Here is a 57,251-nt window from a genome sequence, read left to right as displayed (position 1 = left end):
CGGCACGGTGTCCTGCACTCCCTCGTTGAAGCGATTGAGAAACGCCAGGTGGGCCTGCGAGCTCTGCGGGTCATGGGCAGCGGCGAGTATCTCGACCAGTGCCTCTTGGGCGAGGCTGTTCAACCCGCTGAGTACCACCACATGGCCGAGCTGGCCAAAGCGGTGCTGATGGGTGAGGAACAGCAGCAACTCCTGTGTGGCGTTGAGCCCGCATCCGGCCAGGCTTAGCCAGGTCTCGCCGGTCAGCAGCGACAGATTGGACGCCACCGTATGTTCATCGGAGCTGGCACCGACCCCCAGCGCGGTGGAGCCCCCCACCAGCAGGTTGATGCGCCCTGCGCCTGCGCACTCGGCCACCGAAAAGCGCTTGCCGGCGCGATGGCTGTAGCGCATCCCCTGTGCGTCGGTGTTGATGGTGCTGGAGCGATAGCCCTGTTCGTGCACGTACAGCGTCTGCGGTGCGCGGCGGCTGCCCAGCTGCAGGAAGCGCTGATAGCTGTCCTGCAACGGCTGCGCAGCACCTGCCGTGGGCCTGGCGATCAGGGTCATGGACGCTCCTTGGCGGCGTGCCGCACGTCAGGGCTCAGGCCGCCAGGGCCTTGAGGTTGTAGGCCAGGCCCACGCCGGCGATCAGCAGCAGGGCAACCCCCGAAGCCAGGCTGATCAGGCGGTTGCTGCGCTGCGAGGCGATCTTGCCGATGGCGAAGATGTACAGGCTGAGCACGGCGAAGTCGATGGCGATCCACAGCAGTGACAGCACCACCATGCTCTTGCCGAACGACTCGGTGATCTGGATGAACTGCGGGAAGAACGAGATGAAGAAGATGATGTCCTTGGGATTGGAGATGCCGACCATGAACCCCTGTAGCAGGCCGCCGCGGGTGGCCGCTGGCGCTTCGGCTGCGGCCTGCTGTGCTGGGGCCTGCAGGGCTTCGCGCAGGGTGCTCACGGCGATGTAGCCGATGAACAGGCAGCCCAGCAGGCTCATGCCGTTGAGCCAGGTTTTGTCGATGGCTGCGCTGGTCATGATGATCCAGGCCGCGACGCCGATCAGCACCAGTGAGGCCCAGTTGGTGCCGATGGCGGTGAACAGGGCCTTGCGCGAGCCGGCGGCGGCGGCGGTGTTGACGATCAACGCCACTACCGGGCCGGGTGTGGCGATCAGCAGCAGGACGGTGAGGGCGTAGGTGGCGGTCAGTGCGGTATTCACGTTCAGTTCTCGATCAAAGGGTCAGGTGTTGCGGGGGCATGGAATGGGCAGCGGGCCGGGTTCAGCGAGCCGGGCTCCTGCAGTTGGTACTGCTGCCATTCGAAGTTGTCGTGCTGGCCGAAGAAGCCCAGCGAGGCCGGCATCACGCCATCGTTGTAGTGCTGCACCCGCTCGCGGATGCGTGCGCGGATTCGCTGGCCGCTGGCGGTGCTGGCACTGGCCACCTCGTCGAAACTTTCCCGCGGGTTGATCACCCAGGCAATGTGTCGGCCCAGGTTGCGGCTTTTCATCAGGCGGTGGGCAGGGAAGTTCATGTTGATGAACAGCGGCATGCCGGCGAAGCAGAACGACCACTGATTGTCATGCGGGTCTTCTGGCACCTCGCGTGGCCAGGGGCTGGGGTCACGGCTGTGCACCTGACGCAGTACCTCCCAGGCCAGGGCCTGCTGCTGTTGCAGCGAGGTGTCGGCGGCGGTTTGCAGGAACACCAGCAACGGGTTGCCGATGCGCTGCTTGAGCGGTATGGGCTCGATGGTGGCGATGTAGTCGGCAAGGCCCCGGGCGATGTCGTCGGCCAGTTGCTCTGCACGGGCGAAGAGGATGTGGCAGGTGCGCGCATTGACCGCCTTGCGCCCGAACAGGCAAGGGAAGTCAGGGTTGGCGAGGGTTTCCTTGAAGTGTTCTATGGCCTTGTGTGTCCAGTGGTGTGGGTTCTGAACATGTTCATCGGCCAGCTCCAGCGCATCCAGGCGGTAGCAATTTCCATAACCCGTAAACATGATTTCCCCAGGTAGTCGCAAATCGGCAGTTAAGGTGGTTTTACCGGCATATCCATACGGTTAACCGCTCTATATTTGTTGTTTCCGGCATTTTCCGAGAAGGGTCATAGGTTGTAAAACGCCTGGAACTATGACCAACTATTAGTCTCGCTCATGCTCTGGAAAGCCCCATGTCGGAACGGATTCAGGCCCTGCACGCCCTGCGTGCCTTCGAAGTCGCCTCGCGCTATGGCTCCTTCACTCGCGCCGCCCAGGAGCTGGCGCTGACCCAGGGCGCGGTCAGCCATCACATCAAGACACTCGAAGCCTTGTTCGGCTGCGACCTGTTCGAGCGGCGCGGCCCCAAGCTGCGCCTCACCGAGCATGGCCGGCTGCTGGCCGAGGAACTCAAGGTCGGCTTCAAGATCATCGAAAACGCCTGTGCCTTGCTGCGCCAGGACCGCTACGGCCTGCGCCTGAAGGCGCCGTCCACGCTGACGGTGCGCTGGCTGCTGCGCGCGCTGGACGGTTTCAAGAAAGTCGACAACAGCTGCGCGGTGCAGCTGTCGAGCGTGTGGATGGACATCGACGCCGTGGACTTCTACTCCGAGCCTTACGACTGCGCCATCCTGCTCGGCAACGGGCGTTTCCCGGCAGACGTCGAGAGCCTGAAGCTGTTCGATGAATGGCTGATCCCGGTCTGCCACCCCGACTACCTGCCCGGGCCCGCGCCGGAACTGGCCGTGCTCGACGGCTGCGAGCTGCTTCACCCCTCACCGGACCGGCGCGACTGGCGGCGCTGGCTGGCGCGGGTGGAGGCGCCGCACATCAGCATCGACCAGGGCCAGGTGTTCGATACCCTCGACCAGGGCATCTCGGCGGCCCAGCAGGGCCTGGGCATTTCGGTGGTCGACCTGGTGCTGGCCAGCGCCGACCTGGCCGCCGGCAACCTGGTCACGCCCTTCCCGCAGGCAGTCGCGACCGGCGACGGTTATTACATGACCTGGCTCAAGTCCAGCCCCAAGGCCCGCCAGATGCACAAGCTGCGCGACTACCTGCTGGCCCGGGTGCCGGCCCTGGCGCACAAGGACATCAGTTACCTGTACGGCTGACCCCGTTGCCGGGGAACACCCGTTCGAGCATGAAGTCGATGAACACCCGCAACCGCGGCGGCACCTGCCGCCCCGACGGCCACAGCAGGTAGAAGCTGCCGCGCCGTTCGATGAAGTCGTCGAGCACGCTCACCAGGCTGCCGCTGGCCAGCGCGGCGCGCACGCTGAAGTCCGGCAGGCAGGTTATGCCGCGGTGGTTGAGGGCAAAGCAGATGCGCGTCTCGACATGGTTGCAGACCATCGAGATGGGAATCTCGTAGTCCTGCTCGGGGTGTTCGCGGCGCAGCGGCCAGGTTTCCAGCTTGCCACTGCTGGGGAAACGGTAGTGCAGGCAGCGGTGCCCGGCCAGCTCGCGTGGATGCTCGGGCAGGCCATGCTCGCGCAGATAGTCGGGGGAGGCCACCAGGCGGTGCTGGAAATGGCCGAGAAACTTGGCGTTCAGGCGCGAATCCAGCGGTTGGCCACCGCGCATCACGACGTCAAAACCCTCGCCGATGATGTCGACCATGCGGTCGCTGAAGTCCAGGTCCAGCTCGATGTCCGGGTAGCGCGCCATGAACTCGGCCAGTGCCGGCATCACCAGCCCGGTCACCTGCGGCAGGCTTACCCGCAGCCGCCCGCGTGGGGCGCCGTTGGCCTGCGACAGTTCCTGCTCGGTGGCTTCGATCTCGGCGAGGATGCGCCGGCTGCGCTCGAGAAACAGCGCGCCCTCGGCGGTCAGGGTGATGCTGCGGGTGCTGCGGTGGAACAACCGCACGCCCAGGCGGCCCTCCAGGCGCGCCACGCGTTTGCCCACCGCCGAGGCACTGATGCCCAGCGACTGGCCGGCAGCGACGAAGCTGCGGGTTTCGGCAACCCGGTTGAAAACCACGAAACCGCTGAGGCTGTCCATGTCGTGCTCCGATTGCGGACGTTGATGTCCTGGGTGAGCGGAATTCTACCCATCTTTTTCCGTAGTGCCTCGGCGCCGCAAGATGCCTGCCTTGATCATTGCCCAGGACGACACCCCCATGAACCCTGCCTTCACCGTCGTAGCGGCGCCCGCCAACGCCACGCGCCTGCCCTTGAGCGGGCTGCTGGCCCTGGCCCTGACCGGCTTCATCGCCATCCTCAGCGAAACCCTGCCCGCCGGCCTGCTCGACCAGGTCGCCAACGGCATGCACATCAGCCAGGCCATGGCCGGGCAATGGGTCACCGCCTACGCGCTGGGCTCGTTGCTCACCGCCATCCCGCTGGTCACCCTGACCCAAGGCTGGCGGCGGCGCCGGGCGCTGCTGCTGGCCATCGCCGGTTTCATCCTGTTCAACGGCCTGACCGCACTGTCCAGCGACAATCAGCTGACCTTGCTGCTGCGCTTTCTCACCGGCGCCGCCGCCGGCCTGGCCTGGGGCCTGATCGCCGGGCATGCGCGGCGCATGGTGGCACCGGCACAACAAGGCAAGGCGATGGCCCTGGCCATGCTCGGCCAGCCCATCGCCTTGTCGCTGGGCTTGCCCATCGGCACCTGGCTGGGCGCCTGGCTAGGTTGGCGCGCCGCCTTCGTGGTGGTCACCCTGGCGGCCTTGCTGCTGGTGGCCTGGGTGCTGCGCGCAGTGCCGGACTTCCCCGGCCAGGCCGCCGGCAAGCGCCCGGCTGCGCTGGGCGTGCTGCGTACCCCAGGGGTGGCGCGGGTGCTGCTGGTGATCCTGGCGTGGATCCTCGGCCACAACATCCTCTACACCTACATCGTGCCGCTGCTGGCGGCGGCCGGCATGGGCGCCGATGTCGGCCAGGTGCTGATGACCTTCGGCCTGGCTTCGCTGGCCGGCATTGCCCTGGTCGGGCTTGGCGTCGACCGCCATCTGCGCGGCCTGGTGCTGCTGTGCCTGGCCGGTTTCGCCGTGGCCACGTTGGCCCTGGGCCACACCCAAGGTTCGGCCTGGCTGGTGCATGCCAGCGTGGCCTTGTGGGGGCTGACCTACGGCGGCGCCCCGACCCTGCTGCAGACCGCCTGCGCCGACGCGGCGGGCGAGGGCGGCGATGTGGCGCAGTCGATGTTGGTGACGGTGTGGAACACTGCGATCGCCCTGGGTGGGATCATCGGCGGGCTGCTGTTGACCGGGGCCGGGGTCGGCTCGTTCGGTGGCGTGGTGCTGGCGCTCATCGGGCTGGCCTGGCTGTTGGTGTTTGCCGGGCGCCGCGCCGGATTCGTCACTGGCGCACGCTGATCGGCCGCTGCAGGGTGTAGAATCGCCCTCCAGCAATCCAAGCAAGGACCACGCAGTGCAGCGCCAACAGGGCTTTGTCCTCACCCGCCATTGGCACGACACGCCCGAAGGCACCTGCGTCGAGTTCTGGCTGGCCACCGACCAGGGCCCACGCCACTTGCGCCTGGCGCCGCAACCGTCGGTGGCGTTCATCCCCGTCGCCCAGGCCGAGCATGCCCGAGTGCTGCTGGCCGGTGAGCAGGGGGTCGAGCTCAAGCCGCTGCAACTGCGCGACTTCGACCAGCGCCCGGTGCTGGGCCTGTACTGCCGCCAGCACCGTCAGCTGATCGCCCTCGACAAGCGCCTGCGCGCTGCCGGCATCGAGGTGTTCGAAGCCGATATCCGTCCGCCCGAGCGCTACCTGATGGAGCGTTTCATCACCGCCCCGGTGCGTTTCGATGGCCGGCCCGATGCCAACGGCACGCTGATCGACGCCCAGCTCAAGCCCGACCCCGACTACCGCCCGCCGCTGCGCCTGGTCTCCCTCGACATCGAGACCAGCGAGCGTGGCGAGCTGTACAGCATCGGCCTGGAAGGCTGCGGCCAGCGCACGGTGTACATGCTGGGCCCGGCCAATGGCGATGCCAGCCAGGTGGATTTCGACCTGCACTACTGCGACGACCGCGCCGGGCTGATCCACTGTCTCAACCAGTGGCTGGCGCGCCACGACCCCGACGCGATCATCGGCTGGAACCTGGTGCAGTTCGACCTGCGCTTGCTGCACGAACACGCCAAGCGGCTGAACGTGCCGCTGTGCCTGGGCCGCGACGGCGCGCCGCTGCACCTGCGCGAGCATGGCAGCCGCAGCCACTTCTTCGCCGAAGCCCCCGGGCGGCTGCTGATCGATGGCATCGAGGCGCTGCGTTCAGCCACCTGGAGTTTCCCCTCGTTCAGCCTGGAGAGCGTCGCCCAGCAGTTGCTCGGCGAGGGCAAGGCCATCAGCACCCCCTACCAGCGCATGGACGAGATCAACCGCCAGTTCGCCGAGGACAAGCCGGCGCTGGCCCGCTACAACCTAAAGGACTGTGAACTGGTCACGCGGATCTTCGCCCACACCCGGCTGCTCGACTTCCTGCTGGAGCGCGCCAGCGTCACCGGCCTGCCGGTGGACCGCAGTGGCGGCTCGGTGGCCGCGTTCTGTCATCTGTATATTCCGCCCATGCACCGCCTGGGCTTTGTCGCGCCCAACCTGGGCAGCCGCCCCGACGAAGCCAGCCCTGGCGGCTTCGTCATGGACTCGCGCCCGGGGCTGTACGACTCGGTACTGGTGCTCGACTACAAGAGCCTGTACCCGTCGATCATCCGCACCTTCCTGATCGACCCGGTGGGCCTGGTCGAGGGCCTGCGCGAGCCAGATGACGCGCATTCGGTCGAGGGTTTCCGGGGCGGGCGCTTCTCGCGCAGCGAGCACTGCCTGCCGGCCATCGTCGAGCGCGTGTGGCAAGGGCGCGAGGCCGCCAAGCGCGACGGCAATGCGCCGTTGTCCCAGGCGCTGAAGATCATCATGAACGCCTTCTATGGCGTGCTCGGTTCCAGTGGTTGCCGGTTCTTCGACCCGCGGCTGGCCTCGTCGATCACCATGCGCGGCCACCAGATCATGCGCCAGACCCGGGCACTGGTGGAGGCGCGGGGCTACGACGTGATCTACGGCGACACCGACTCCACCTTCGTCTGGCTCAAGGGCGCCCATGGCGAGGAGGCCGCGGCGCGCATCGGCCGTGCGCTGGTGGCCGAGGTCAATCAATGGTGGCGCCAGCACCTGGGCGAAACCATGGGGCTGGACAGTGCCCTGGAACTGCAGTTCGAAACCCATTACCGGCGCTTCCTGATGCCCACCATCCGCGGCACCGAAGAGGGCAGCAAGAAGCGCTACGCCGGCCTGGTACAGCGCCAGGATGGCAGCGAGGACATGGTCTACAAGGGCCTGGAATCAGTGCGCACCGACTGGTCGCCCCTGGCCCGGCAGTTCCAGCAAACGCTTTACGGCCGGGTGTTCCGTGGCCAGCCGTATCGCGACTATGTACGTGAAACCGTGCAGCGCCTGCTGGCGGGCGAGGATGACGAGCTGCTGGTGTACCGCAAGCGCCTGCGCCGGCCCCTGGCGGACTACCAGCGCAACGTGCCGCCCCATGTGCGCGCCGCGCGCCTGGCCGATGAATACAACGCCCGGCTGGGACGGCCCAAGCAGTACCAGAACGGCGGCTGGATCAGTTACCTGATCACCACCTCAGGCCCCGAACCGCTGGAGAACCGCCAGTCCCCGATTGACCACCAGCACTACCTGAGCCGTCAGTTGCAGCCGGTGGCCGACGCCATCCTGCCGTTCGTGGGCGATGACTTCGCGGCGCTGACCGGGCAGCAACTGCCGCTGTTCTAACGCCGCACTTCGTAGGTGGCCAACTGGGCGAACCAGAAGCCCGAGACGATGCACCACGCCAGGCTGACGCCGAAGAAAATACCCAGCCCTTGCAGGAACCCAACGTTGAACAGGGTGATCAGAGCAACCAGCCGGATCAAGCCCAGGGGAACCTACAGGACGATGTTGTTGACGCTGATGACGAAGGCTTTCACGGGCGTATTCCTTACTGAATGTGAACAAGCGATGCCGCTCCCGAGTCGCGCGCCTGCTATCACAATGCCTCCAGCCATTGGCCCGCGGGCGGTTGGACTATGCTCAGGGTGTCGCACCCCGTTACCACTCAGACATCGCAAGTTACTTTTGCCCGCGTTGTCCGCCGGGTTCGGTGGTTTAGGCTCGCATGTCGGATCTTTCGCCAGGATCTGTAGTCATGAGAATTAACAAGGAGATGCCCATGCTCGTCAGGTCACTGACCCTCGCCACCCTGTTCGCCTTCGCGGGCCCCCTGCTTGCCGCCGACAGCGATGCCCCCCTGGCCAAGGAGCAGGGCAAGGCGCGGCCGCTGGTGGTGATTGCGCCCAGCAGCGCCGACCCGACCTTGCGCGGCCTCAACGAGGCCTTGAAAGACCCGGCCGTGCAGGCCGGTTTCAAGGAGCGTGGGCTGGTGTTGTACAGCGTCGCCCAGATGATGGGTAAACGTGAGGACAAGAACCTCGAACAGCAGACCACCATGGCCCTGATTCGCGAGCTGCAGCTCGGCGCCAGCAAGGGCACCAAGGTGATCCTGGTGGGCAAGGATGGCGAACGCCACGTCCTCAAGGATGATGACAGCGGTGAAAAAATCGACCCGCAGGTGATCTTCAAGGCCGTCGACGAACTGCCGGCCAGTGAAAAGGCGGTCACTGCGCCGGAGCCGGTGGCGGTGGCACCGGCCGAACCCAAGGCCAAGGACAGCAAGCCAGCCAAGCCCGCCAAACCGGCCAAGCCTGCCGAACCGCCCAAGCCTCTGGACGACTGACCGCGCTGCCACGGCCTTCTGCGCCAGCAGGAGGCCTTTCCTGTATCACTGTGTATCTGCGCCTCATCACGACCGACTGGCATACAAAACGCCGCTCATCGCGATACACCCACGACACACCGCGCCGTTTCAATGGCTCCACTTTCCAACCACAAGTGGAGCGACACCATGAAAACGACCCCCAAGACCCTCGGCCTGCTCGGCGCCACCCTGCTCGGTGGCCTGGTGCTGGGCAACAGTGCGTTTGCCGTTGAACCCTTGAGCCAGGGCTACCAGTTGGCAGCGGCCAAGGCCGCTGGTGAAGGCAAATGCGGCGAGGGCAAATGTGGCGGCAGCGGCAAGGCCAGCCAGGCCGAAGGCAAGTGTGGTGCCGACGCGAAGGCCGACAAGGCAGAGGGCAAGTGCGGCGAAGGCAAGTGCGGCGCCGAAGGCAAAGGCAAAGCCTGATCCCCTTGCTGTAGCGTGGCGCCTTGGGCGCCGCGCGCTTTTCTGGAGGCTGACCCATGAATGCGCAACCCTTGCACACAGGCCTTGGCCTGCGTCGCGGCCTGCTGCCCGAATTGCTGAAGATGGAGGCGGGCGCCGTGGACTTTCTCGAGTGCGCCCCGGAAAACTGGATCGGGGTCGGCGGCGCCTTCGGCCAGGGCCTGGAACGCCTGGCCGAACGACTCCCCATCGCCTGCCATGGCCTGTCGCTGTCCCTGGGGGGCACCGCGTCGCTGGACCGCGTGTTCCTCGATCGCACCCGGCAGTTCCTCGACCGTTTTCAGGTGCGCCTGTACAGCGAGCACCTGAGCTACTGCAGCGACGACGGCCACCTCTACGACCTGATGCCCATTCCCTTCACCGACGAGGCCGTGCGCCATGTGGCCGCGCGTATCCGCCAGGCCCAGGAAATCCTGGGGCGGCGCATCGCCGTTGAGAACATCAGCTACTACGCCGCGCCTTACCAGGCCATGAGCGAGCTGGCGTTCATTCGCGCGGTGCTCGACGAGGCCGACTGCGACCTGCTGCTGGACGTCAACAACCTGTTCGTCAACGCCTGCAACCACGGTTATGACGCTCAAGCCTTCCTGGCCGCAATTCCCGCCGAGAGGGTAGTGGGCATGCACGTTGCCGGCCACTACGACGAGGCGCCGGACCTCAAGGTCGACACCCACGGCGCCCCGGTCAAAGACGCGGTGTGGGAGCTGTTCGCCGAGGCCTGCCAACGCTTCGGTGCCAAGCCCACGGTGCTCGAACGCGACTTCAACTATCCGCCGCTGGCCGAACTGCTGGCCGAGACCACGCACATCCGCGCCCTGCAGCAAGCTCACGGAGCGCTCCACCATGCCTGAGACCCTGCGCGCGCAACAATTCACCCTGGCCCGGCACCTGCGCGATCCCGCCGCCAACCCACCGCCGCCGGGCATCGAGGAACGGCGCCTGAAGATCTATCGCGAGCTGTTCTATGGCGCCGTCGAAGGCCTGCTGGCCGGCAGTTTCCCGGTCCTGCGGCGCACCCTGGGCGATCGGCGCTGGCATGCCCGGGTGAGGGACTTCTACGCCAGTTACCGCAGTCAGACGCCGCTGTTCACCGAGCTGGCCGAGGCGTTCATCGACTACTTGCAAGGCATCGAGCCCGACACGCCCTGGCAACTGGAACTGGCGCACTACGAGTGGGTCGAGGCGCAGCTGTACCTGAGCGATGCCCGGGACCCGCCCCACGACCCGGGTGGCGACCTGCTCGGCGGCGAGCCGCTGCTGTCCTGCGTGGCGCGGGTGTTGGCCTACCGTTGGCCGGTGGAGCGGATTGGCCCGGACTTCCAGCCTGACCAGCCGCCCGCGTCGCCAACGCTGTTGCTGGTGCATCGGGATGCTGAGCTGCAGGTGCGTTTCGCCCGCATTGCGCCACTGGCCTGGCAACTGCTGGCCGGGTTGCCAGGCACCGGTGCCGAGCGCTTGCGCGCCCTTGGCAAGGACGAGGTGCAACGCCAGGGCCTGGAACTGCTGGAACAGTTGCGCACCCAAGGGATCATCGTCGGCACCCGGCTCTCGAATTGAGTGCGTCCCTCGTAGGCGCGGCTGCAGCCGGTGCCAGGCCCCGCTCAAGCAGCCGCTTCTTCGCTCGCCGGCGCGGCCTGGGCCTTCTTCGCAGGCTTGAGCCGCGACACGCCGAACAGCACCAAGGCCAGCCCGGCCACCTGGTACAGCGAGATGTTTTCGCCAAGGATCGCCCACGAGGCCAGCACCGTGAGCACCGGCCCCAGGTTGCCCACCGCCGCGGTATGGGTCGGGCCCAGGCGCTGGATCGCCAGGGCCACCCAGTAGATCGGCAGTACCGTAGAGAACAGCGCCATCAGCGCCGCGTTACCCCACACCACGCCCGGCAGCGCGAACAACGGCGCCACGTCCGCCACCATCAGATAATGGGCCAGCACCATCAGCGATGATGCCGTGCCGCACAACCCGGCCAGACGCATCGAGCCCATGCGCTTGAGCATCATGCCGGTACCCGAGTAGTACAGGGCATAGGTCACCGCGCTGGCGAACACCCACACCGAGCCAAGCACCACCTGGCCGCCCACGCCCGAGACGCTGATGTCGTGCACGAAGGCGATGCCCAGCCCCAGGTAGCACAGCCCCATGGCCGCCAAGGTGCGCACGGAGGGGCGTTCGCGCTGGGCGAACGCCTGGATCAACAGCACCAGGGTCGGGTAGGTGAACAGGATCAAGCGCTCAAGGCCGGCGCTGATGTACTGCAAGCCATAAAAGTCGAACAAGCTTGCGAGGTAGTAGCCGAACAGCCCGAGCAAGGCCACGCGCCCGCCGTCGCCCCAGGTCAGCGACTCGCCATCCTTGCCCCGGCTGGACCAGACCAGCCAGGCGAACAGCGGCAAGGACAGCGCCATGCGCATGGCCAGCAGGCTGATGGCGTCCACGGGCCCCGCAGCATAGGCGAGCTTGACGAAGATAGCCTTGAAACTGAAACCCAGCGCGGCGAGCACGGCGTACAGGCTGCCGTTGGCGAGGGCGCGGTGGAGCGGGGCGGGCAGGGTCATGGCAGGTCCGTGGCAAAAAGTGGCGTGGCTTATTCTGAATAGAACGCCGACTGGCTAGAATCGCTTTTTCTCGAACATGGCCTTCTGATTTGGAGAAGTCATCGTGCACTTCGATCTGCCCGACCTGCGCCTGCTCGCCGCCATCGCCGCCACCGGCAGCCTGAGCAAGGCGGCAGCGACCTTCCCGGTGGCGGTGTCGGCCGCCAGCACCCGCCTGCGCCTGTTCGAGGAGCGCTGCGGCCTGACCCTGTTCATCCGCAAAACCGACGGCATGCAACTGACCCCGGCCGGGCGCCTGGTGCTGGAGTCGGCGCGCGGCGTGCTGGGCGAGGCGCAGAAACTGCACGACACCTTGAAGGAACTGGCCGGGCAACGGCGCATCACCCTGCACCTGGCGGCCTCGACGGTGACCAACAGCACGCTGCTGCCGGCGGTGCTCGGGCCATTCCTGGCCGACTACCCGGAGGTCGACCTGCAAATGGTCGAGCACAAAAGCGTGGATGTGCTGCGCGTGGTGCAGGCTGGGGACTGCGAGATCGGCGTGTACGACGGCCACCTGGTCAGTGATGACCTGGTGTCGCTGCCGTTTCGCACCGAACGCCTGGTGCTATTGGTGCCGAACGACCATCCGCTGGCCGGGCGCGAGCAGTTGCGCCTGGCCGATGCGTTGGGTCATCCGTTCGTCTGCCTGCCGGCCGAGCGGGCCATGCAACGCTTTGTCGAGGAGCTGGCAATGAAGCTGTCCATGCCTCTGAAGGTGCGGGTGCGCGCCCCGAGCTTCGAGGCCATCGCCCAGCTGGTGGCCCAGCGCGCCGGCATTGCCATGCTGCCAGAGACTGCCGCGCTGCGGGCCCAGCAGGAGCTGGCAGTGCACCGCGTGGAGCTGGAGGAGCGCTGGGCGACATTGGAGCTGCGCATCTGTTTCCGTGGCTGGGAGGCCCTGAGCTCTCACGGGCGGCAACTGGTGGGCTTTCTCTGCGACCAATGAGCTTGCCAGGCCTTGCCTGACCGGCGCACCTGTCTTTTTTGTCAGTAGGCGAGTGGTAGCGCCGAGGCTAGGGTGGGGTGGCTACGTCAACTGGAATAGCGCAGGAGCTTGGCCATGGTTGCGATGAAGGGCGTGCAGGTTGACAGTCAGTACGGCACCGGTGGGCAGGCCAAGCTGCCAGCTGACTTCTACAACAAGTGGGACCAGGCATTCGCTTACTGCCAGTGGAGTGCGGGCAACGGCGAGACAGTCTTGCCGTGCGTCCCGTTCTACCCAGGTGAGTATCCCTATCTGATCCGTATGAAACCTGACGGTACATGGGACGAGACGCTGGGCGATCAGGGTTACAAAGTGCTGAACCTGTCGACCAAGGACGAGGGCATCGTCAGGCTGCGGCGCTTTGTCCAGGTACCGGAACAGCAAGGGGGCGGCTTTGTCGGTGTATCCCTGTACGAGATTCCGGTCGCCAGGCAGGGTGTTCCAGGCACGGCCCGCATGATCGCGGTAATACGCCTAGATGCCAGCCTGGACCTGGTGCCGAGTTTCGGTGAGCAAGGTATCAGCAAGCCGGCCTTTGAGCCGAGCTGGTTCGACGGCTGGGAGCAGCAAGCGCCGGCCCAGCGGTCCAGCGCCGTCTCCAGGGCAGATGCGCACCCGGTGAATCGCCAGGTGATGCCCAGGCTCGACAGCCTCGTGCCGCAACTGACGTTCAAGGACAATCGCCTGCAGGTGGTCTTCGCCGGCATCCTCAGTACAGCGGATCCTGACTCGGGTGTGATCAGCAGCCGTGTCACCGACTGGCTGGCACTGCAAGTCGACCTGCAGGACGGGCGTGATTGGCGTGGGGGCAGGCTAGCGCGTGCGCAGGCGTCACCGCCTCTGGCATTGATCAATGCGGTGTTTCTGGGGGATGGGCGTGTCGTGGTGGCCGGTATCCTTGCAGAGAATGTCGGCGCGCTGGCCTGCTATCTGCCAGACGGCACCTTGGATCAGCGCTTCGGCGCTGACGGTTCGGGGGTCATACGCTACACCGGGTATCCCGAAGTCTTCACAGGCAACGGCAGCCGCTTGATCGTCGCCGAGCATCTGCCCACGGCCTTGCAGGTGCATGGCCTGTTGGCCGATGGGGCGACCGACCCCTCGTTCAACAGCGGCGCGCCATTGCGCCTGAATGCCACAGGTTCGATCAGCTTTGAATATGGGTATTCCTGCATCGACGAGGAAGGTGCGTTCGTCCTGATCACCCGGGACAACTCCGATGTGGTCAGCGCCCGGGTCACGGCGTCGGGTGGGCTGGACACGCTCTATGGCAATGAAGGGGGATATTTCCATGACCGGCACCCCGCATACGCGTTCGCGGCGGTGACGGCGGCCATTTCGCAGGGCTTCGTGCTCAAGGTGCCGGGGGCGCTGATTCGCTGGTGCTATACCAAGGTGGCCCAGCATCGGCATCGGGGCCATGTACGGCTATGGCAAGCCGTACTGCGTTGGCTGGGCTGGTAACCCTGCTGTGGGAAGGATTCTTGCGCAGGGCGTTGCTGGATCTGGCGGTGATCCCCGGTAGACTGTCGCAACCGTCAATTCGTATGAATATCGGTGCTGGACAGGTGCCATCGTTTGGATATCATCCTGCCCAGCAGACGCCCCTCACACCCTTTACACTCAACCTTCGCACCGGTTTACACAGGCCCCACCGTCCATGGCGTTCGACGCGTCCACCATCCTCACCCTCACCATCGCCCTCGCGGCTGCCGCCGCCCTGTACCTGGCGGTGGAGTGGAGCAGCGTGCGCGAGTCTTCGCTGCTGTGCTGGAGCGCCAGCTTCGCCATCATCAGCGTCGGTTCTTCCCTGGCCCTGCTGCGCAGCAGCGGCTACCTGTTCATCGGCGTGTGGTTTGCCAACGGCATGTTGATCAGTGCCCACTGGCTGTTCCTGCTGGGTGTGTCGCGGTTCACCGAAACGCGCCTGTCGCGGGCCTGGTACCTGATCATCCCGGCCTGGCTGGCCATGTTGCTGTTGCCGGACTGGCCGCAGTGGTCGAAGACCTTATTGGTGGTCCAGTCAAGCATGATCGCGCTGCTCACCCTGCAGGCCAGCTGGCTGCTGCGCCCCCATGGCAAATCGTTCAGCGTCGGCGCGGTGCAGCTGCGTTACATCCTGCTGTTCCACGGCCTGTTCTACCTGGGCAAGACCCTGCCGGCGCTGCTGCCGGGCACGCTGATCGACCTCAGTGCCTTCCGCGGCCAGATCATCCAGATCTCTTTGGTGGAGGGTGCGATGGCGATCATGCTGATCGCCCTGTCGATGACCGGCACCGTGCGCTATCGCCGCGAAGAGCGCATCGAGCGCCTGGCCGCGCGCGACCCGCTGACCGCGCTGTACAACCGCCGTGCTCTGGAAGTGCGGGCGCCGGCCCTGTTCAAGGAAGTCTCGCCCGAGCGCCCCGGCGCCTTGCTGCTGATCGACATCGACCACTTCAAACTGGTCAACGACCTGCACGGGCACGGCGCCGGCGATCGCCTGTTGATCGCCCTGAGCGAGATGATCCGGAGCTTGCTGCCGGAGCGGGCGATTGCTGCGCGGTTGGGCGGCGATGAGTTCGTGATCCTGCTGAGCGATGCGTCACGGGTACGCATCGAGGCACTGGCCGAGGCCTTGCGCCAGCAGTTCCAGCACACCGCCGCGCACACCTGCGCCACCCCCGAAGCGGTGACCCTGAGCATCGGTGCCCACCTGTTCGACCGCCCGCCGGCCAGCCTGGCGGCACTGATCGAGCAGGGCGACCGGTTGCTGTATGCGTCCAAGCGTGCCGGGCGCAACAGCTTGCAGTTGATGGATGGATCGCGCAGTACTGTCTGACCAGGCTTCAGATCAGGCCTTTTTGCAGTGCCTCGATGAAGGCGCTCTCCGCGCGGCTCAGCCGCTGCTCGCGGTTCCACAGCAGGTGAATATCCACATCGGCGATCCCCTCCAGCGGCGGCAGCTTCCACAAAAGCCCCGCCGCCACATCCGGCGCCACCACATGCTCGGGCAGGCAGCCAATGCCAAAACCGGCGATCACCAGGCGCCGCACTTCCTCCAGGCTCGGCGATGAAGCGACGATGCGCCCGGCAAAGCCTTGCTGGTCACGGAAGATGGTCAGCGGCGAGAGCATCCCGCCGATCTGGTCGCTGGTGAAGCTGACGAAATTCTCCCGCTGCAGGTCGCTCTGGTGCTGGCCGAACAGGGCATGGTGCTTGCCGCAGAAGAACGCGTAGCGCTGGCGCAGGAACAGGCGCTGCTCCAGGCGCGGCTGTGGCCGGCGGTTGAGGCTGAGCCCGGCGGTGGCGGTTTTTTCCTGCAGCGCCGCGACGATGTCCGAGCTGCGCATCACGTCGATCTCCAGCTCCACCCGCGGGTGCTGGCGGTGGAAGTCGGCCAGGCAGTCATCGAGGCGTTCGCTGACGACACGGCTGATCATCAGCAGGCGCACCTTGCCCACCAGTTCGTCCGCCGGTTGCTCCAGCAGGCCGCCGATCTGCGACATCTGCCCGTACACCTCGCCGGCCAGTTCGAACAATTGCTCGCCCACCTCGGTGAGCACGAAGCGCGGCCCACGGCGGGCGATGAGCTGGCGCCCGAGTTGCTCTTCCAGGCGTTTGAGCGCTTGGCTTACTGCCGGTTGCGTCAGGTGCAGGCGGGCGGCGGCGCGGCTGATCGACAGCTCCTGGCCGATTACTCGGAAGGTACGCAGCAGGTTCCAGTCGAGTCGGTCGTTGAGCAGGCGGTCGGGCATGGCGGGCTCTTTATAAGCAGGGTTAATACTTCGAATAATAAATAGAAAATTGACTAATCATAGGGGCGAGCCGAAAAATCACCTTCATCAGGGCTGCCGCCATCGCGGGGCAAGCCCGCTCCCACGGGGTTTCACAAAGTCTTGGGGGGGGGGGCTTGCCCCGCGATGATGGCCCCCAAGGCGCCAAAAGAGCGCAACCGTGACCCACCCACTCCTGCCAGAACAACAAACAAAGGAGCCACCCCATGAAGCCCGCCGCTTCGCCCCAACCGCGCCGTGCCGCCGCCGCCGCGTTCATCGGCACCATGATCGAGTGGTACGACTTCTACATCTATGCCACCGCCGCCGCCCTGGTGTTCGGTGCCTTGTTCTTCCCCTCCGACAACAGCTTGTTCAGCACCATGGCCGCCTTCGGCACCTTCGCCGTGGGCTTTTTTGCCCGGCCTTTGGGCGGCATCGTCTTCGGTCATGTGGGCGACCGCATCGGCCGCAAGAAATCCCTGGTGATCACCCTGGTGATGATGGGCGTGGTCACCGTGTGCATCGGCCTGTTGCCGACCTACGCGCAGATTGGCGCCACCGCGCCGGTGCTGCTGGTCCTGCTGCGGGTGGTCCAGGGCATCGCCGTGGGTGGCGAGTGGGGCGGGGCGGTGCTGATGGCCGGCGAGCATGCGCCCAAGGGCCGGCGCAATTTCTTCGCCTCGTTCGCCCAGCTGGGCAGCCCGGCCGGCCTGATCCTCTCGCTGCTGGCCTTCGGCGTGGTCACCCGCCTGCCGGAAGAGGACCTGATGAGCTGGGGCTGGCGCGTGCCGTTCCTGGCCAGCGCGGCCCTGTTGCTGGTGGGCCTGGCGATTCGCCTGGGGGTCAACGAGTCGCCCGAGTTCCTCGCCAGCCGCGAGCAGGCGCACAAGGCGCAGCGCAAGGAGCAGGCACCGGTGCTGGAGGTGTTGCGCACCGCCTGGCGCCCACTGCTGCTGTGCATCGGCGCCAACACCCTGGGCATCGCTGGGGTCTATTTCACCAACACCTTCATGATCAGCTACACCACCCAGCAACTGCACCTGGAGCGCTCGCTGATCCTCGAATGCCTGTTCTTCGTGGCGATCATCCAGTTCTGCGTGCAGCCGCTGGCAGCCTGGCTGTCGGAGAAGCTCGGCGCCACGCGCTTCCTGGCCCTGGTGGCGCTGTTGGCGATGGCCTCGCCGTACCCGATGTTCGTGCTGGTCGGCAGCGGCCAGGCCTCGCTGATCGTGCTCGGCATCGCCCTGGCGGCGGCGTGCATGGCCTCGTTCTACGCGGTGATCGCCGGCTACGTCAGTGGCATGTTCGAAACCCACGTGCGTTACACCGCGATCTCCCTGGCCTATCAGGTGTGCGGCGCCATCGCCGGAGGCCTGACCCCGCTGATCGGCGCCTGGCTGGCCCACAGCTTCACTGGCCAGTGGTGGCCGATGGCGCTGTTCTACAGCCTGATCGCCTGTATTTCCCTGGTTTGCGTGCTGGCCCTGGCGCGCCAGTACAGCCGTAGCCAGCAGCTCGAACTGGCCTGATTCCCTGATTTGTCTGGAGTACCTGCAATGTTGAAAAGCAACGGCGAACGCCTGTGGGCGAGCCTGATGGCCATGGCCGAAGTCGGCGCCACCGCCCGTGGCGGCAGCTGCCGCCTGGCCCTGAGCGACGAGGACAAGGCCGGTCGCGAACTGTTCGGCCACTGGTGCCGCGAGGCCGGGTTGAGCCTGAGCGTGGACGCCATCGGCAACCTGTTCGCCCGCCGCGAGGGCGTTGAGGTGGATGCTGCGCCGGTGATGATGGGCAGCCACCTCGACACCCAGCCCGAGGGCGGTCGCTTCGACGGTGTGTATGGCGTGCTGGCCGGGCTGGAGGTGGTGCGCCGCCTCAACGACCTCGGCATCCGCACCCGCAAGCCGCTGGAGATCGCGGTGTGGACCAACGAGGAGGGCGCGCGTTTCACCCCGGCCATGTTCGGCTCGGCGGTGTTCACCGGCAGCCTCGACCTGCAGCAGGCCCTGGCGATCCGCGATGCCGACGGCATCAGCGTGGCCGATGAGCTGGCGCGCACCGGTTACGCCGGCCAGCGCCCGCTGGGTGGCAAGGTGGACGCCTATTTCGAGGCCCATATCGAGCAGGGCCCGATCCTCGAGGACAACGCCAAGGCGATCGGTGTGGTCAGCGGCGGCCAGGCCATACGCTGGCTCGACGTGACCGTGGAAGGCATGGCCGCCCATGCCGGCACCACGCCGATGGCGCTGCGCAAGGACGCCCTGTACGGCGTGGCGCGGATGATCCAGGCCGTCGAGCAACTGGCCGGCGACTTTGCCCCCGAGGGCCTGACCACCGTGGGCGAGCTGGACATCGCCAAATCCTCGCGCAATACCATCCCCGGCCGGGTGCGTTTCACCCTCGACCTGCGTCATCACCGCGACGAGGCCATCGAAGCCATGGAGCGCAATATCGGCTTGCAGTTGCAGGCCATTGCCCGTCAGCGCGGCCTCAAGGTCACGGTCGAACGCCATTGGGTCAGCCCGGCCACGCCGTTCGACGCCGACTGCGTGGCGGCGGTGCAGCAAGCCGTGGACGGGCTGGGCTACAGCCAGCAAACCATCGTCAGCGGCGCCGGCCACGACGCCATCCTGCTGGCGCGCTACTGCCCGACGGCAATGGTGTTCATCCCTTGCGTCGGCGGCCTGAGCCACAACGAGGCCGAGGACGTGTTGCCCGAAGACGCCCGCCAGGGCGCCGACGTACTGCTCAATGCCGTGCTGGCCCGTGCCGGCCAGGTTGCCGAAGGAGACGCCTGATGCGCTGCTATTTCCACCCCGAACAGCTGCTGCACCACCCGCGCAGTTACTACTCCCGCGGCGCCATGCGCACCCCGCAGGAAGTCCCCGAGCGCGCCCGGCGCCTGCTGCAGGCCGCCAAGGGCCTGGGCTTCGACATCCGCCAGCCTGACGACGCAGGTCTTGCGCCGCTGAAGGCCGTGCACGGCGAGGCGTACCTGCGCTTTCTCGAAGAAGCCCATGCACGCTGGAAGGAAGTGCCCGAGGACTGGGGCGACGAAGTCATGTCCAACATCTTCGTCCGCGAACCCAACGCCCTGCGCGGCATCCTTGCCCAGGCCGGGCGCTACCTGGCCGACGGCAGTTGCCCGGTGGGCGAGCAGACCTGGCGCTCGGCCTACTGGTCGGCGCAGAGTGCCGTTGCCGGGGCCAGGGCGATACTCGACGGCGAACCCGCCGCCTACGCCCTGTGCCGCCCGCCAGGCCACCATGCCCGCTTCGATGCCGCGGGCGGCTTCTGCTACCTCAACAACGCCGCTGTCGCCGCCCAGGCCCTGCGCAGCCGTTACAGCCGGGTAGCGATCCTCGACACCGACATGCACCACGGCCAGGGCATCCAGGAGATCTTCTACGACCGCAGTGATGTGCTGTATGTCTCGGTACATGGCGACCCGACCAATTTCTACCCGGGCGTCGCCGGTTTCGAGGACGAGCGCGGCAGCGGCGCGGGGGAGGGCTACAACCTCAACCTGCCCATGGCGCATGGCGCCAGTGAGGATGATTTCATGGGCCGGCTGGAGGTGGCGTTGGCTGAAGTGAAGGACTTTGGTGCCGAAGTGCTGGTGTTGTCGCTGGGGTTCGATATTTACGAGTTGGACCCGCAGAGCAAGGTGGCGGTGACCACTGAAGGCTTTGCCCGGTTGGGTGAGCAGATTCGTGGGTTGCGCTTGCCGTGTCTGATCGTGCAGGAGGGGGGGTATCACCTGGAGAGTCTGGAGGCGAATGCGCGGGCGTTTTTTGCGGCGAAGGAAGACTGGCGCTAGCGGCAGACGATAAATCCCATGGCCTGATCCTGATTACCTAAGGCCAGCGGTGTGGCGCCCAAGAGTCTGTCTTGAAATCATATGTGGGCCACCAGGTGCCAGGCGACAGTCTTGCAGCGCTCTTGAGATCGAGCGCCGCCCGCGCGGCGCTTCGCGGGTAAACCCGCTCCCACCGTTTGTTTCGGGCCAGTCTCTCCTGTGCCATTACCTGGTCCGCCTTGTTGGTACGACGCGGTTTCAGTGTGGGCGTTGTCGCCGCCCCGCATGACTCAAGGCATGCACAAAGGCAGGCGCCGGTACTTTCACAGGAATAATTGGCCCGAAACAAACGGTGGGAGCGGGTTTACCCGCGAAGCGCCGCGCGGGCGGCGCTCGATCTCCAGGGCGCTGCAAATCTGTCGCCTGGCACCTTGCCGCCCACATGCAATCTGCAGCCAGGCCCTTGCCAGCCCCAGCCTATCAATCAGATTTCACACCTTCCCTGTAGTCCATTTCCCAAAGATAATGCCCGCGCACTTTTTCCGTTGCGGTGGCAATTTCCGCCTACTAGTCTCGCCGGGTCGCTGCACATCAGCGACATGGCTTTGACAGGCCGCTACGGGGTGATCGCATGGCTAGTCCTTCAACGGCGGCTGTGCGTAGGGCACGCTCGCGTGCGCCGGTTACTGATCAACTCCGCCGGTCTGTCAACCTACGTACAGCTGTCACCACCTGTTTGACAGCAGGTTGGTGGTAGCCCGACCCAAGGAGTAGATCAATGCTTAAAATTGTCCCCGACCCACCCCATTCCAACGCCTTCCTCGAAGACACCCTGGTCCAGATCAGCGAACACCTGCACTGCGCCCTGGCCGTCGCCCATCAATCCGTCCTGCTCTGCACCAAGTCCCCCGGCTCGATGCTGATGCTGGCCGCCGTGCACGAGATGGAAACGCTGTGCTCGCTGCTGGAATCGGCACTGGCGCAGGTGCAACGGGCGGCGATGCCGCAGCCCTTGCATTGAGGCCGAGCCCGTTCGCCAGCGAACGGGCCGTCACACCCAACGCAATGACTTCGAGGATTACGGTATGACCACGGACAACCCAACACCTCCCACCACTGCCGGCAAGACCCGCTTCTGCCAGGGACAAGACAACCCCCAGCCGCTGTTTCGCATCGAACCGGGCATACCCTGCAATCACGCCCGCGAACAGGCCTCTGAACTGCTGGATTGCGTGCGCCACCTGACCCTGCTCGGGGTCATGGAGGAAGATCCGCGGATGGTCTGGGCGGCGTATTACCTGAGCGCCATGGCCAAGGCGTTGCTCGATGACGCCGAGCTGGGTTTGGTGCATTGAGCCGGTGATAGGGGCGTTTGGCGACCTATCGGGCGACAGGGTGTTTGTCGGGAGAGATGCAGTGTCTGGGAGATCGAGCGCCGCCCGCGCGGCGCATCGCGGATGAATCCGCTCCTACATTTGTTGCAACGTGCCGCACCTGTGAGGCCATGGTTGCCAGCCTTGGCGCATGGCGTGAGTCAGGCGGGGCGGCAGAAGCGCTGCCGGCGATGACAGCGAGGCGGGTTTAAACCCCGCCTCGGCGCACATGTTTGACCAACACCTTTTCCAGCAACTCCCACATCGCCGGGTCGGTACTGAACGCCACATTGAAGCGCATCCACCCAGTGGCCTTGGCATCGACCATGAACAGCTGCCCAGGGCCGAGCATGATGCCTTTCTCCAGGGCATCATCCAGCAGCGCCGCGCTGTCCGGGATCGCCGCATGGCGGGTCCAGATATACATCCCTTCATCCGACTCGATGAACAGCTCGAACCCCAGCCGATGCAGGTGCCGGCCCACCTCCTGGTGGGCCTCGGCCAGGCGCTGGCGCAGGCGCTTGAGGTGTTTGCGCCAGCGGCCATCGATGATCGCGGCGTACACCACGCGCTCCATCACCTGCGAAGTGGTCAGCCCCGAACGCATCTTCAAGTGCAGCAACTGCTGCATCAGTTCGGGGTTGGCCAGCAGGTAGCCGACGCGCACGTTGGGCGAGATGCTCTTCGAATAACTACCGACGTACACCACCTGCTGCAGGTGGTCGAGGCTGGCCAGGCAGGGCAGCGGGTCGGTGATCATGTCGGCGTACAGGTTGTTTTCCACCAGCCGGAAACCGTGGCGGCTGGCCAGTTGCAGCAGGCGGTGCAGCTGGGCCAGCGGGGTGCGCGAGCAGGTCGGGCTGTGCAGGTGCGGCTGGGTGAAGAAGGCGGTGGGCTGGTGGTGCGCCAGCAGCCGCTCCAGATGGTCGAGGTCGTAGCCGGCCGGGGTGCGGGGCACGCCCACCAGCGTTGCGCCCTGGGTGCGCAGGATGCTCATCAGGTTGGGGTAGCCAGGGTCGTCCACCAGCACCACATCGCCAGGGCGCACCAGGGTGCGCACGGCAAGGTCCAGGGCCTGGCTGGCGCCGTGGGTGAGCATCAGTTGCGCCGGGTTGGCGACGATCGACAGTTCCTGCTGCAGGTTCTGCGCGGTCAGGGCGCGCAGCTCCGGCAGGCCCATCGGGTCGCCGTAACCGGACAGTTCCAGCGGGCTGCCGGCCACCTGGCGCATGCCGCGGCGCAGGCCTTCCTCGTACATCCAGTCGTTGGGCAGCCAGCCGCAGCCGGGCTTGAAGGGCAGTTGGCGGGTCTCGAAGATCTGCTGCAGGTACCACTCGGAATTGAACGTCGGGCGGGTGCTGTCCGTCTCGATGTTGGCTTTATCCACCAGCTCGTTCGCCGCACGATTGACGAAGAAGCCCGCATTGCCCTTGCTCACCAACAGGCCCTGGGCCACCAGGCGGTCGTAGGCCTCGACCACGGTGAAGGTGCTCACCGAGTAGGTGGCGGCAAAGGCACGGATGGACGGCACCTTCGCCCCCGGCTTGAGCGCCTGGCTGTCGATCAGCGCGCGCAGCCCGTCGATGATCTGATTGACCAGCGGGGTGGAAGAGTCCGGGTGTAGCTGGAGCATTCGGGGTGCCTTCGGGGTGCGTAACGCCAAGCGCCGGCCGGGAATTCGGGGTGTATTGCATCGGCGGCCTGTACAGTGCAGTACAGATTTCGCACCGCTGTGCATGGCTCAAAGTGTTCGACATTTTTACATTACGTGTCAGAAATCGCCAACACAGCACGAACCAGCGTCATGAATAATCATAAATTCGCTGCTTTACCGTCGGGGTTCGCCTCGCACCTTCTTTCTGCCCGGCCGGCCGCCTTTGGTTCGGACCCAGCATGGTTCAGTTCGTTCAGAGGGCAACCTCTGGCCGCGTAAGCAGGCCGCCACGGATGGCCTGCGTGTGCTCGCGCACACCTCCCTGCCCGCATTTGCACTGATGTACAGGTGAGACCGATAACCATCGGGGTTTCACAGTTTTTCCTTGGATAAAAAGAAGCACGGGGTAAATAACTGATGGACGCAACATCCACATCCACCACCGCGAACGACGGGCACGAGAGCAAGCTCAGTGCCTCGCTCAAGTCGCGCCACCTGACGATGATGTCCATCGCCGGGGTGATCGGCGGCGCACTGTTCGTCGGTTCCGGCAGTGTCATCCACAGCGCCGGCCCGGCAGCCGTCCTGGCATACCTTGCCGGCGGCATCCTGGTGGTGCTGATCATGCGCATGCTCGGCGAAATGGCGACTTCCTCGCCCGACACCGGCTCGTTCTCCACCTACGCCGACCGCGCCATCGGCCGCTGGGCCGGCTTCACCATCGGCTGGCTGTACTGGTGGTACTGGGTGATCCTGATGGCCTGGGAAGCCTACGTGGCGGGCAAGATCCTGCACGGCTTCTTCCCCGACGTGAGCGTCAACGTGTTCGTGCTGGCCACGACCTTGCTGCTGATCACCGTCAACTTCTTCAACGTCAAGCACTACGGCGAGTTCGAGTTCTGGTTTGCGCTGATCAAGGTGGTGGCGATTGTCTGCTTCCTGGTGGTGTGCACCGCGGCGGTGATGAACGTCTGGCAGTTCGGTGAAGTGCGTGGCATCAGCCACCTGACCGCCGAAGGCTTCATGCCCAACGGCATCACCACGGTGATCGGGGCGTTGCTGGGGGTGATGTTCGCCTTCCTGGGCGCCGAGATCGTCACCATTGCCGCCTCCGAAGCGAAGGATCCGGCCACCCAGATCGTCAAGGCCACCAACTCGGTGGTGTGGCGCGTGTGCCTGTTCTACGTCGGCTCGATCTTCCTGATCGTCTGCCTGGTGCCGTGGAACGATCCGCAGCTGGGCGTCTCCGGCTATGGCGCTTACCGCCGTACCCTGGAGCTGCTGGGTGTGCCGTACGCTGAACTGCTGATGAACTTCGTGGTACTGACCTCGGTGAGCAGCTGCCTGATCTCCGGCCACTACACCGCTTCGCGCATGCTGTTCTCCCTGGCCCAGCGTGGCGATGCGCCGCGCCTGTTCAAGTTCACCCGCACCGGCACCGGTGTACCGGTGAACGCGATCATCGGTTCGTGCCTGGTGGCGGTGTTCTGCGCACTGATCAACTTCAGCGACACCCTGCGCCCGAAAGACGTGCTGGACACCCTGATGAACACCACCGGCATGATCGCCTTGCTGGTGTACCTGGTGATCGCCTTCTCGCAGCTGCGCATGCGCCGCAAGCTGATTGCCGAAGGCAAGGAAGTGCGCCTGAAGATGTGGCTGTTCCCTTGGCTGACTTATCTGGTCATCGCCTTCATCGTTGCCGCCCTGGTAACCATGGCCTTCATGCCTGACTACCAGATCCTGGTGATCTCCACCGGCATCGCTGCCGCCGTGGTGGTGGCCATGGGCGTAGTGCACCAGATCCGTAGCGCCAAGCGCGCGTAAGCGCCGAGCGTTGCACAAGACGGCCGGGCCCTTTGCGGGGTCCGGCCGTTTTCGTTCAGCGCACTGGGCCTGCGTGGTCGAAGCGCAGCGCCTGGTTGGGGCCAAGGCGCACATGCTGCCCGCCGCTGTCGAGCTCGGCACTGCCGGCTTGCAGTTCGACGTCGGATTGCCCGCCCTTGCGCACCAGTGCCAATTGTCCGTCCCGGGTGGCCAGGGTGCCGTGATCGGTGACCAGCAGGAAGGGCCGTGGGTCGTCATCGGCCACCTCGACGTAGAGCCCGCCTTGCAGCAGCGTCAGGCGCCGTTGCTGGGTGTCGTATTCCACGTCCACCGCGCTGTCGGGCTGCAGCACCAGCAGGCTGCCGTCCTCCAGGTGGCGGGTCAGTTGCTGGCTGGCGGTGGTGCGCAGGTCGGCCAGGTCGAAGCCTTGGCTCATCCATGGCGAGCCAAGCAGGGCGGAGGCGGCGACCAGTGCGAGCAAGATCAGGGGCAGGGTGGTTTTCATCGATGTGCGCATGCAGGGACAGACTTGCAGCATAGTCATTCGGTTCCGGCGCTCCACTGGGCGAATGGCTTATGCTGCACACATCCGCCACGCAAGGAGCCACACAATGGCCTGGTCCGCCACTCAGTACTCGCTGTTTGAAACCGAACGCACCCGCGCCGTGCGCGACCTGCTCGCTGCCGTGCCGCCACGCCCGGTGCGCCATGCCACCGACCTGGGCTGCGGCCCGGGCAACTCTACCGAAGTGCTGTTGCAGCGCCACCCCGATGCGCAGGTGACCGCGCTGGACAGCGACCCCGACATGGTCGACAAGGCCAGGCAGCGGCCGCGCCTGAGCATCCCGCGGGTGCGCTGCGAGATCGCCGATATCGGCGGCTGGGCGGCCCCCGAACCCCAGGACCTGATCCTCGCCAACGCCTCGCTGCAGTGGGTGCCCGACCACGCCAGCCTGTACCCGCACCTGGTACGCCAGCTCAGTGAGGGCGGCAGCCTGGCGGTGCAGACCCCGGACAACCTCGACGAGCCCGCGCACCGGCAGTTGCGCGACATTGCCAGCCAGGGGCCGTGGGCCGACAAGTTCGCCGACTTCAGCTTGCCGCCACGGCACAGCGCGGCGTTCTATTACGACCTGCTCAGCCCGCTGTGCGCGCGGGTGGATGTGTGGCGCACCACTTATCATCACCCGCTGCCCGGTGGTGCCGAGGCGGTGGTGGAGTGGTTCAAGGGTTCGGCGCTACGGCCTTATCTGGCGCGGTTGGACGAAGGGCAGCAGGCGGATTTCCTGCAGCTGTACTTGCAGGCGATGCAGCGCGATTACCCGCCGGCCACTGACGGCAAGGTGCTGCTGCCGTTCCCGCGGCTATTTGTGGTGGCGACGCGTTAGGCGCCAGAGCACGTAGCCGTATACGCCGAGGTTGAGCAGCAACACGACGGCGCCTAGCCATAGCTGGATCTGTGGGGTGAGCCCGGCGGGGTAGATCAGGGGCCAGATGTAATGTTCGACGAAACCGCCTTGGTAGCCGGCGCTGCCGGCGGCGGCGCGCAGGTGGTTTTCCCAGTTGGTCAGTGGGCACTGCAGGTGCAGGCCCTCCACGGCCAGGCCCCAGGCGAGGGCGGGGAGGTGGAGGATCAGGGCTTTGCGGCGCCAGAGCACCAGCAGGCCGCCGAGCAGGACCAGGAGGATGAAGGTCAGATGGAGCAGGACTAGGGCGTCGGCGGCCAGGCGGTAGAGCATGGGGTGGGCTCGGGGGGGAGGGGGCTTAGCATAAATCAGATGTGTGTCTGGGAGGGTGCTGTTTTTTAAGATGGGTGCGGTTTAAGTTTGAGTTGCTTGGTTGCTTGGTTGCTTGGTTGCTTGGTTGCTTAGTTGTTTGGCTGGGTATTCTGTTGCTTTGGTTTTGATAGTTGTATGTGCATTCATTTGTGATGTCGACGCGAAGTCACCTTTCCGCCCTTACGGCGGGTTACTTTGGTCTTGGCCAAAGTAACCAAAGCCGCTCGCTCCCATCATACGGCCCCTACGCTGCGCTTCGGGGTCCCTTCGCTCCGGCGTCCTGCGGGCCCGCGCGGCCTCCGACTTGCTGCGCAAGTCTACATCTCGCGCCTTCGGCTGCGCCGAAGGGTGCTGCGCACCAGGGCCCTCCAGACGCCTGCGCTCAGCCTCCTGAAGTCGCGAAGTTAGGGGCGGCGCCTGGGTTGGCGTTAGCTGTCGCTAGTAGGGTTAGTTGGGATCTCTGGATTGCAATCGCTGGCAAGCCAGCTCCCACAGGTTAGTGCGAACTTTTTGACTTGCGCTGTACCTGTGGGAGCCGGCTTGCCGGCGATAGGGCCCGAACAAACAACACATAAACAACAGCCAAACCTAGATAGCCGTGTCACTGCTCTTGCTCTTGCTCTTGCTCTTGCTCTTGCTCTTGCTCTTGCTCTTGCTCTTGCTCTTGCTCTTGCTCTTGCTCTTGCTCTTGCTCTTGCTTCTAAGCGCGCAATAGTCCAGGCAACACAAATTGCGACTTCAGGAGGCCGAGTGGAGGTGACTGTAGGGCCCTGGTGCGCAGCACCCTTCGGCGTAAGCCGAAGGCGCGAGATGTAGACTTGCGCAGCAAGTCGTAGGCCGCGCGGGCCCGGAAGGCACCGGAGCGAGGGGACCCCGAAGCGCAGCGTAGGGGCCGTATGATGGGAGCAGGCGGCTTTGCCTACTTTGGCCAAGACCAAAGTAACCCGCCGTAAGGGCGGAAAGGTGACTAAAAGTCGCCATCGCCGCCGAATGCGCATACATCTATCAAAACCAACACCCTGAAGGCCGAAGCTATCAAGCCGCCAACCGCCCCCCCGCAATCGCCTCCGAAGCCGCCAGCATCGCCCGCAACAACACCGCACACCCCGCCGCCAAATCCCCAGGCGTAGCATTCTCGATCTCGTTATGGCTGATCCCCCCCTCACAAGGCACGAAGATCATCCCCGCCGGCCCCAGCTCCGCCAAAAAAATCGCGTCATGCCCGGCCCCACTGACAATATCCATGTGCGCCAACCCCAGCGCCGCCGCCGAATTACGCACTGCATCAACGCAGACAGGGTCGAAATACAGGGCCGGGAAGTCGGCAGTCGGCGTCAGCTCATAGCTCAGCCCATGCTTCGCCGTGGTCGCCTCGATCACCCCGCGTACCTCGGCGATCATCGCGTCCAGCTGCTCGCCCTGCAGGTGACGGAAGTCCAGGGTCATGCGCACTTCACCGGGGATCACGTTGCGCGACCCCGGGTAGGCCTGCAGGCAGCCGACCGTGCCACAGGCATGGGGCTGGTGGGCGAGGGCGGTGCGGTTGACCGCCTCGACCACCGCGACGGCGCCGACCAGGGCGTCCTTGCGCAGGTGCATCGGGGTGGGGCCGGCATGAGCCTCGACGCCGCGCAAGGTCAGGTCGAACCACTTCTGCCCGAGCGCGCCGAGCACCACGCCGATGGTCTTGGCCTGGTCCTCGAGGATCGGCCCCTGCTCGATATGCGCTTCGAAGTAAGCCCCCACCGGATGCCCGAGCACCGCGCGCGGGCCGGCATAGCCGATGGCGTTCAGCGCCTCGCCAACGCTGACGCCCTGGGCATCGCGCTTGGCCAGGGTCTCTTCCAGGGTGAACTTACCGGCGAACACCCCCGAGCCCATCATGCACGGGGCGAAGCGCGAGCCTTCCTCGTTGGTCCATACCACCACCTCCAGCGGCGCTTCGGTTTCCACGCCCAGGTCGTTGAGGGTGCGGATCACCTCCAGCCCGGCCATCACCCCGAAGCAGCCGTCGAACTTGCCGCCGGTGGGTTGGGTGTCGATATGGCTGCCGGTCATCACCGGTGGCAGTTTGGGGTTGCGCCCCGGGCGACGGGCGAAGATATTGCCGACCCCGTCGACCGTCACCGTGCAGCCCGCGGCTTCGCACCATTGCACGAACAGGTCGCGGGCCTGGCGGTCTAGGTCGGTCAGCGCCAGGCGGCACACACCGCCTTTCTGGGTGGCGCCGAGACGGGCGAGGTCCATCAGCGATTGCCACAGGCGTGCGCTGTCGATGTGGTGCTTGCTTGATTGCAGGACTTCCTTGGCGAGGGTAGTCATGGGTGCCTCCTCAGGTTCTTTTGTCGGGCGGTTGCGGCCCCATCGCGGGGCAAGCCCGCTCCCACGCAGGGAGCGGTACGTTCAGGGCAACGGCTTGGCCAGCCGCGCCGGCCCGCGCACCGCCACGCCGCCCAGGGCGTAGTAGAGCCCGCCACCCAGCAACGAACCGGTGAACCAGCCGTAGTCGTAGAACCAGCTGAAACTGCTGTTGCCGATGGCCATCACGGTCAGCGCCACCGGCACGCCGAAGGCGGCAAAACCGGCCCAGTTCCACGCCGGGTACACGTCGTCGCGGTACAGCCCGGCCAGGTCCAGCTGCTGGCGCCGCACCAGGAAGTAATCCACCACCATGATCCCGGCGATCGGCCCGAGCAGGCTGGAGTAGCCCAGCAGCCAGTTCGAATACACGCTCTCAAGGCTCAGGTCGGAGACGATCCAGCCGAGCTTCTTGAGCAGCTCGTGGCCCATCAGCGCCAGGCCGATGAAGCCGGTCAGCCACACCGCGCGGCTGCGCCCGATCAGGCGTGGGGCGATGTTCTGGAAGTCGTTGGTGGGCGAGACGATGTTGGCCGCCGTGTTGGTCGACAGCGTGGCGATGATGATCAGCGCCATGGCCAGCGCCACCCAGCCCGGGCTCTGGATATGGCCGATCAGGCTGACCGGGTCGGACACCGTCTGGCCCACCAGCGAGGCCGAGGCCGCGGTCATGATCACCCCCAGCGAGGCGAACAGGAACATGGTCAGCGGCAGGCCGAAAATCTGCCCGAGGATCTGGTCCTTCTGGCTTTTCGCGTAGCGGCTGAAGTCGGGGATGTTCAGCGACAGGGTGGCCCAGAAGCCGACCATGGCGGTGAGCCCGGCGCAAAAATAGCTGACCACGCTGGCACCTTCGGGGCGCTTGGGCGGTTGTGCCAGCAACTCGGTCATGGACATGTGCGGCATCGCCCAGAACAGCAGGCCGATACCCACCGCCACCAGCAGCGGCGCCGACAGGGTTTCCAGCCATTTGATCGACTCGGCGCCACGCAGCACCACCCACAGGTTCAGCGCCCAGAACAGCATGAAGCCGATCACTTCGCCGGTGCCGCCCAGTGCCTTCCACTCGGGGAACAGCGAGCCGAGGAACAGGTGGATGGCCAGCCCGCCGAACATCGTCTGGATACCGAACCAGCCACAGGCCACCACGGCGCGGATCAGGCAGGGCACGTTGGAGCCGAAGATGCCGAACGACGAGCGCAGCAGCACCGGGAAGGGGATGCCGTACTTGGTGCCGGGGAAGGCGTTGAGGGTGAGCGGGATCAGCACGATCAGGTTGGCCAGCAGGATCGCCAGCAGCGCCTCGCCCACGCTCAGGCCGAAGTAGGCGGTGAGCACGCCGCCGAGGGTGTAGGTGGGCACGCAGATGGACATGCCCACCCACAGCGCGGTGATGTGCCACTTGTTCCAGGTGCGTTGGTGCACTTTGGTGGGGGCGATGTCGTGGTTGTAACGGGGGCTGTCGAGCACGTCGCTGCCGGCGTCGAGTTCGAACAGGCCATGCTGCTCGACCACTTGTGATCTGCTTGGTTGCATGGGGCCTTCTCCAGGGGTTTTTTCTTGTTGTTTGCTCATCGGGCTAATGCGATGGCCGGAGTACACACACCACCAGTACTGCACCTGCGGTCCGGCCATGGCGGTTGTGGCCGGGGTTACAACAACCGTGCCGAGTTGGCCTTGGCCATTCCCGGTGGTCGCTGCTGACCGCAGGTAACTTACTGACTTGCAAAAGCATTCCTGATTGCGCCTGGCGCGTGCGAATAACGTTGACGCCGACACCGGCCAACACACCGTGATTCAAAGCGGTGCGGCCCGGCATATCCGCTGCGCTGCCTGCGCTTGGCCAGCCGTTTTTAAACAGCTGAATTTGCGTAGAAAATCTTGACCAAATTTGCATCCTGTCAAGTGCGTCAAAATGGTGAAGGGCTGTTCCGTTTTGGTGATTAGTGCAATTAATTCATATAAATCAATAAGATAAAATTTTGAGTATTTGCATATATTTTTTCTTGATGAATGTCAGAACCGCAACTAGCCTCGATTCTTGTCAGGCCTGACAGGATTGACCGAAACCCGCAGGCACTGGCCCATGAAAATTCCAAGAACCGGCCAGAAAGACCGGTCAGCCTGCGAGGAAGACGGCATGTCCCTGTTGATCCGTGGCGCCACCGTGGTTACCCATGAAGAAAGCTACCGCGCCGATGTGTTGTGTGCCGACGGCGTGATCCGCGCCATCGGTGAAAACCTCGAAGCACCCACCGATTGCCAGGTGCTCGACGGCAGCGGCCAGTACCTGATGCCCGGCGGCATCGACCCCCACACCCATATGCAATTGCCGTTCATGGGTACCGTGGCCAGCGAGGACTTTTTCAGCGGCACCGCCGCGGGCCTGGCCGGCGGCACCACCTCGATCATCGATTTCGTCATCCCCAACCCGCAGCAGTCGCTGCTCGAAGCCTTCCACACCTGGCGTGGCTGGGCGCAGAAGAGTGCGTCCGACTATGGCTTCCACGTCGCCATCACCTGGTGGAGCGAGCAGGTCGCCGAAGAAATGGGGGAGCTGGTGAGCCAGCATGGGGTCAACAGCTTCAAGCACTTCATGGCCTACAAGAACGCGATCATGGCCGCTGACGACACCCTGGTGGCCAGCTTCGAGCGCTGCCTGCAACTGGGCGCGGTGCCCACCGTGCATGCCGAAAACGGCGAGCTGGTCTATCACCTGCAGCGCAAGCTGCTGGCACAAGGGCTGACCGGGCCCGAGGCGCACCCGCTGTCGCGCCCCTCGCAGGTTGAAGGGGAGGCCGCCAGCCGCGCCATCCGCATTGCCGAAACCCTTGGCACGCCGCTGTACCTGGTGCATGTGTCCAGCCGCGAGGCGCTCGACGAGATCACCTATGCACGGGCCAAGGGCCAGCCGGTGTACGGCGAGGTGCTGCCCGGCCACCTGCTGCTGGACGACAGCGTTTACCGCGACCCGGACTGGGCCACCGCCGCCGGCTACGTGATGAGCCCGCCGTTCCGCCCGCGCGAGCACCAGGACGCACTGTGGGGGGGCCTGCAGTCGGGCAACCTGCACACCACCGCCACCGACCACTGTTGCTTCTGCGCCGAGCAGAAGGCCATGGGCCGCGACGACTTCAGCCGTATCCCCAATGGCACGGCCGGCATCGAGGACCGCATGGCGGTGCTGTGGGACGCCGGGGTCAACAGCGGGCGCCTGTCGATGCACGAGTTCGTCGCGCTGACCTCTACCAACACCGCGAAGATCTTCAACCTGTTCCCGCGCAAGGGCGCCATCCGCGTTGGCGCCGACGCCGACCTGGTGCTGTGGGACCCACAGGGCACGCGCACCATCAGCGCCCAGACCCACCACCAGCGAGTCGACTTCAACATCTTCGAAGGCCGCACGGTGCGCGGCATCCCCAGCCACACCATCAGCCAGGGCAATGTGCTGTGGGCCGACGGCGACCTGCGCGCCGAGCCGGGGGCAGGGCGCTATGTGGAACGCCCGGCGTACCCGTCGGTGTACGAGGTGCTGGAGCGCCGGGCCGAGCGGCACAAACCGACGCCAGTTCAGCGCTGATCCCGTGGGAGCGGGCTTGCCCCGCGAAGCGAGCATCGCAGTGTGTGGCACCGGCTTGGCCGGTGATCGCGGGGCAAGCCCGCTCCCACGATGGATTGCATTGCTTTTGTGGGAGCGGGCTTGCCCCGCGATGAGGCCAGAACAGGCGAAAAAACCTCACCTGAACATGCGAAATACCGATTCAGCTGGCAAAAAAAACGCGATATCAGATTGCTTTCATGCCACTGGCTGCTGGTAATCTTGCGCCGCTTTCGCAGCATCCGCGACCCATTGTCGCGGGGCAATGCCGCAAACGGCCGGCGTCATCCCGGGGGAGACGCCACAGCAGAGCCGGGCCGGCAGCCCGTAAGCAGCCCACCTACAAAAGGAACGACCCATGAGCAGCAGTATCACGACGGAGATGCCGGTAAGCGTGCCCGGTTTCCTGTCGAAGGAGCGCATCATCGCCCGCCCGGGCTTCAACCGCTGGCTGGTACCACCGGCGGCCCTGGCCATCCACCTGTGCATCGGCATGGCCTACGGTTTCTCGGTGTTCTGGCTGCCGTTGTCCCAGGCCCTGGGCGTCAGCGCGCCAGTGGCGTGCGCAGCGGACATGGGCTTCGTCGCCCGCCTGTTCAGCGCCGAGTGCGACTGGCCGATCTCCATGCTCAGCTGGATCTACACCCTGTTCTTCGTCTTCCTCGGTTGCTCGGCCGCAGTGCTCGGCGGCTGGCTGGAACACGCAGGTCCGCGCAAGGCCGGCCTGGTGTCGGCACTGTGCTGGTGCGGCGGCCTGCTGATCTCGGCGATCGGCGTGAAGACCCATCAGCTGTGGCTGATGTGGCTCGGTTCGGGGGTAATCGGCGGTATCGGCCTGGGCCTGGGCTACATCTCGCCGGTGTCGACCCTGATCAAGTGGTTCCCGGACAAGCGCGGCATGGCCACCGGCATGGCGATCATGGGCTTTGGTGGTGGTGCCATGGTTGGCGCGCCGCTGGCGACCGCATTGATGGGCCACTTCGGCAGTGCGACTGAAGTCGGCGTGTGGCAGAGCTTCGTTGCCATGGCCGCGATCTACTTCGTGTTCATGACTGCTGGCGCCCTGGCTTACCGCGTACCGCCCACCGGCTGGAAGCCAGAGGGCTGGACCCCACCGGCGAAGAAGGCCAACGCCATGGTCACCGACCGCCACGTGCACGTGAGCGTGGCCTGGAAGACGCCACAGTTCGCCCTGGTGTGGCTGGTGCTGTGCCTGAACGTCTCGGCCGGTATCGGCATTCTCGGCATGGCCTCGCCACTGCTGCAGGAAGTGTTCGCCGGCAAGTTGCTGGGCAACGAGCTGACCTTCAGCGAGTTGAACGCCGCGCAACTGGCGCAGATCGCCGCCATCGCCGCCGGCTTCACCGGCCTGCTCAGCCTGTTCAACATCGGCGGGCGCTTCTTCTGGGCGTCGTTCTCCGACTACATTGGCCGCAAGAACACCTACTTCGCCTTCTTCGCCCTGGGCGTGGGCCTCTACAGCCTGGTGCCGAACATGGGGCACATCGGTAACGTGGCGCTGTTCGTGGCGGCGTTCTGCATCATCCTGTCGATGTACGGTGGCGGCTTCGCCACGGTGCCGGCCTACCTGGCCGACCTGTTCGGCACGCAGATGGTCGGTGCCATCCACGGTCGCCTGCTGACCGCCTGGGCCGCCGCTGGCGTGCTTGGCCCGGTGCTGATCACCTACCTGCGTGAAGCGCAGCTGGCGGCAGGTGTGGAGCGGGCCGCGGCCTACGACATGACCCTGTACATCCTCGCCGGGCTGTTGGTGCTGGGCTTTGTCTGCAACATGCTGGTACGCCCGGTGGCCGACAAGTACTTCATGACCGAGGCCGAGCTGGCCGCAGAGCGTGCCCTGAGCCATGACAAGGGTGCCGACAGCGCGCGTTCGCTGGAGTGGCATGCCGCGCCGGGCAGCCTGCCGCTGGTGCTGCTGGCCTGGGCCGTGGTGGTGATTCCGCTGGCTTGGGGGGTGTGGATTACCCTGCAGAAGACGGCGGTGCTGTTTCACTGACGGTTGAAACTGCTGGCTGACTGGCTGGCAGTCGAAGCCTCATCGCGGGGCAAGCCCGCTCCCACGGTCTGTCGTGGAAGCGGGCTTGGCCCGCGATGAGGTCGACAAAACTGGCTTGTATAGACCTGTAAGCCTGTTATCCCCCCGCAATTGCTAGCCCTGCCATATGTCATCCGCGTTTCAAGCTGGCGCGTTCTGGGCCTATAATGTTGCCCTTTTCGCCCAATGATTTTGCGGAGCTGGTGATGGTCGAACGTAAGGCTTCCGTCGAGCGCAATACCCTGGAAACCCAGGTCAAGTGCTCGATCAACCTCGATGGCACTGGTAAGGCCCGATTCGATATCGGTGTGCCTTTCCTTGAACACATGCTCGACCAGATCGCCCGGCATGGGCTGATCGATCTGGACATCGAATGCAAGGGCGACCTGCATATCGATGACCATCACACCGTCGAAGACGTCGGCATCACCCTCGGCCAGGCGTTTGCCCAGGCCATCGGTGACAAGAAAGGCATCTTCCGCTACGGCCACGCCTACGTGCCGCTCGACGAAGCGCTGTCGCGTGTGGTCATCGACTTCTCCGGCCGCCCGGGCCTGCAGATGCATGTCCCCTACACCCGCGCCAGCGTCGGTGGCTTCGACGTCGATCTGTTCCAGGAGTTCTTCCAGGGCTTCGTCAACCACGCCCTGGTGACCCTGCACATCGACAACCTGCGTGGCCACAACACCCACCACCAGATCGAGACCGTGTTCAAGGCCTTCGGCCGCGCGCTGCGCATGGCCGTGGAGCAGGACGAACGCATGGCCGGGCAGATGCCATCGACCAAAGGGTGCCTGTAAATGCAGACCGTAGCCGTAATCGACTATGGCATGGGCAACCTGCACTCGGTGGCCAAGGCCCTCGAGCACGTGGGTGCCGGCAAGGTGCTGGTCACCAGCGACGCCGCGGTCATTCGTGAAGCCGACCGCGTGGTGTTCCCCGGCGTTGGCGCGATCCGCGACTGCATGGCCGAAATCCGCCGCCTGGGCTTCGACAGCCTGGTCCGCGAAGTCAGCCAGGATCGCCCGTTCCTCGGCATCTGCGTGGGCATGCAAGCCCTGCTCGAGCACAGCGAAGAGAACGACGGTGTCGACTGCATCGGCCTGTTCCCCGGCCAGGTGCGCTTCTTCGGCAAAGACCTCAAAGAAGACGGCGAGCACCTGAAAGTGCCGCACATGGGTTGGAACGAAGTCGGCCAGACCAACGACCACCCCCTGTGGCATGACATTCCCGACCGCGCGCGCTTCTACTTCGTGCACAGCTACTACATCAATGCCGGCAAGCCGGGCCAGGTCGTCGGCCGCGGCCACTACGGCGTCAATTTCGCCGCCGCGCTGGCCGAGGGCTCGCGCTTCGCCGTGCAGTTCCACCCGGAGAAGAGCCATACCCATGGCCTGCAACTGCTGCAGAACTTCGTCGCCTGGGATGGGCGCTGGTAAATGAGCAGGTCGCGGACCAAGGCGCCGATCCTCACACTGGCCCCCGAGCAGGAGCGCGAAGCGCTCGACAAGCTCAAGCGCTTCCTCGAAGACCGTTTCGAGCTGGAGCTGGGGTCGTTCGAGGTGGCCGAAGTCCTCGAGCTGTTTTCCAGAGAAGTTGCTCCGTATTACTACAACAGGGCGATTGCCGATGTTCAGCTGCACCTCAAGGAGCGGTTCGAGAGCATCGAAAGCGACCTGTGGGCGCTCGAGAAGCCCTGAACTCAACGAACAAGACAGGTTTCCAAGATGCTGATTATCCCCGCTATCGATCTGAAGGACGGCGCTTGCGTGCGTCTGCGCCAAGGCCGCATGGAAGACTCCACGGTATTTTCCGACGACCCGGTGAGCATGGCCGCCAAATGGGTCGAAGGTGGCTGCCGCCGCCTGCACCTGGTCGACCTCAATGGCGCCTTCGAAGGCCAGCCGGTCAACGGTGAAGTAGTCACCGCCATCGCCAAGCGTTACCCGAACCTGCCGATCCAGATCGGCGGCGGCATTCGCTCGCTGGAAACCATCGAGCACTACGTCAAGGCCGGCGTCAGCCACGTGATCATCGGCACCAAGGCGGTCAAGCAGCCGGAGTTCGTTGCCGAGGCGTGCAAGGCCTTCCCGGGCCGGGTCATCGTCGGCCTGGACGCCAAGGACGGCTTCGTCGCCACCGACGGCTGGGCCGAAGTGAGCAGCGTGCAGGTCATCGACCTGGCCAAGCGTTTCGAGGCCGATGGCGTCTCGGCGATCGTCTACACCGACATCGCCAAGGACGGCATGATGCAGGGCTGCAACGTGCCCTTCACCAAGGCCCTGGCCGAAGCCACCTCGATCCCGGTGATCGCCTCGGGCGGCATCCACAACCTGGGTGACATCAAGGCCCTGCTGGACGCAAAAGCGCCGGGCATCATCGGCGCCATCACCGGCCGTGCCATCTACGAAGGCACCCTCGACGTCGCCGAGGCCCAGGCCTTCTGCGACAACTACCAAGGCTGAGGAACGACCATGGCACTGGCCAAGCGCATCATCCCTTGCCTGGACGTGGACAACGGCCGGGTGGTCAAGGGCGTCAAGTTCGAGAACATCCGCGATGCCGGTGACCCGGTGGAAATCGCCCGTCGCTACGACGAGCAGGGTGCCGACGAGATCACCTTCCTCGACATCACCGCCAGCGTCGATGGCCGTGACACCACCCTGCATACCGTCGAGCGCATGGCCAGCCAGGTGTTCATCCCGCTGACCGTGGGCGGTGGCGTGCGCACCGTGCAGGACATCCGCAACCTGCTCAACGCCGGTGCCGACAAGGTCTCGATCAACACCGCCGCGGTGTTCAACCCGGAGTTCGTGGGTGAGGCGGCCGACCGTTTCGGTTCGCAGTGCATCGTCGTCGCCATCGACGCCAAGAAGGTCTCCGGCCCGGGCGAAACGCCGCGCTGGGAGATCTTCACCCACGGCGGGCGCAAGCCTACCGGGCTGGATGCGGTGGAGTGGGCGAAGAAGATGGAAGGCCTGGGTGCCGGTGAGATCCTGCTGACCAGCATGGACCAGGACGGCATGAAGAACGGCTTCGACCTGGGCGTGACCCGCGCCATCAGCGATGCGCTGGGGATCCCGGTGATCGCCTCCGGTGGTGTGGGCAACCTGCAGCACCTGGCCGACGGGATTCTGGAAGGGCATGCCAGCGCGGTGCTGGCGGCGAGCATCTTCCACTTCGGCGAGTACACGGTGCCGGAAGCCAAGGCCTACATGGCTTCGCGCGGGATCGTCGTTCGCTGATATTCAGGCGATATAGAGACAATTGTGGGAGCGGGCTTGCCCAACAACGCGTGATACAGCTCTGTGTCACCCAGAATCCCCACCAGCTTGTCGTTCTCCTGCAGCACCAGCTTGTTGCCGGTCTGGTAACGAATCTGCAGCGCGTCGCGCATGCCGATGTCGGCGTGCACCACGGTCGGCCGGCGATCCAGCCCTTCCACCGCTTGCCCCGGCACCCAGTTCTGCATGTCCAGCCCGTTCTGCCCCTGGCGAGCACGCTTGATCGAGTTGCCTTCGCCCAGGTCCAGCCACGAGTCGCCGCCCGGGTCCAGGCACACCGAGCCATTGACCCGTTTGCACTTGTCCAGGGTGCGCATCAGGCTGCGGCCGCACAGCACGTTCAGCGGGTTGGTGTGGGCGACGAAGGTCCGCACATACTCGTCTGCCGGGTTCAGCACGATCTCCTCGGGCTTGCTGTACTGGATGATCCGACCGTCCTTCATGATGGCGATGCGGCTGCCCAGCTTCAGGGCTTCGTCCAGGTCGTGGCTGACGAACACGATGGTCTTGCTGAGTTTGCTTTGCAGGGCCAGCAGCTCATCCTGCAAACCCTGGCGGATCAGCGGGTCGAGGGCCGAGAACGGTTCGTCCATCAGCAGGATGTCGGCGTCCATCGCCAGCGCCCGGGCCAGGCCCACGCGCTGCTGCATGCCGCCGGAGAGCTCGTCGGGCTTCTTGTTGCGCCATTGGGTCAGGCCCACCAGCTCCAGCTTCTCGTCCACCAGCTTGCGCCGTTCCTTCTCCGGGCGGCCCTGCATTTCCAGGCCGAAGCTGATGTTCTCGCGCACCGTCAGCCAGGGCATCAGGGCGAATTTCTGGAACACCATGGCGATGCGCTTGGTGCGCATCATCTTCAGCTCTGCGGGGGTGCAGTGGGCGATGTCGATGTGCTTGCCTTCGTGCTCGACAAACAGCTTGCCGCGGCTGACGGTGTTCAGGCCGTTGATGCAGCGCAAGAGGCTCGACTTGCCCGAGCCGGAAAGGCCCATGAGCACGCAGATCTCGCCCTTGTTGATGTCCAGGTTGGCCTTCTCGACACCGACCACCAGGCCGGTCTGCTTGAGGATCTGTTCGCGGGTCTTGCCTTCGTCCAGCAGCGACAGCGCCTCGCGCGGCTTGTTGGAGAAGATGACGTCGACGTCTTCGAAACGAATGATGCTCATGCCTCACCCCTTACCGGCAGTTCCGGTTGCTTGCAGATACGGTCCAGCATGATCGCCAGCAGCACGATCGCCAGGCCCGCTTCGAAGCCGAGCGAGATATCGGCGGTGTTCAGTGCGTTGACCACAGGTTTGCCCAGGCCGTCGGCGCCCACCAGGGCGGCGATCACCACCATCGACAGCGACAGCATGATGCATTGCGTCACGCCGGCGGCGATGCTCGGCATGGCGTGGGGCAGTTCGATGCGGGTCAGCAGCTGGCGGCGCGAGCAGCCGAAGGCCTTGCCGGCGTCGAGCAGCTCCTGCGGCACGTCGCAGATGCCCAGGTAAGTGAGGCGGATGGGGGCGGCGATGGCGAACACCACCGTCGAGATCAGCCCGGGCACCACGCCCAGGCCGAACAGGGTCAGCGTGGGGATCAGGTACACGAAGGTGGGTACGGTCTGCATCAGGTCCAGCACCGGGCGCATGCCGGTGTAGAACATCGGCTTGTGTGCGGCGACGATGCCCAGCGGCACGCCGATGGCCACGCACACCACGGTGGCGAAGCTCACTTGTGCCAGGGTTTCCATGGTTTCCTGCCAGTACCCCAGGTTGAGGATCAGCAGGAACGACAGGGCGACGAATACGGTAAGGGCCCATTTGCGCTGGATCAGGTGCGCGAGGGCGGCGAACAGGGCGATGAGTACGAAAGGGTTGAACCAGGTCAGGGCGCCGGTGACGCCATGAATCATGAATTCCAGGCCCTTGGCGATGGCGTCGAAGTAATCGGCGCCATTCTGGGTCAACCATTCGACGAATGAGGCGATGTACTGCCCCAGGGGTATTTTCTGATCGATAAGCATGATAGCGAGCTTCCACCTGCAAAGATTGAAATCAGTTCGGGGTGGGCACGGTCCCACCCCGCGGTGTTGCCAAAGCGCCTTGCGTTATTGCGTCAGTTTGGCCTTGGCCGCCTCAAGGCCGGGTTTGCCATCCACGGTCGTCACCCCTGCCAGCCAGGTGTCGAGCACTTGCGGGTTGTTCTTCAGCCACGCCTTGGCGGCTGCGTCGGCTTTCATCTTGTCGTCCAGGACCTTGCCCATCAGCTCGCTTTCCATGTCGAGGGTGAACGACAGATTCTTCAACAGCTGGCCCACGTTGCTGCATTCCTGCGCATAGCCTTTGCGGGTGTTGGTCAGCACGGTGGCCTTGCCGAAGTCGGGGCCGAAATACTCATCGCCGCCGGTGAGGTACTTCATGGCGAAGCGCTTGTTCATCGGGTGCGGTTCCCAGCCCAGGAACACCACCGCCTCACCGCGTTTCTGCGCCCGGTCGACCTGCGACAGCATGCCTGCCTCGCTGGACTGCACCAGCTTGAAACCGGCGGTCTTGAGGCCGAAGGCGTCCTTGTCGATCATGCTCTGGATGGTGCGGTTGCCGTCGTTGCCCGGCTCGATGCCGTAGATCTTGCCTTCGAGTTCCTTCTTGAACTTGGGGATGTCGCTGAAGTCCTTCAGGCCCTTGTCATACAGCGCCTGGGGCACCGCCAGGGTGTACTTGGCGTTTTCCAGGTTGGCGCGTACGGTTTCGACGGTACCGGCATCGCGGTACTGCTTGATGTCGTTTTCCATGGTCGGCATCCAGTTGCCGAGGAACACGTCGAGGTCCTTGCCCCCGGCCAGCGACTTGTAGGTCACCGGCACCGAGATCATGTTGGTGTGGGTTTTGTACCCCAGGGCCTCGAGCACCACGCTGGTCATCGCGGTGGTCACGGTGATGTCGGTCCAGCCGACGTCGGAGAACCGTACCGTCTGGCACTGTTCGGGTTCTGCAGCCTGGGCCAGCAATGGAGCGGACAACATCGCAACCAGCAACAGCGAGGGTGAAGCTTTCATAGGTGGACTCCTGTGATTTTATCTTCGGGTTCGCGGGGGCCGTCGGCGCTTTCTAGGGTGCCGATCAGCCAGGCCTGCAGAGGGCAGGATGCGAGGCCGTGCAAAACGAGTCGCTTTCGATAATCCTCCAGCGTTCGGCAATCGCCTACTGGTGGAGTCGTATCCAGTACAGGACGGGTCGCATCCAGTACGGGCAATGTCGCAACTGGATTTTTCCACCCCCGTGCCCGGGTTTTTACGCCGTCCGAGCGCTGCAAAACGGCGCGAACCGGACCGGATCAGTGCGGCGCAGGCGGACAAAAGTACGTCGGTTGCAGACGGCGAGGGGGTGGGCAAAAGCCCGATGATGCGAGCATTCCAAGGCGGCTCGACGCTTCAGCCTAGCAGTTGTGCAAGGCGGCGTTTGGCGCGACCAGGCAAGCCCATCAAGAGGTGAAGCGACAATGGCCATCAGCGTGTTCGACCTGTTCAAGATCGGTGTCGGGCCTTCCAGCTCCCACACCGTCGGCCCCATGCGCGCCGGCGCCCTGTTCGTCCAGGGCCTGCGCCAGCGCGGCGAGCTGGAGCAGGTGCGGCGCATCGAAGTGCGGCTGTATGGCTCGCTGTCGGCCACCGGTGTCGGGCACGGCACCGACAGCGCCACCATCATGGGCCTGATGGGCGAATGGCCCGACGCCATCGACCCGACCCAGATCACCCCACGCATCGCCGACCTGCGCGAAACCAACGTGCTCAAGCTCGACAACCGCCTGCCCATCGAATTCGTCTGGGCCCGCGACATGCTGCTGCTCGACGAGAACCTGCCGTACCACCCCAACGCCATGACCCTGGTGGCCGAAGGCGAGGGCGGCGAACTGCACCGTGACACCTACTACTCGGTGGGCGGCGGTTTCGTGGTCGATGCCGCCCAGGCCGCCAGCGGCGTGCTGGACGCCGACCAGACCGTGTTGCCCTACGATTTCAACAGCGCCGCCGAGCTGCTGCACCTGTGCAAGCAAAACGACCTGCGCGTGTCGCAATTGATGCTGGAGAACGAAAAGGTCTGGCGCAGCGAAGAAGAGATTCGCGCCGGCCTGCTCAAGCTCTGGAGCGCCATGCAGGAATGCGTGAACAACGGCCTCAAGCACGAAGGAACCTTGCCCGGCGGGCTCAATGTGCGCCGCCGCGCCGCCAAGCTGCACCGCAGCCTGCAGGAGATCGGCAAACCCAACGTCATCGGCTCGACCATGAGCGCCATGGAGTGGGTCAACCTGTTCGCCCTGGCGGTCAACGAAGAAAACGCCGCCGGCGGGCGCATGGTCACCGCGCCCACCAACGGCGCGGCGGGGATCATCCCGGCCGTGCTGCACTACTACATGCGTTTCTCCGACGTGGTGGACGAGTCCAACGTTGTCGACTTCTTCCTCGGCGCGGCAGCCGTCGGCATCCTGTGCAAGAAGAACGCTTCGATTTCCGGCGCCGAAGTCGGCTGCCAGGGCGAGGTCGGCTCGGCCTGCGCCATGGCCGCCGCGGGCCTGGCCGATGTGCTCGGTGCCACCCCGGCGCAGTTGGAGAACGCCGCCGAGATCGCCCTGGAACACAACCTCGGGCTGACCTGCGACCCGGTCGGTGGCCTGGTCCAGGTGCCCTGCATCGAGCGCAACGCCATCGCTGCGGTAAAAGCCATCAACGCCGTGCAGATGGCCCTGCGCGGCGACGGCGAACACTTCATCTCCCTCGACCAGGTGATCCGCACCATGCGTGACACCGGCGCCGACATGCACGACAAGTACAAGGAAACCTCGCGCGGGGGCCTCGCCGTCAGCGCCATCGAGTGCTGATGCGCCGTTTCTGCCCGTGCCTGGCCGCTGCGCCACATTTTGGCGCAGCGCTTGTCATCTACCGGTTGTCGGCTGTCGTTACCGGTAGCGTCGTTGTCGGTGACACTTAAGTTTGTCGCATCTGGGCAACCTTCCCAGCAGTGCTACCGAACTGCTCAGTCGTTACACCTGAAGGCGCTGGCCCGCCGGTTTGCGATTAGGTCTACGCTCGATCCAGAGCCCGCTGCACGCCGCTTTTCGACGTCGTTTTTGGGTTTTGTTGGATACGTGTTCAATTTCAGGCATGCCATTTGCGTTGAGATTGGCAAAGCCCCTGCATACGAAACGGGGCCATTACAAGAACAGTGCTCGCCTGAGGCACACCCTGCATTGTGTGAGGAGAAATCGCGATGACGTCGTACACCTCCGGGACCCCAACCCAGAACCGCACAGCACCCCAGTCCATTGGTTTTCTCCTGTTGGACAACTTCACCCTCATTTCCCTGGCGTCGGCAGTCGAACCCCTGCGCATGGCCAACCAGCTGTCCGGCCGTGAGCTGTACCGCTGGCACACCCTGACCGCCGACGGCGGCCAGGTCTGGGCCAGCGATGGCCTGCAGATCACCCCCGACGCCGCCATGCACAGCGCTCCGCCGATCGACACCGTGATCGTCTGCGGCGGTGTGGGCATCCAGCGTACCGTCACCCGTGAGCACGTCACCTGGCTGCAGGCCCAGGCCCGCCAGTCGCGCCGCCTCGGTGCGGTATGCACCGGCAGCTGGGCGCTGGCCTGTGCCGGCCTGCTCGACGGCTTCGATTGCAGCGTGCACTGGGAATGCCTGGCCGCGATGCAGGAGGCCTACCCGCGGGTGAACATGAGCACCCGCCTGTTCACCCTCGACCGCAACCGCTTCACCAGCTCCGGTGGCACCGCGCCGCTGGACATGATGCTGCACCTGATCAGCCGCGATCACGGCCGCGAGCTGTCGGCGGCGATTTCCGAGATGTTCGTCTACGAGCGCATCCGCAACGAACAGGACCACCAGCGCGTGCCGCTCAAGCACATGCTCGGCACCAACCAGCCGAAGCTGCAGGAAATCGTCGCGCTGATGGAGGCCAACCTGGAAGAGCCGATCGACCTCGACGAACTGGCGGTGTACGTGGCGGTGTCGCGGCGCCAGCTCGAGCGCCTGTTCCAGAAGTACCTGCACTGCTCGCCGTCGCGCTACTACCTCAAGCTGCGCCTGATTCGCGCACGGCAACTGCTCAAGCAGACCCCCATGTCGATCATCGAGGTGGCTTCGGTGTGCGGCTTCGTTTCCACCCCGCACTTCTCCAAGTGCTACCGCGAGTACTTCGGCATTCCGCCGCGTGACGAGCGCGTGGGCTCCAACACCACCCAACAGGTGGCGATGATGCCGATCCCGCAGGCCATGGCCCTGTCGCCGCACAGCGGCCCGCTGGCCGCTCTGAGCCAGGCGCGCAACGAGTCGACCTTCGCCAGCGTCAGGCTCTGACACCGCGTCGCTTTTTTCGCGGGTGAACCCGCTCCCACAGGTACTGCACCGCAGTTGAAAACGGTGCGGTACCTGTGGGAGCGGGTTTACCCGCGAAGAGGCCCTTGACGGCAACATAGATCCGTATGTTGATAATGATTCTCGACTACAGGTAACATCGCCGCCCCCGTAAGCTCCTTGGCATACCACCCCTTGGCGGACGACAAACTGCAGCTCTACCTGGCCCACCGCCCGGCACTGGTTGATTACGCCACGCCCATCGTCGGCTGCCGCGCCCGCGCCGAGGATGTCGTCCAGGAAGCCTGGCTGCGCTTCAGCAGCCAGCCAGGCGATGCCGACATCCGCCACCCCGCCAGCTACCTCTATCGCATCGTGCGCAACCTGGCCCTCGACCAGACCCGCCGCACGGCCACGGAAAAGGCCCAGCCCGGTGGCGACGAGATCCTCGCCGAACTGCCCGCCAGCAACGCCTCGCCCGAGCAGGCGGTCAGCCAGCAGAACGAACTCGCCGCCATCAGCCGCGCCCTCGAAGCGCTGCCATTGCGTACCCGCACCGCCTTCGAAATGCACCGCCTGGGCGGCTTCACCCTGCAACAGGTGGCCAGCCATCTGGACGTCTCGGTCAGCCTGGTGCACCAGCTGGTGCGCGATGCCCTGCGCCATTGCCTGGAGCAGCTGGAGGACGACCTGTGAAAAAACCTCAGGCTGCCGCGTCTTTTGATCAACGGGCCGACTCTGTGCGACCCTTCGCGCCCCCGAGCCCCCAGGAGACTTGCCGGACATGACGCCCGCAGACCTCACCGCCAGCCGCCGCGAGCAGGCGCTGGACTGGCTCCTGCGCCTACAGCAGGCCCCGCACGACCTGCCTCTGCGCGAACAGTTCGAGCAGTGGCTGGCCGCCGATGCCGGCAACCCCGAGGCCTACCGCAAGGCCGAGCGGCTCTGGCGGCTCAGCGGCCAGTTGGCGCCGGCGACCGCCGAGCTGTGGCCTGCCACGGCCGAGGTGGTCAGCCTGCCGGTACGGCGCAAATCCCCGCGCCGCTGGTGGCTGGGCGCCGCCGTGGCCGCTTGCCTGATGCTGGCCGTGGCCCCCACCCTCACCTTGCGCCTGCAGGCCGACTACCGCACCGCCCTGGGTGAAACCCGCGACATCACCCTGGCCGACGGCAGCGTGGTGCAGCTGGACAGCGACACTGCCATCGCCGTGGACTATGCCGGCGATCACCGCGACGTGCGCCTGCTGGCCGGCCAGGCGTTCTTCGAAGTGATGCCCGACAAGGGCAAGCCGTTTCATGTGCGCGCCGAGGGGGTGCGGGTGACGGTCACCGGCACTGCCTTCAATGTCGAGCTGCGGCCGGGCAGGGTGGGTGTGGACGTGCAACATGGTTCGGTACGGGTCGAAGACTCGGCCCGGGTGTTGGCCGCCGCGCTGACAGCCGGGCAACGCTTGCGCTATCTGGATGGACAGGCCCAGGTGAGTGCGTTCGCGCCCTCGCAAACCGCCGCCTGGCGCCAGGGCCAGCTGATCGCCGACGACCAGCCAGTGGCCGAGCTGGTGCGGGAGCTGGCGCACTACCTGCCGGGCAAGGTGCTGCTGCGCGATGACGCGCTGGGCGGCAAACGAGTGACCGGCGTGTATGACCTGCGCAAGCCCGAAGTGGCCCTGCGTGCGGTGGTCCGGCCCCATGGCGGCGAGGTGCGCAGTTATGGGCCGTGGCTGCTGGTGCTGAGCAAGCCTTGAGATTGCCGGGGCCGCACAGCGGCTCGATAACCCCCGTTGAAATTAATTTCATCTTTTTCTGAAAATTCCCCGCACTGCCCCGTCTTCTCCCCCGCGCGCAACAACTGATAGCGATTCGTATTCAATTTTGCAGCCCGGCGATTGCCGGGGCGGGGATGTGGGATGACTGAAATTACAAGCCGAAAGCTGCGCCAAGCGCGGGGTTGGTCGTTGCGCCTGACAAAAGTGGCCGGTGCGGGCCTGCTCGGGCTGTGCTGCGCGGTAGCGCTGGCGCCTGTACAGGCCGAGGATGAAACACCGCGCGCGGTACTGGCCCAGATCCACTCATTCGACATCCCCGCGCAAAAGCTGGCGATCGCCCTGATCAACTTCGGCCAGCAGAGCGGCCTGCAGGTCACGGTCGACCCCGACCTGCTGGAAAACCTGCACTCCACGGCCATCAGTGGCCAGCTCAGCAGCGAGGCAGCTCTGGCGCAACTGCTGCTGGGCACCGGCATCACCTGGGACTACGAGTACGGCGCCCTGACCTTTCGCCTGCTGCAGGCCGACGCCGGCGCCATCGAACTGCACAACACCCTGATCCTCGGCGACACCGAGGAAAACAGCTTCATGGGCGCCACGGTAATCGACCGCAAGGCCATCCAGGCCTTCCCCGGCGCCAACGGCGACATCACCACCATGCTGCAGATGCACCCCAACGTGCAGTTCAGCACTGACCAGAAAAGCTCCAACACCCCCGGCGAGATCGACCCCGCCGACATCAGCATCAACGGCGCCAAGTTCTACCAGAACAACTTCATGATCGACGGCATCTCGATCAACAACGACCTCGACCCCGGCGCCCATGGCTACAACGAAACCCGCCAGTTCGACTCCTCGCCCAGCCGCTCCCACGGCATCGCCCTGGACGCCGACCTGCTCGAAGAGATCAAGGTCTACGACAGCAACGTGCCGGTGGAGTACGGCGGCTTCAATGGCGGTGTGGTCGACGCCATCACCCGGCGCCCCAGCCAGGACCTGCACGGCAAGATCTCCTATGCCATGAGCCGCTCCGAGTGGACCCGCTACCACATCAGCGGCGACGACCGGGAAAGCTTCGAAAACTCTTCCAGCGAGAAGAACCAGCCCGAGTTCAAGAAGACCACCCTGCGCGGCACCCTCGAAGGGCATTTCACCGAGGATTTCGGTGCGCTGCTCAACTTCTCGCAGAAGCGTTCGTACCTGCCATTGCGCACCTACGCCAACGGCTACAACAGCCCCAACAACGACAACGAGCAGGAACAGACCCGCGCCCTCGACAACTTTCTGCTCAAGACCTACTGGACGGTCAACGACCGCCTGAGCCTGGACGCCTCCATCGTCTACGCCCCGCAGGAGAACACCTACTTTCGCGAGGATGAGCGCAATTCCGGCTTCACCAATATCAACGGTGGCTGGCAGGGCTCGCTGAAGGCGATCTACGAAGGCGACAGCGCGCGCTGGACCCAGCAGCTGGCGCTGACCAACCTGTATGCCTCGCGCGAGTCCGACAGTGACGAGCTGGTCAACTGGTACTGGTCCACCAGCAAGGACTGGGGCAACCCCGATCGCGCCACCGCCCGCAGTGGCGAGGGCGGCTATGGCGACCTGTACCAGACCCAGCGTGGCCTCGACTACAAGCTCAAGGCCGACTGGCAGACCTTCAACCTCGGCTCCTCGCTGCACACGGTAAGCACCGGCCTGGAACTGGGCTACCAGCGCGCCACCTGGGAGCGCGAGGAAGACGCCCTGTCGATCCCCACCTTCAGGCGCGACAACGGCACCACCTGCGGCAGCGACCCGTACTGCTCCATCGGCCGCCAGCTCAACAACCGGACCCGCCAGTACGGTTCGGCGATGATGGTGTACGGCGCCGGCAAGCTGGACCTTGAACAGAAGAAGTACGCCCTGTTCGTCCAGGATGAGATCGCCTACGGCAACCTCACCCTGCGCCCCGGCCTGCGCTTCGAGGGGGACGATTACATGGAAAAGAAAACCCTGGCGCCACGCTTCGCCGGTGACTACGACTTCTTCGGCGACCGCAGCACCGTGCTGGTGTTCGGTGCCAACCGCTATTACGGGCGCAACCTGTTCAAGTACCGCCTGGCCGATGGTCGCCAGGCCTTCACCACTCGCTACACCCGCACCAACCAGGCCGTTGCCTGGAAGTTTGCCAGTCGCAACCAGAACCTGAGCAACTTCAGGACCATGGACATTCCCTATGACGACGAGCTGATGCTCGGCCTCAATCAGCGTTGGTTCGACACCGAGTTCCAGCTCAAGTACATCAACCGCAAGGGCCATGACCAGATCTACCGGACCCGGCCGTATTACTCCCTCGACGAAAAGCAGGTGCCCGCCGGCTACACCAAGGACTACTTCACCTACCTCAACGCCGGCACCAGCGAAACCGAGAACCTCAGCCTGACCGTGGCGCCCATGCAGCCGCTGCGCTTCAAGGGCACCAGCACCAGCGTGCAGCTGGCGCTGGACTGGTCGCGCAGCAAAGGCGCGCACGGCGCTACCTACGAGGCCGGGGTGGACCGCGAAGAGCTCGATAACGAGCCGGTGATGTTCGACGGCAACCTGGTTGCTTACGAAGAACTTCCGGCCAGTGATTTCAACCGGCCCTGGACCGCGCGCCTGGTGACCATCACCGATATCCCGCAGTGGAACCTCGCAGTCAGCAACTTCCTGCGCTACCGCGGCCCCTACGACCAGGTGGTCAAGGTCAGCCCCGACGCCGAAGTCGACGGCAAGACCTACAGCCGCTACGAGACCGTCGCCACGCCCGGCGCGCCGACCTGGGACATGCGTCTGGCCTGGGACATTCCCACCGGCAAGGAGCAGGCGTTCTTCGTCAACGTCGACATCACCAACGTCACCGACCAGGTCAACAAGATCGCCAGCCGCGAGTCGGTCAACGTGGTCAGCTACGAGGTTGGCCGCCAGTACTGGCTGGAAGTCGGCTACCGCTTCTGACCGCCCACACGACAAGAGATGCCCTGATGAAAAAGCTCCTCGCCGGCCTGCTCGGCCCGCTGCTGCTCGGCGCCTGCGCGTCGCTGCCCGAACCTGACGCGCCACTGCCCTGGGACAGCCAGGTGGTCCACGGCCAACTGCCCAACGGCCTGGCCTACCGCCTGGTGCGCGAGAGTTCGCAGCCCAATCGGCTGGACCTGCGCCTGACGGTCAAGGCCGGCTCCGTGGACGAAGCCGGCGACCAGGTCGGCGTAGCGCACATGGTCGAACACTTGACCTTCCACAGCCGAGCCGGCGGCAGCCAGAACCTGCGCCAGCGCATGACCGAACTGGGCTGGGTGCAGGGGCGCAACTTCAATGCCGTGACCAACTACGAGCGCACCCAGTACCTGATCGGCCCGCCGGCCGGCGTGCGCCAGGCACCACAAGCCTTGCAGGCCCTGGCCGACCTGGTGTTCGCCGGTGACTACACGGCGGCGGACCTGGAGCGCGAGCGGCCGATCGTGATCGAGGAGTGGCGCGGCGGCCTGGGTGTGGCCCAGCGCATGAACCAGCAGCGCACCGCTTCGCAGCGGGCCGGCTCGGCCTACCCCGGGCACCGCACCATCGGCAACGAGGCGGCCATCCGTTCGGCCAGCCTGGAAAGCCTCAAGGCCTACCAGTCGCGCTGGTACCTGCCCAACAACATGGTGCTGTCGGCGGTGGGCGACTTCGACCCGCAGCAACTCAAGGCACAGATCGAGCAGGCGTTCGGTGGCGCCAAGGCCGGCGTTGTACCCGACCGGGCGCAGCGCGAGCTGCCGCTCGACGACAGCCTCAAGGTGTTCCGCCTGCAAGACCCGCAATCGGGCAGCAACCAAGTGGCGCTGCTGTTCCGCCTGCACGAGCCGGACAGCCGCGGCACTACCCACGCCGCCCTGCGCGAACGCCTGATCGACCGCATGGCCCTGGCCGCCCTGGTCGACAGCCTGCGCCGCCAGCCTCGCGACGCCGGTGTGCGCAGCTTGACTGCACAGAAGACCCTGATCGGCGAGCACTCCACGGTGTTGGGCATCGCCGCCGGTGTCGAGGGCTCAGCCCACGCCCAGGCACTGCAAGCCTTGCTGACCGAGATCGAGCGCTTGCGCCAGCATGGCTTGGGCAAGGCCGACCTGGCGCGTGAGCGTGCGCATATCCGCAGCTTGGCGAAAAAGGCCCTGGCCAACCAGGCCCCGCGTACCTTCGAGCAGTGGGTGGAACAGCTGAACAATGCCGCCGTGCAGGATCGCCCGTTGACCGACCGCGTGGCGGCCGCCCGGCGCTATCAGGAGGTGCTGGGCAGCATCACCCTGCGTGACCTCAACGCCCGCCTGCGGCGCTGGCTGGCCAGCCCCGACCAGGTGTTGCAGATCAGTGCCCCGGGCACCTCGGCCATGGCGCTGCCCAGTGTCGCCGACGTGCAGGCGCAGCAAATGGCGCTGGCCGAACGCTCGCTGCAGGCCCCGGTGCGCAAGGTACCGGCCGTGCCCGCCAAGCCTGCACTCACGCTGGCGAGCGCGGCGACCGCAGCGAACGTGGTCGAGCGCAAGGCGTTCCCCGCTCAGCAGGTCGAGCACTGGCGCCTGAGCAATGGCGACCGTCTGGTCTGGCTCAAGCGCGCCGGTCCCGACGGCAAGGCCGTGTTGCAGGCCGAATCCTCCGCCGGCTACCGCGTGGCCGACACGCCGGCCTGGCGCTTGCAGATGGCCGCCCAGCTGGCCGTGCGCAGCGGCACTGTCGGCATGGATCCGCAGGCCCTGGCCGACTGGCGTCAGGCCCAGCGCGCAACGCTGAGCCTCGACCAGCAACCCCAGCGTCTGCAACTGAGCCTGGGTGCGGCGCCCGAGCAACTGCAGGCAATGTTGCAGAGTTACCGCGTCAGCCAGGTGGCGAGCATCGACCCGAGGCTGTTCGCCGAGTCCCGCGACGAGTTGCTGCAACGCCTGCGCAGCCGCCCCGATGACGTGCGCAGCCGCCAGGAGGCCGCTCAGCGCCAGCTCAAGTACGGCGCCGACCACTGGCGGGCGCCGGCGGTTGGCGACGTCGAGGCCCTCACCGTCAAACAGCTGGACGCCGACTGGCTGCGCCTGGCCAGTGCGCCGGTGACCTACTACCTGATGGCTGACCTGCCTGCCGAACAGCTGCAGTTGCTGGTGCGCGAACTGCTGGCGAGCATCCCCCGCAACGCGTTGCCCGTAGACAGCCAGCCCGCTTTGCAGCAGCCCGGGCAGCGCCGTGCCGACCTGGCCATCGCGCTGGAACCGCGTGCGGTGGTGCAGGCCAGTAGCTACTACGACCAGCCCTGGAGCCCGGAGGCCGCCGTGCGTGTGGCGGTGCTGCGCGACCTGGCCAACCAGCGCCTCAAGGCGCAGCTGCGCGGTGAGGCTTCGGGCGTGTACCGGCTGCGGTTCGACAGCGAGCTGAACCCCGACACCCAGCGCGTCGAAAGCAGCCTGACCTTCACCTGTGACCCGGCGCGGGTCGATGAGCTGTGGGCCATGGCCCAGCGCACCCTGGCCAGCCTTGACGTCGATGAAGCCTGGGTGGTGAGCGAGCGCCGCGAGCTGCTGCGTCAGGAAGGCAAGCGCCGTGACGATGCCCAGACCCAGTTCAAGCGCCTGGTCCTCAGTGACCGCCGCTGGCAGGACCCGCGCTACCTGCACACCCAGGTACAGCTGCCCGAGGCCCTGACCCGGGCCGAGCTGCAGCAGCAGGCACGCCAACTGTTCCCGCGCGCCAACCAGGTACAACTGCGCCTGCTGCCGTCGGCGGCTGCGCAGGAGCAGGCCCGTTGAGCACCCTGCGCAGGTTCTACCGGCTGAGCCGGCCGTTCTGGCATGACCGTGGCCAGTGGAAGGCCTGGCTGATGCTCGCTGCGGTGATCGGCCTGGGGTTGCTGGTGGTACAGATCAACGTGCTGATCAACAGCTGGAGCAAGACCTTCTACGACACCCTCGCCGCGTTCGATACCCATGCGCTGTATGGGCTGGTCGGCCAGTACGCGTTGTACCTGGGCGCCTACGTGCTGATCATCGTGTTGCTCGACTACATCCGCAAAGGCCTGGTGCTGCGCTGGCGCCAGGCGATGACCGGGCGCCTGGTCGATGCCTGGCTTGCCGACCAGGCGTTCTATCGTCTGGGCTTGAGCGGCGAGCCGGACAACCCCGACCAGCGTATTGCCCAGGACGTCGAGGTGATGGTCGACCTGTCCATCGAACTGGTGGCCTCGCTGGTGATCAACCTGGCGCAGGTCGGCGCGTTCGTGGTGATCCTGTGGAACCTCTCGGGGGTGCAGACCTTCAGCCTGTTCGGCGACAGCTACACCGTGCACGGCTATCTGGTGTGGATCGTGCTGGCCTACACCCTGTGCGGTAGCGTGCTGACCCACCTGATCGGCAAGCCCCTGCACCGCCTCAACTACGAGCGTGAGCACCGCGAGGCGGATTTTCGCGCAAGCCTGCTGCGCAAGCGCGACCATGCCGAGCAGATCGCCCAGTACCGTGGCGAGGCCGTGGAGCGTGAGCAACTGATGCAGCGTTTCGCCGCCATCGCGCAGAACTGGCGGCAACTGATGGGGCGCGAACGCGACCTGAGCCTGTTTACCGTCGCTTACCAGCGCCTGAGCCTGATCATTCCGGTGTTCGCGGCGTTGCCGGCGTTCATGGCCAAGGCCATCACCTTGGGCGGGCTGATGCAGATCCGCAGCGCGTTCAACGCGGTGCACGACTCGCTGAGCTGGTTCATCAAGCTGTACAACAAACTGGTGCGCTGGAGCGCGGCACTGCAGCGGCTCGACCAGTTCGAGCGGGCGATTGCCGCCAGTCGCCATCAGGTCAGTCAGCCGCCGCAGGGCGACTGCCTGTGTGCCCAGGGCCTGACCCTGTGCCGGCCCGATGGCAGCGTGATGGTGGATGACCTGTACCTGCGCGCGCAGCCAGGGCATTGGTTGCGTCTGGCTGGGCGCAGTGGCCTGGGCAAGTCGACGCTGCTGCGTACCTTGCAGGGGTTGTGGCCGTACTGCCTGGGCGACTGGCAATTGCCGGCGGGGCGCAGCCTGTTGCTGCCGCAAAAGCCCTACCTGCCGCGCATGACTCTGCGTGGCCTGCTGGCGTATCCACAGCTGGAGCGTCTTGATGATCGGCTGCTACAGGATGCACTGGAGAAGGTTGGGCTGGTCGCGTTGAGCGGGCAGCTCGAGGACGAGCAGGAGTGGGAGCGCGTGCTGTCTGGCGGTGAGCAGCAGCGCCTGGGGCTGGCGCGGGCGCTGCTGTACAAGCCCGATACGCTGTACCTGGACGAAGCCACCAGCCAGCTTGACCTGGCCAGTGCCAAGGCGTTGTTGCGAATGCTCAGGCGCGAACTGCCGATGTGCACCGTGGTGGGGGTGACCCACCAGGAAGGGTTGGCGGGGTTGTTCGAACGGACGCTGGAACTGGAGAAGGCGCCGGAGGTGGTGTGAAGTTGCACGGCCTCATCGCAGGCTTTGCTTACAGGCCTGGCGCATGGCTTGAAACCAGCGCCTATCCCGTGGGAGCGGGTTTACCGCAGTGCCGGACCACTGCGAAGGAACCTACGCAGTGCATGGCACCGGCTTCGCCGGTGTTCGCGGCTGAAGCCGCTCTCACAGGGGCGGTGTCGCTCTAGAAGGTCTCGATGATCAGGCTTCAGCTGCGATTGCTGAACTGCGCCAGCGCCGGCAGCAATTGCTTGTCGATGGCCTGGCGCACCGCCGGCAGGATCGTCGCGCTGCCGGTGTACATCTGCTCCACCATGCCCTTGAGGGCGCGGGCGTTGGGTTCGCTCAGGCCACGCACCACCACCTCGCAGGCCTCTTCGGCGCTGGCCCCGGCGGGGATGTCGAAGCCCCGGGCGCGCAGGTGGCCCAGCAGGTCGTCCTGGTCGATCAGATCTGCATGCATCATGGCTGTTGCCCCTTTCGGTCGCTGTTGTTTGCGACCGATTCTGTGTCGCCTGCGACAACCCGGCAAGGGCAGATTGTCGCGATGGCCGCTTTGGCTAAGAACAGGTCGTTTACGGCTAAATCGGATCGAGGGCGAGCCAGCACACTGGAGTCATTCACGGCACCGAGGGTTTGGTCACCCTCACTTCTCGCACAGTGGATGTTGCTCGCTCTTGGCCCCGCAAGCTCACGGCTTTGCGGGGTTATTTTTTGGCCACTGAGGCCATCGCGGGGCAAGCCCGCTCCCACAAGCTGGTATGGGAGCAACTGTCTTGCCCACAAGTTGAAAACCTGGCGCTATCCCTGTGGGAGCGGGCTTGCCCCGCGATGGCTTGTTGCGGCTATCCAGGCAGCGCTATCACCCGGCCTGCGAATTCGGCGCCAGGCAGATCCCGCTGCCCAAGCACAATCTCGCGTAGCAACTCGACACTGCGCTCCCCGAACGGTGCCGACTTCGGCCCCGCCAGGTCCACATGCAACAACATCTGCTCACTGGCTGCCAGCGCCTCGTCGAACCCCGCTCGGTGCAGGCTGTGGTACAGGTGCAGGCGCTTCTTGTCGAAGCCAAGGATCTGCGTCTGCACCCACACCTCGGTACCCAGCTTCACCTCGTGCAGGTAGTTGATATGCGCCTCCAGGGTGAACAGCGAATGCCCGCTCTGCCCCCGCGCATCGGCATCCAGGCCGATGCGTTCCATCAGCGCGTCGGTGGCGTAGCTGAAGATCAGCAGATAGTAGGCGTCGCGCAGGTGGCCGTTGTAGTCGACCCAGTCGGGCGGCACGGCTGTGCGATAGGTGGTCAGTGCGGGCATCGTCGTCTCCTCAGTCGCCGAAGGCCATGCCGTGCTTGGCCTTGCTGTTCTTCACCGCTTCGAGCACTGCCAGCAGGGTGTCGTCGCGGTAGCGTTCCAGCGCGGCGATGCTGCGCTCGCCTAACTGTTCGGACGTGCCGTCGACCACATCGTCGATCAGCTTGTCGGTCAGCTCCGGTGCCGGCAGGTAGGTCCAGGGCAGCTGCAGCGCCGGGCCGAACTGGGCCATGAAGTGGCGCATGCCGGCATCGCCCCCGGCCAGGGTATAGGTGAGGAAGGTCCCCATGAACGACCAGCGCAGGCCTGCGCCAAAACGGATCGCATCGTCGATTTCGCCGGTGCTGGCGACGCCGTCGTTGACCAGATGCAGGGCTTCGCGCCACAGCGCTTCGAGCAGGCGGTCGGCGATGAACCCTGGGACTTCCTTGCGCACATGCAGCGGGCGCATGCCCAGCGCGGTGTAGATGGTCTTGGCCGCCTCGATGGCCTCGGGGCTGGTGTTGCGCCCGCCAACGATCTCCACCAGCGGCAGCAGGTACACCGGGTTGAACGGGTGGCCCACCACGCAGCGTTCGGGATGGGTGGCCGACTCGTAGAATTCACTGGGCAACAGGCCCGAGGTGCTGGAGCCGATGATCGCGTTCGGCTTGGCGGCTGCACTGATCCTGGCGTGCAGGTCGAGCTTGAGGTCCAGGCGCTCGGGAGCGCTTTCCTGGATGAAGTCGGCGTCGCGCACGCATTCTTCGATGGTGCTCACGAACTTCAGGCGGCCCTGTGCGGCGCCGGGGGCCAGGCCTTGTTTCTCCAGCGCCGGCCAGGCATTGGCGATGCGCTTGCGCAGGGCCGCCTCGGCGCCGGGCGCCGGGTCCCAGGCCACCACGTCCAGGCCGTGGGCCAGGGCACGGGCGACCCAACCGCTGCCGATGACGCCGCTACCCAGGGCGGCGAAGGTCTTGATGTCGGTGATAAAAGGCATATCTGACTCTCACTGAAAATTTCATGGCTGGGCGCAGACCCTGTGGGAGCGGGTTTACCCGCGAACACCGGCAAAGCCGGTGCCATCCACCGCGCCGCCTGCTTCGCGGGTAAACCCGCTCCCACAGGGATTGCGGCGGGCTGGTTTTATTAGCGGCGCTTGAGGTTCATCTTTTCCCGGCCTTCGGCCGGGCTGAGCACGCGCCCGCCCATGCGGGTGATGATCTCGGCGGCGCGCTCGACCAACTGGCCGTTGCTGGCCAGCACACCGCGGTCCAGGTACAGGTTGTCTTCCAGCCCCACCCGCACGTTGCCGCCCAGCAGCACCGCCTGGGCGGCCATGGGCATCTGCATGCGGCCAATACCGAAGCCGGCCCAGGTCACGTCGGCGGGCAGATTGTCGACCATGGCTTTCATCGTCGTGGTGTCGGCCGGTGCGCCCCACGGGATGCCCAGGCACAGCTGGAACAGCGGGTCGTGCAGCAGGCCTTCCTTGATCATCTGCTTGGCGAACCACAGGTGGCCGGTGTCGAAGATCTCCAGCTCGGCTTTGACGCCCAGCTCGGTGATGCGTTTGGCGCCGGCGCGCAGTTGCGCCGGGGTGGACACGTAGATGGCGTTGCCGTCGCCGAAGTTGAGGGTGCCGCAGTCCAGGGTGCAGATTTCCGGCAGCAGCGCCTCGACGTGGGCCAGGCGCTCCAGCGGGCCGATCAGGTCGGTGCCGGCGCCGAACTCCATGGGCGTTTCGCCCGGGCCGATTTCCAGGTCGCCACCCATGCCGGCGGTGAGGTTGACGATGATGTCCACGTCGGCTTCGCGGATGCGCTCCATCACTTCGCGGTACAGCGCCACGTCGCGGCTGAAGCGGCCGGTTTGTGGGTCGCGGACGTGGCAGTGGACCACGGTGGCGCCGGCCTTGGCGGCCTCCACGGCGGCTTCGGCGATCTGTTTCGGGGTGACCGGGACCAGGTGGCTCTTGGCGACCGTGTCGCCAGCGCCGGTGAGGGCGCAGGTGATGATGACGTCGTGGTTCATGGGGTTGTTCCTTGGGGTGTCGGTGTTGGCCTTTTCGCGGGTAAACCCGCTCCCACAGGGGCTGTAGAGGCCTGTGGGAGCGGGTTTACCCGCGAAGAGGC

Annotated in this window: 50 protein-coding genes and 1 pseudogene (1 of these 51 running past the window's edge); 31 read left to right on the top strand and 20 right to left on the bottom strand. The window is 65.3% G+C overall.

All coding sequences use genetic code 11. From position 1 onward, the window contains the following. The 3 genes in view from ACO6VM_RS05990 to ACO6VM_RS05980 are tightly spaced (at most 34 nt apart) and all read right to left on the bottom strand, a layout consistent with a single transcriptional unit that may run on beyond the window. Positions 1-549: the 5' portion of a hypothetical protein gene (locus tag ACO6VM_RS05990; RefSeq protein WP_401058428.1), read on the bottom strand. The gene continues 543 nt to the left of window position 1, outside the view; 549 of the gene's 1,092 nt are visible here — the first part of the coding sequence; it begins with the start codon at positions 547-549; its stop codon lies off the left edge, out of view. Positions 550-583: 34 nt separating this feature from the next. Then, the gene (locus ACO6VM_RS05985; RefSeq protein WP_401058430.1) at positions 584-1,210 is read right to left on the bottom strand and encodes a LysE family translocator; all 627 of its coding nucleotides are present in this window, start codon (positions 1,208-1,210) and stop codon (positions 584-586) included. 2 nt (positions 1,211-1,212) lie between these two features. Beyond that, positions 1,213-1,989: a YqcI/YcgG family protein gene (locus ACO6VM_RS05980; RefSeq protein ID WP_401058431.1), complete on the bottom strand. Its 777-nt coding sequence runs from the start codon at positions 1,987-1,989 to the stop codon at positions 1,213-1,215. Between the two features lie 170 nt (positions 1,990-2,159). On the opposite strand from ACO6VM_RS05980, the gene ACO6VM_RS05975 reads away from it, so the two are divergent. Then, positions 2,160-3,080: a LysR substrate-binding domain-containing protein gene (locus ACO6VM_RS05975; RefSeq protein WP_401058433.1), complete on the top strand. Its 921-nt coding sequence runs from the start codon at positions 2,160-2,162 to the stop codon at positions 3,078-3,080. On the opposite strand, the gene ACO6VM_RS05970 is transcribed toward ACO6VM_RS05975, so the two are convergent. Further along, positions 3,061-3,972: a LysR family transcriptional regulator gene (locus ACO6VM_RS05970; protein ID WP_347149621.1), complete on the bottom strand. Its 912-nt coding sequence runs from the start codon at positions 3,970-3,972 to the stop codon at positions 3,061-3,063. The genes ACO6VM_RS05975 and ACO6VM_RS05970 overlap by 20 nt on opposite strands. A 118-nt stretch (positions 3,973-4,090) precedes the next feature. Between ACO6VM_RS05970 and ACO6VM_RS05965 the strand changes: the two genes are divergently transcribed. Both ACO6VM_RS05965 and ACO6VM_RS05960 read left to right on the top strand, forming a co-directional pair. Then, positions 4,091-5,287 carry an MFS transporter gene (locus ACO6VM_RS05965; protein ID WP_401058474.1) on the top strand — a complete coding sequence of 399 codons (1,197 nt, stop codon included), beginning with the start codon at positions 4,091-4,093 and terminating at the stop codon, positions 5,285-5,287. 55 nt (positions 5,288-5,342) lie between these two features. Further along, positions 5,343-7,703: a DNA polymerase II gene (locus ACO6VM_RS05960; RefSeq protein WP_401058437.1), complete on the top strand. Its 2,361-nt coding sequence runs from the start codon at positions 5,343-5,345 to the stop codon at positions 7,701-7,703. Here ACO6VM_RS05960 and ACO6VM_RS05955 read toward each other — a convergent pair. Then, a complete protein-coding gene (locus ACO6VM_RS05955) occupies positions 7,700-7,843 on the bottom strand; it encodes a hypothetical protein (protein ID WP_422402915.1) in 144 nt (47 codons plus the stop codon). The two genes, ACO6VM_RS05960 and ACO6VM_RS05955, sit on opposite strands and share 4 nt — an antisense overlap. Positions 7,844-8,139: 296 nt before the next feature. Between ACO6VM_RS05955 and ACO6VM_RS05950 the strand changes: the two genes are divergently transcribed. The 4 genes and pseudogenes from ACO6VM_RS05950 to ACO6VM_RS05935 all read left to right on the top strand — a co-directional run bounded on the left by ACO6VM_RS05950 (position 8,140) and on the right by ACO6VM_RS05935 (position 10,746). Beyond that, positions 8,140-8,703: a DUF4174 domain-containing protein gene (locus tag ACO6VM_RS05950; RefSeq protein WP_401058441.1), complete on the top strand. Its 564-nt coding sequence runs from the start codon at positions 8,140-8,142 to the stop codon at positions 8,701-8,703. Between the two features lie 168 nt (positions 8,704-8,871). Further along, positions 8,872-9,126, top strand: a pseudogene (locus ACO6VM_RS05945) (EF-hand domain-containing protein); the annotation flags it as partial. Between the two features lie 80 nt (positions 9,127-9,206). After that, positions 9,207-10,040 (top strand): DUF692 domain-containing protein, encoded by an 834-nt coding sequence (locus ACO6VM_RS05940; protein ID WP_401058443.1) that lies wholly within the window; start codon positions 9,207-9,209, stop codon positions 10,038-10,040. After that, positions 10,033-10,746 (top strand): DNA-binding domain-containing protein, encoded by a 714-nt coding sequence (locus tag ACO6VM_RS05935; protein ID WP_401058445.1) that lies wholly within the window; start codon positions 10,033-10,035, stop codon positions 10,744-10,746. The genes ACO6VM_RS05940 and ACO6VM_RS05935 overlap by 8 nt, the downstream gene beginning before the upstream one ends. A 44-nt stretch (positions 10,747-10,790) precedes the next feature. Here the strand turns inward: ACO6VM_RS05935 and ACO6VM_RS05930 are convergent, their stop codons facing one another. Beyond that, positions 10,791-11,744: a DMT family transporter gene (locus ACO6VM_RS05930; RefSeq protein ID WP_401058446.1), complete on the bottom strand. Its 954-nt coding sequence runs from the start codon at positions 11,742-11,744 to the stop codon at positions 10,791-10,793. Positions 11,745-11,847: 103 nt separating this feature from the next. On the opposite strand from ACO6VM_RS05930, the gene ACO6VM_RS05925 reads away from it, so the two are divergent. The 3 genes from ACO6VM_RS05925 (at position 11,848) to ACO6VM_RS05915 (ending at position 15,592) form a co-directional block, all read left to right on the top strand. Next, positions 11,848-12,732 (top strand): LysR family transcriptional regulator, encoded by an 885-nt coding sequence (locus ACO6VM_RS05925; protein ID WP_401058448.1) that lies wholly within the window; start codon positions 11,848-11,850, stop codon positions 12,730-12,732. A gap of 114 nt (positions 12,733-12,846) precedes the next feature. Next, positions 12,847-14,235 (top strand): hypothetical protein, encoded by a 1,389-nt coding sequence (locus tag ACO6VM_RS05920; RefSeq protein ID WP_401058450.1) that lies wholly within the window; start codon positions 12,847-12,849, stop codon positions 14,233-14,235. Positions 14,236-14,431: 196 nt separating this feature from the next. Then, complete coding sequence (locus ACO6VM_RS05915; RefSeq protein WP_401058451.1) at positions 14,432-15,592, top strand: GGDEF domain-containing protein; 1,161 nt, start codon at positions 14,432-14,434, stop codon at positions 15,590-15,592. 7 nt (positions 15,593-15,599) lie between these two features. Here the strand turns inward: ACO6VM_RS05915 and ACO6VM_RS05910 are convergent, their stop codons facing one another. Next, positions 15,600-16,508 (bottom strand): LysR family transcriptional regulator, encoded by a 909-nt coding sequence (locus tag ACO6VM_RS05910; protein ID WP_401058453.1) that lies wholly within the window; start codon positions 16,506-16,508, stop codon positions 15,600-15,602. Between the two features lie 245 nt (positions 16,509-16,753). Between ACO6VM_RS05910 and ACO6VM_RS05905 the strand changes: the two genes are divergently transcribed. The 5 genes from ACO6VM_RS05905 to ACO6VM_RS05885 all read left to right on the top strand — a co-directional run bounded on the left by ACO6VM_RS05905 (position 16,754) and on the right by ACO6VM_RS05885 (position 21,683). Beyond that, a complete protein-coding gene (locus ACO6VM_RS05905) occupies positions 16,754-18,058 on the top strand; it encodes an MFS transporter (RefSeq protein ID WP_401058454.1) in 1,305 nt (434 codons plus the stop codon). Between the two features lie 27 nt (positions 18,059-18,085). Beyond that, a complete protein-coding gene (locus ACO6VM_RS05900) occupies positions 18,086-19,327 on the top strand; it encodes a Zn-dependent hydrolase (protein WP_422402914.1) in 1,242 nt (413 codons plus the stop codon). Next, complete coding sequence (locus tag ACO6VM_RS05895) at positions 19,327-20,349, top strand: histone deacetylase family protein (protein ID WP_422402913.1); 1,023 nt, start codon at positions 19,327-19,329, stop codon at positions 20,347-20,349. Before ACO6VM_RS05900 ends, ACO6VM_RS05895 begins: the two co-directional genes overlap by 1 nt. Positions 20,350-21,106: 757 nt before the next feature. After that, complete coding sequence (locus ACO6VM_RS05890; protein ID WP_422402912.1) at positions 21,107-21,349, top strand: hypothetical protein; 243 nt, start codon at positions 21,107-21,109, stop codon at positions 21,347-21,349. Positions 21,350-21,413: 64 nt separating this feature from the next. After that, positions 21,414-21,683 (top strand): DUF3077 domain-containing protein, encoded by a 270-nt coding sequence (locus tag ACO6VM_RS05885; RefSeq protein ID WP_401060998.1) that lies wholly within the window; start codon positions 21,414-21,416, stop codon positions 21,681-21,683. Positions 21,684-21,909: 226 nt separating this feature from the next. On the opposite strand, the gene ACO6VM_RS05880 is transcribed toward ACO6VM_RS05885, so the two are convergent. Then, the gene (locus tag ACO6VM_RS05880) at positions 21,910-23,334 is read right to left on the bottom strand and encodes a PLP-dependent aminotransferase family protein (protein WP_401060996.1); all 1,425 of its coding nucleotides are present in this window, start codon (positions 23,332-23,334) and stop codon (positions 21,910-21,912) included. Between the two features lie 438 nt (positions 23,335-23,772). On the opposite strand from ACO6VM_RS05880, the gene ACO6VM_RS05875 reads away from it, so the two are divergent. Next, positions 23,773-25,182 (top strand): amino acid permease, encoded by a 1,410-nt coding sequence (locus ACO6VM_RS05875; RefSeq protein ID WP_401060994.1) that lies wholly within the window; start codon positions 23,773-23,775, stop codon positions 25,180-25,182. A 55-nt stretch (positions 25,183-25,237) separates the two neighbouring features. Here ACO6VM_RS05875 and ACO6VM_RS05870 read toward each other — a convergent pair whose 3' ends face one another. After that, on the bottom strand, positions 25,238-25,687 hold the full coding sequence (locus ACO6VM_RS05870; RefSeq protein WP_401060992.1) for a FecR domain-containing protein: 450 nt from the start codon (positions 25,685-25,687) through the stop codon (positions 25,238-25,240). A gap of 106 nt (positions 25,688-25,793) precedes the next feature. Between ACO6VM_RS05870 and tam the strand changes: the two genes are divergently transcribed. Further along, positions 25,794-26,570: a trans-aconitate 2-methyltransferase gene (tam, locus tag ACO6VM_RS05865; RefSeq protein ID WP_401060990.1), complete on the top strand. Its 777-nt coding sequence runs from the start codon at positions 25,794-25,796 to the stop codon at positions 26,568-26,570. Here the strand turns inward: tam and ACO6VM_RS05860 are convergent. From ACO6VM_RS05860 to ACO6VM_RS05845, 4 genes are all read right to left on the bottom strand, one after another. Further along, entirely contained in the window at positions 26,547-26,921 is a 375-nt protein-coding gene (locus ACO6VM_RS05860) for a DUF2784 domain-containing protein (protein ID WP_401060988.1), read from the bottom strand. The two genes, tam and ACO6VM_RS05860, sit on opposite strands and share 24 nt — an antisense overlap. A 627-nt stretch (positions 26,922-27,548) precedes the next feature. After that, entirely contained in the window at positions 27,549-27,689 is a 141-nt protein-coding gene (locus tag ACO6VM_RS05855) for a hypothetical protein (RefSeq protein ID WP_422402911.1), read from the bottom strand. A 306-nt stretch (positions 27,690-27,995) separates the two neighbouring features. Further along, the gene (locus ACO6VM_RS05850; protein ID WP_401060433.1) at positions 27,996-29,282 is read right to left on the bottom strand and encodes a Zn-dependent hydrolase; all 1,287 of its coding nucleotides are present in this window, start codon (positions 29,280-29,282) and stop codon (positions 27,996-27,998) included. An 81-nt stretch (positions 29,283-29,363) separates the two neighbouring features. Next, positions 29,364-30,854: an NCS1 family nucleobase:cation symporter-1 gene (locus ACO6VM_RS05845; protein WP_401060431.1), complete on the bottom strand. Its 1,491-nt coding sequence runs from the start codon at positions 30,852-30,854 to the stop codon at positions 29,364-29,366. Positions 30,855-31,458: 604 nt separating this feature from the next. On the opposite strand from ACO6VM_RS05845, the gene hydA reads away from it, so the two are divergent. From hydA to hisF, 7 genes are all read left to right on the top strand, one after another. After that, positions 31,459-32,898 (top strand): dihydropyrimidinase, encoded by a 1,440-nt coding sequence (hydA, locus tag ACO6VM_RS05840; protein ID WP_401060429.1) that lies wholly within the window; start codon positions 31,459-31,461, stop codon positions 32,896-32,898. A 376-nt stretch (positions 32,899-33,274) separates the two neighbouring features. Continuing rightward, positions 33,275-34,933 (top strand): OFA family MFS transporter, encoded by a 1,659-nt coding sequence (locus ACO6VM_RS05835; RefSeq protein WP_125462255.1) that lies wholly within the window; start codon positions 33,275-33,277, stop codon positions 34,931-34,933. 245 nt (positions 34,934-35,178) lie between these two features. After that, positions 35,179-35,772 carry an imidazoleglycerol-phosphate dehydratase HisB gene (hisB, locus tag ACO6VM_RS05830; RefSeq protein WP_110992314.1) on the top strand — a complete coding sequence of 198 codons (594 nt, stop codon included), beginning with the start codon at positions 35,179-35,181 and terminating at the stop codon, positions 35,770-35,772. Next, entirely contained in the window at positions 35,773-36,411 is a 639-nt protein-coding gene (gene hisH / locus ACO6VM_RS05825) for an imidazole glycerol phosphate synthase subunit HisH (protein WP_422402910.1), read from the top strand. After that, complete coding sequence (locus ACO6VM_RS05820) at positions 36,412-36,672, top strand: DUF2164 domain-containing protein (protein WP_110992247.1); 261 nt, start codon at positions 36,412-36,414, stop codon at positions 36,670-36,672. It begins immediately after the preceding gene. A gap of 27 nt (positions 36,673-36,699) precedes the next feature. Continuing rightward, the gene (gene hisA, locus ACO6VM_RS05815; RefSeq protein WP_323830115.1) at positions 36,700-37,437 is read left to right on the top strand and encodes a 1-(5-phosphoribosyl)-5-[(5-phosphoribosylamino)methylideneamino]imidazole-4-carboxamide isomerase; all 738 of its coding nucleotides are present in this window, start codon (positions 36,700-36,702) and stop codon (positions 37,435-37,437) included. Between the two features lie 9 nt (positions 37,438-37,446). Continuing rightward, entirely contained in the window at positions 37,447-38,217 is a 771-nt protein-coding gene (hisF, locus tag ACO6VM_RS05810; RefSeq protein ID WP_023629858.1) for an imidazole glycerol phosphate synthase subunit HisF, read from the top strand. Here hisF and choV read toward each other — a convergent pair. From choV to ACO6VM_RS05795, 3 genes are all read right to left on the bottom strand, one after another. Next, positions 38,184-39,419, bottom strand: a complete 1,236-nt coding sequence (gene choV / locus ACO6VM_RS05805; protein WP_422402909.1) for a choline ABC transporter ATP-binding protein — start codon at positions 39,417-39,419, stop codon at positions 38,184-38,186. The two genes, hisF and choV, sit on opposite strands and share 34 nt — an antisense overlap. Continuing rightward, complete coding sequence (gene choW / locus ACO6VM_RS05800; RefSeq protein WP_178125776.1) at positions 39,416-40,264, bottom strand: choline ABC transporter permease subunit; 849 nt, start codon at positions 40,262-40,264, stop codon at positions 39,416-39,418. The genes choV and choW overlap by 4 nt, the downstream gene beginning before the upstream one ends. 81 nt (positions 40,265-40,345) lie before the next feature. Further along, positions 40,346-41,293: a choline ABC transporter substrate-binding protein gene (locus ACO6VM_RS05795; RefSeq protein WP_401057565.1), complete on the bottom strand. Its 948-nt coding sequence runs from the start codon at positions 41,291-41,293 to the stop codon at positions 40,346-40,348. 443 nt (positions 41,294-41,736) lie between these two features. Between ACO6VM_RS05795 and ACO6VM_RS05790 the strand changes: the two genes are divergently transcribed. The 7 genes from ACO6VM_RS05790 (at position 41,737) to ACO6VM_RS05760 (ending at position 53,827) form a co-directional block, all read left to right on the top strand. Continuing rightward, a complete protein-coding gene (locus ACO6VM_RS05790; RefSeq protein ID WP_422402908.1) occupies positions 41,737-43,113 on the top strand; it encodes an L-serine ammonia-lyase in 1,377 nt (458 codons plus the stop codon). 389 nt (positions 43,114-43,502) lie between these two features. Further along, positions 43,503-44,609 (top strand): GlxA family transcriptional regulator, encoded by a 1,107-nt coding sequence (locus ACO6VM_RS05785; RefSeq protein ID WP_110992254.1) that lies wholly within the window; start codon positions 43,503-43,505, stop codon positions 44,607-44,609. A 192-nt stretch (positions 44,610-44,801) separates the two neighbouring features. After that, on the top strand, positions 44,802-45,302 hold the full coding sequence (locus ACO6VM_RS05780; RefSeq protein WP_401057567.1) for a sigma-70 family RNA polymerase sigma factor: 501 nt from the start codon (positions 44,802-44,804) through the stop codon (positions 45,300-45,302). A gap of 88 nt (positions 45,303-45,390) precedes the next feature. After that, positions 45,391-46,350, top strand: a complete 960-nt coding sequence (locus ACO6VM_RS05775) for a FecR family protein (protein WP_422402907.1) — start codon at positions 45,391-45,393, stop codon at positions 46,348-46,350. A gap of 210 nt (positions 46,351-46,560) precedes the next feature. Then, the gene (locus tag ACO6VM_RS05770) at positions 46,561-49,350 is read left to right on the top strand and encodes a TonB-dependent receptor plug domain-containing protein (RefSeq protein ID WP_401057569.1); all 2,790 of its coding nucleotides are present in this window, start codon (positions 46,561-46,563) and stop codon (positions 49,348-49,350) included. A 26-nt stretch (positions 49,351-49,376) separates the two neighbouring features. After that, complete coding sequence (locus tag ACO6VM_RS05765; RefSeq protein ID WP_422402906.1) at positions 49,377-52,163, top strand: insulinase family protein; 2,787 nt, start codon at positions 49,377-49,379, stop codon at positions 52,161-52,163. After that, positions 52,160-53,827 carry an ABC transporter ATP-binding protein/permease gene (locus tag ACO6VM_RS05760; protein ID WP_422402905.1) on the top strand — a complete coding sequence of 556 codons (1,668 nt, stop codon included), beginning with the start codon at positions 52,160-52,162 and terminating at the stop codon, positions 53,825-53,827. Before ACO6VM_RS05765 ends, ACO6VM_RS05760 begins: the two co-directional genes overlap by 4 nt. A 205-nt stretch (positions 53,828-54,032) precedes the next feature. Here ACO6VM_RS05760 and ACO6VM_RS05755 read toward each other — a convergent pair whose 3' ends face one another. From ACO6VM_RS05755 to ACO6VM_RS05740, 4 genes are all read right to left on the bottom strand, one after another. Continuing rightward, positions 54,033-54,290, bottom strand: coding sequence for a hypothetical protein (locus ACO6VM_RS05755; RefSeq protein WP_401057572.1), 258 nt, complete (start codon positions 54,288-54,290; stop codon positions 54,033-54,035). Between the two features lie 379 nt (positions 54,291-54,669). Next, complete coding sequence (locus tag ACO6VM_RS05750) at positions 54,670-55,140, bottom strand: thioesterase family protein (RefSeq protein WP_422402904.1); 471 nt, start codon at positions 55,138-55,140, stop codon at positions 54,670-54,672. A 10-nt stretch (positions 55,141-55,150) separates the two neighbouring features. Next, complete coding sequence (locus ACO6VM_RS05745) at positions 55,151-56,116, bottom strand: L-carnitine dehydrogenase (RefSeq protein WP_258644158.1); 966 nt, start codon at positions 56,114-56,116, stop codon at positions 55,151-55,153. A 149-nt stretch (positions 56,117-56,265) separates the two neighbouring features. Beyond that, positions 56,266-57,150, bottom strand: a complete 885-nt coding sequence (locus ACO6VM_RS05740) for a 3-keto-5-aminohexanoate cleavage protein (protein ID WP_217841394.1) — start codon at positions 57,148-57,150, stop codon at positions 56,266-56,268. Between the last annotated feature and the right edge of the window lie 101 nt (positions 57,151-57,251).

Source organism: Pseudomonas sp. GZD-209, assembly GCF_049310485.1.
In the GTDB taxonomy this organism is placed as follows: Bacteria; Pseudomonadota; Gammaproteobacteria; order Pseudomonadales; family Pseudomonadaceae; genus Aquipseudomonas; species Aquipseudomonas sichuanensis.
Note: the sequence above shows the minus strand (reverse complement) of the source record. Positions and strands in the feature narration are given on the sequence as shown.

Coding starts and splice junctions, on each gene's coding strand:
- ACO6VM_RS05980 (WP_401058431.1), bottom strand. CDS start 1,989: ATGTTTACGGGTTATGGAAATTGCTACCGCCTGGATGCGCTGGAGCTG.
- ACO6VM_RS05975 (WP_401058433.1), top strand. CDS start 2,160: ATGTCGGAACGGATTCAGGCCCTGCACGCCCTGCGTGCCTTCGAAGTC.
- ACO6VM_RS05970 (WP_347149621.1), bottom strand. CDS start 3,972: ATGGACAGCCTCAGCGGTTTCGTGGTTTTCAACCGGGTTGCCGAAACC.
- ACO6VM_RS05965 (WP_401058474.1), top strand. CDS start 4,091: ATGAACCCTGCCTTCACCGTCGTAGCGGCGCCCGCCAACGCCACGCGC.
- ACO6VM_RS05950 (WP_401058441.1), top strand. CDS start 8,140: ATGCTCGTCAGGTCACTGACCCTCGCCACCCTGTTCGCCTTCGCGGGC.
- ACO6VM_RS05940 (WP_401058443.1), top strand. CDS start 9,207: ATGAATGCGCAACCCTTGCACACAGGCCTTGGCCTGCGTCGCGGCCTG.
- ACO6VM_RS05935 (WP_401058445.1), top strand. CDS start 10,033: ATGCCTGAGACCCTGCGCGCGCAACAATTCACCCTGGCCCGGCACCTG.
- ACO6VM_RS05930 (WP_401058446.1), bottom strand. CDS start 11,744: ATGACCCTGCCCGCCCCGCTCCACCGCGCCCTCGCCAACGGCAGCCTG.
- ACO6VM_RS05920 (WP_401058450.1), top strand. CDS start 12,847: ATGGTTGCGATGAAGGGCGTGCAGGTTGACAGTCAGTACGGCACCGGT.
- ACO6VM_RS05915 (WP_401058451.1), top strand. CDS start 14,432: ATGGCGTTCGACGCGTCCACCATCCTCACCCTCACCATCGCCCTCGCG.
- ACO6VM_RS05910 (WP_401058453.1), bottom strand. CDS start 16,508: ATGCCCGACCGCCTGCTCAACGACCGACTCGACTGGAACCTGCTGCGT.
- ACO6VM_RS05905 (WP_401058454.1), top strand. CDS start 16,754: ATGAAGCCCGCCGCTTCGCCCCAACCGCGCCGTGCCGCCGCCGCCGCG.
- ACO6VM_RS05900 (WP_422402914.1), top strand. CDS start 18,086: ATGTTGAAAAGCAACGGCGAACGCCTGTGGGCGAGCCTGATGGCCATG.
- ACO6VM_RS05895 (WP_422402913.1), top strand. CDS start 19,327: ATGCGCTGCTATTTCCACCCCGAACAGCTGCTGCACCACCCGCGCAGT.
- ACO6VM_RS05890 (WP_422402912.1), top strand. CDS start 21,107: ATGCTTAAAATTGTCCCCGACCCACCCCATTCCAACGCCTTCCTCGAA.
- ACO6VM_RS05885 (WP_401060998.1), top strand. CDS start 21,414: ATGACCACGGACAACCCAACACCTCCCACCACTGCCGGCAAGACCCGC.
- ACO6VM_RS05880 (WP_401060996.1), bottom strand. CDS start 23,334: ATGCTCCAGCTACACCCGGACTCTTCCACCCCGCTGGTCAATCAGATC.
- ACO6VM_RS05875 (WP_401060994.1), top strand. CDS start 23,773: ATGGACGCAACATCCACATCCACCACCGCGAACGACGGGCACGAGAGC.
- ACO6VM_RS05870 (WP_401060992.1), bottom strand. CDS start 25,687: ATGAAAACCACCCTGCCCCTGATCTTGCTCGCACTGGTCGCCGCCTCC.
- tam (WP_401060990.1), top strand. CDS start 25,794: ATGGCCTGGTCCGCCACTCAGTACTCGCTGTTTGAAACCGAACGCACC.
- ACO6VM_RS05860 (WP_401060988.1), bottom strand. CDS start 26,921: ATGCTCTACCGCCTGGCCGCCGACGCCCTAGTCCTGCTCCATCTGACC.
- ACO6VM_RS05850 (WP_401060433.1), bottom strand. CDS start 29,282: ATGACTACCCTCGCCAAGGAAGTCCTGCAATCAAGCAAGCACCACATC.
- ACO6VM_RS05845 (WP_401060431.1), bottom strand. CDS start 30,854: ATGCAACCAAGCAGATCACAAGTGGTCGAGCAGCATGGCCTGTTCGAA.
- hydA (WP_401060429.1), top strand. CDS start 31,459: ATGTCCCTGTTGATCCGTGGCGCCACCGTGGTTACCCATGAAGAAAGC.
- ACO6VM_RS05835 (WP_125462255.1), top strand. CDS start 33,275: ATGAGCAGCAGTATCACGACGGAGATGCCGGTAAGCGTGCCCGGTTTC.
- hisB (WP_110992314.1), top strand. CDS start 35,179: ATGGTCGAACGTAAGGCTTCCGTCGAGCGCAATACCCTGGAAACCCAG.
- hisH (WP_422402910.1), top strand. CDS start 35,773: ATGCAGACCGTAGCCGTAATCGACTATGGCATGGGCAACCTGCACTCG.
- ACO6VM_RS05820 (WP_110992247.1), top strand. CDS start 36,412: ATGAGCAGGTCGCGGACCAAGGCGCCGATCCTCACACTGGCCCCCGAG.
- hisA (WP_323830115.1), top strand. CDS start 36,700: ATGCTGATTATCCCCGCTATCGATCTGAAGGACGGCGCTTGCGTGCGT.
- hisF (WP_023629858.1), top strand. CDS start 37,447: ATGGCACTGGCCAAGCGCATCATCCCTTGCCTGGACGTGGACAACGGC.
- choV (WP_422402909.1), bottom strand. CDS start 39,419: ATGAGCATCATTCGTTTCGAAGACGTCGACGTCATCTTCTCCAACAAG.
- ACO6VM_RS05795 (WP_401057565.1), bottom strand. CDS start 41,293: ATGAAAGCTTCACCCTCGCTGTTGCTGGTTGCGATGTTGTCCGCTCCA.
- ACO6VM_RS05790 (WP_422402908.1), top strand. CDS start 41,737: ATGGCCATCAGCGTGTTCGACCTGTTCAAGATCGGTGTCGGGCCTTCC.
- ACO6VM_RS05785 (WP_110992254.1), top strand. CDS start 43,503: ATGACGTCGTACACCTCCGGGACCCCAACCCAGAACCGCACAGCACCC.
- ACO6VM_RS05775 (WP_422402907.1), top strand. CDS start 45,391: ATGACGCCCGCAGACCTCACCGCCAGCCGCCGCGAGCAGGCGCTGGAC.
- ACO6VM_RS05765 (WP_422402906.1), top strand. CDS start 49,377: ATGAAAAAGCTCCTCGCCGGCCTGCTCGGCCCGCTGCTGCTCGGCGCC.
- ACO6VM_RS05755 (WP_401057572.1), bottom strand. CDS start 54,290: ATGATGCATGCAGATCTGATCGACCAGGACGACCTGCTGGGCCACCTG.
- ACO6VM_RS05750 (WP_422402904.1), bottom strand. CDS start 55,140: ATGCCCGCACTGACCACCTATCGCACAGCCGTGCCGCCCGACTGGGTC.
- ACO6VM_RS05745 (WP_258644158.1), bottom strand. CDS start 56,116: ATGCCTTTTATCACCGACATCAAGACCTTCGCCGCCCTGGGTAGCGGC.
- ACO6VM_RS05740 (WP_217841394.1), bottom strand. CDS start 57,150: ATGAACCACGACGTCATCATCACCTGCGCCCTCACCGGCGCTGGCGAC.